The organism is Isoptericola sp. NPDC019693, from assembly GCF_044389085.1.
In the GTDB taxonomy this organism is placed as follows: Bacteria; Actinomycetota; Actinomycetes; order Actinomycetales; family Cellulomonadaceae; genus Isoptericola.
Genome location: NZ_JBIRXP010000003.1, coordinates 138,590 through 193,865, shown reverse-complemented (window position 1 = coordinate 193,865; position 55,276 = coordinate 138,590). Strand labels below are relative to the sequence as shown.

General features: G+C 73.8%; 52 protein-coding genes (2 of these 52 cut by a window edge). 17 read left to right on the top strand and 35 right to left on the bottom strand.

Going from position 1 to position 55,276, the window contains the following annotated elements; genetic code table 11:
- The 11 genes from ACH436_RS09985 to ACH436_RS09935 form a co-directional block, all read right to left on the bottom strand.
- Positions 1-735: the 5' portion of an NADH-quinone oxidoreductase subunit J gene (locus tag ACH436_RS09985; RefSeq protein ID WP_430560050.1), read on the bottom strand. 165 nt of this gene lie to the left of the window's left edge; the window shows 735 of its 900 coding nt (coding positions 1-735); its start codon is at positions 733-735; its stop codon lies beyond the left edge, outside the window.
- Entirely contained in the window at positions 732-1,511 is a 780-nt protein-coding gene (nuoI, locus tag ACH436_RS09980) for an NADH-quinone oxidoreductase subunit NuoI (protein WP_430560049.1), read from the bottom strand. Before nuoI ends, ACH436_RS09985 begins: the two co-directional genes overlap by 4 nt.
- Positions 1,508-2,845, bottom strand: coding sequence for an NADH-quinone oxidoreductase subunit NuoH (nuoH, locus tag ACH436_RS09975; protein WP_430560048.1), 1,338 nt, complete (start codon positions 2,843-2,845; stop codon positions 1,508-1,510). The genes nuoI and nuoH overlap by 4 nt, the downstream gene beginning before the upstream one ends.
- A complete protein-coding gene (locus ACH436_RS09970; protein ID WP_430560047.1) occupies positions 2,842-5,499 on the bottom strand; it encodes an NADH-quinone oxidoreductase subunit G in 2,658 nt (885 codons plus the stop codon). The genes nuoH and ACH436_RS09970 overlap by 4 nt, the downstream gene beginning before the upstream one ends.
- Complete coding sequence (nuoF, locus tag ACH436_RS09965) at positions 5,499-6,833, bottom strand: NADH-quinone oxidoreductase subunit NuoF (protein WP_430560046.1); 1,335 nt, start codon at positions 6,831-6,833, stop codon at positions 5,499-5,501. Before nuoF ends, ACH436_RS09970 begins: the two co-directional genes overlap by 1 nt.
- A complete protein-coding gene (gene nuoE, locus ACH436_RS09960) occupies positions 6,826-7,722 on the bottom strand; it encodes an NADH-quinone oxidoreductase subunit NuoE (RefSeq protein ID WP_430560045.1) in 897 nt (298 codons plus the stop codon). The genes nuoF and nuoE overlap by 8 nt, the downstream gene beginning before the upstream one ends.
- Positions 7,719-9,065 carry an NADH-quinone oxidoreductase subunit D gene (locus ACH436_RS09955; RefSeq protein WP_430560044.1) on the bottom strand — a complete coding sequence of 449 codons (1,347 nt, stop codon included), beginning with the start codon at positions 9,063-9,065 and terminating at the stop codon, positions 7,719-7,721. Before ACH436_RS09955 ends, nuoE begins: the two co-directional genes overlap by 4 nt.
- Positions 9,062-9,871, bottom strand: a complete 810-nt coding sequence (locus tag ACH436_RS09950; RefSeq protein ID WP_430560043.1) for an NADH-quinone oxidoreductase subunit C — start codon at positions 9,869-9,871, stop codon at positions 9,062-9,064. Before ACH436_RS09950 ends, ACH436_RS09955 begins: the two co-directional genes overlap by 4 nt.
- Positions 9,868-10,419 carry a NuoB/complex I 20 kDa subunit family protein gene (locus tag ACH436_RS09945; protein ID WP_430560042.1) on the bottom strand — a complete coding sequence of 184 codons (552 nt, stop codon included), beginning with the start codon at positions 10,417-10,419 and terminating at the stop codon, positions 9,868-9,870. The genes ACH436_RS09950 and ACH436_RS09945 overlap by 4 nt, the downstream gene beginning before the upstream one ends.
- 122 nt (positions 10,420-10,541) lie before the next feature.
- Positions 10,542-10,904: an NADH-quinone oxidoreductase subunit A gene (locus tag ACH436_RS09940; protein ID WP_430560041.1), complete on the bottom strand. Its 363-nt coding sequence runs from the start codon at positions 10,902-10,904 to the stop codon at positions 10,542-10,544.
- An 88-nt stretch (positions 10,905-10,992) separates the two neighbouring features.
- The gene (locus tag ACH436_RS09935; protein ID WP_430560040.1) at positions 10,993-12,306 is read right to left on the bottom strand and encodes a geranylgeranyl reductase family protein; all 1,314 of its coding nucleotides are present in this window, start codon (positions 12,304-12,306) and stop codon (positions 10,993-10,995) included.
- Positions 12,307-12,659: 353 nt separating this feature from the next.
- Here ACH436_RS09935 and ACH436_RS09930 point away from each other — a divergent pair, with 353 nt between their 5' ends.
- On the top strand, positions 12,660-12,875 hold the full coding sequence (locus tag ACH436_RS09930; RefSeq protein ID WP_430560039.1) for a YtxH domain-containing protein: 216 nt from the start codon (positions 12,660-12,662) through the stop codon (positions 12,873-12,875).
- Positions 12,876-12,956: 81 nt separating this feature from the next.
- Here ACH436_RS09930 and ACH436_RS09925 read toward each other — a convergent pair whose 3' ends face one another.
- Complete coding sequence (locus tag ACH436_RS09925) at positions 12,957-14,279, bottom strand: MFS transporter (RefSeq protein WP_430560038.1); 1,323 nt, start codon at positions 14,277-14,279, stop codon at positions 12,957-12,959.
- A gap of 198 nt (positions 14,280-14,477) precedes the next feature.
- Entirely contained in the window at positions 14,478-15,173 is a 696-nt protein-coding gene (locus ACH436_RS09920) for a demethylmenaquinone methyltransferase (RefSeq protein WP_430560037.1), read from the bottom strand.
- A 237-nt stretch (positions 15,174-15,410) separates the two neighbouring features.
- Between ACH436_RS09920 and ACH436_RS09915 the strand changes: the two genes are divergently transcribed.
- The 3 genes from ACH436_RS09915 (at position 15,411) to ACH436_RS09905 (ending at position 19,919) form a co-directional block, all read left to right on the top strand.
- Positions 15,411-16,766, top strand: coding sequence for an 8-oxoguanine deaminase (locus ACH436_RS09915; protein WP_430560036.1), 1,356 nt, complete (start codon positions 15,411-15,413; stop codon positions 16,764-16,766).
- Positions 16,767-16,932: 166 nt separating this feature from the next.
- A complete protein-coding gene (locus tag ACH436_RS09910; RefSeq protein ID WP_430560035.1) occupies positions 16,933-18,414 on the top strand; it encodes a nucleobase:cation symporter-2 family protein in 1,482 nt (493 codons plus the stop codon).
- 80 nt (positions 18,415-18,494) lie between these two features.
- Positions 18,495-19,919, top strand: a complete 1,425-nt coding sequence (locus ACH436_RS09905) for an isochorismate synthase MenF (protein WP_430560034.1) — start codon at positions 18,495-18,497, stop codon at positions 19,917-19,919.
- Between the two features lie 212 nt (positions 19,920-20,131).
- Here ACH436_RS09905 and ACH436_RS09900 read toward each other — a convergent pair whose 3' ends face one another.
- The gene (locus ACH436_RS09900) at positions 20,132-21,766 is read right to left on the bottom strand and encodes a DUF6114 domain-containing protein (protein WP_430560033.1); all 1,635 of its coding nucleotides are present in this window, start codon (positions 21,764-21,766) and stop codon (positions 20,132-20,134) included.
- A 28-nt stretch (positions 21,767-21,794) separates the two neighbouring features.
- Positions 21,795-22,385: a DUF6230 family protein gene (locus ACH436_RS09895; RefSeq protein ID WP_430560032.1), complete on the bottom strand. Its 591-nt coding sequence runs from the start codon at positions 22,383-22,385 to the stop codon at positions 21,795-21,797.
- 155 nt (positions 22,386-22,540) lie between these two features.
- Between ACH436_RS09895 and ACH436_RS09890 the strand changes: the two genes are divergently transcribed.
- Positions 22,541-23,140 carry a TetR/AcrR family transcriptional regulator gene (locus ACH436_RS09890; RefSeq protein ID WP_430560031.1) on the top strand — a complete coding sequence of 200 codons (600 nt, stop codon included), beginning with the start codon at positions 22,541-22,543 and terminating at the stop codon, positions 23,138-23,140.
- Between the two features lie 124 nt (positions 23,141-23,264).
- On the opposite strand, the gene ACH436_RS09885 is transcribed toward ACH436_RS09890, so the two are convergent.
- From ACH436_RS09885 to ACH436_RS09870, 4 genes are all read right to left on the bottom strand, one after another.
- Positions 23,265-25,040, bottom strand: a complete 1,776-nt coding sequence (locus ACH436_RS09885; protein ID WP_430560030.1) for a S1C family serine protease — start codon at positions 25,038-25,040, stop codon at positions 23,265-23,267.
- A gap of 96 nt (positions 25,041-25,136) precedes the next feature.
- Positions 25,137-26,975, bottom strand: coding sequence for a 2-succinyl-5-enolpyruvyl-6-hydroxy-3-cyclohexene-1-carboxylic-acid synthase (gene menD, locus ACH436_RS09880; protein WP_430560029.1), 1,839 nt, complete (start codon positions 26,973-26,975; stop codon positions 25,137-25,139).
- Complete coding sequence (locus ACH436_RS09875) at positions 26,972-27,988, bottom strand: o-succinylbenzoate synthase (protein WP_430560028.1); 1,017 nt, start codon at positions 27,986-27,988, stop codon at positions 26,972-26,974. The genes menD and ACH436_RS09875 overlap by 4 nt, the downstream gene beginning before the upstream one ends.
- 79 nt (positions 27,989-28,067) lie before the next feature.
- On the bottom strand, positions 28,068-28,235 hold the full coding sequence (locus ACH436_RS09870; RefSeq protein ID WP_430560027.1) for a hypothetical protein: 168 nt from the start codon (positions 28,233-28,235) through the stop codon (positions 28,068-28,070).
- A gap of 358 nt (positions 28,236-28,593) precedes the next feature.
- Between ACH436_RS09870 and ACH436_RS09865 the strand changes: the two genes are divergently transcribed.
- Positions 28,594-30,303, top strand: a complete 1,710-nt coding sequence (locus tag ACH436_RS09865; protein ID WP_430560523.1) for a BCCT family transporter — start codon at positions 28,594-28,596, stop codon at positions 30,301-30,303.
- A 14-nt stretch (positions 30,304-30,317) separates the two neighbouring features.
- Here ACH436_RS09865 and ACH436_RS09860 read toward each other — a convergent pair whose 3' ends face one another.
- Together ACH436_RS09860 and ACH436_RS09855 are read right to left on the bottom strand one after the other, a co-directional pair.
- Positions 30,318-30,677, bottom strand: a complete 360-nt coding sequence (locus tag ACH436_RS09860) for an SdpI family protein (RefSeq protein ID WP_430560026.1) — start codon at positions 30,675-30,677, stop codon at positions 30,318-30,320.
- Between the two features lie 211 nt (positions 30,678-30,888).
- Positions 30,889-32,301 (bottom strand): PLP-dependent aminotransferase family protein, encoded by a 1,413-nt coding sequence (locus ACH436_RS09855; RefSeq protein ID WP_430560025.1) that lies wholly within the window; start codon positions 32,299-32,301, stop codon positions 30,889-30,891.
- A gap of 115 nt (positions 32,302-32,416) precedes the next feature.
- Here ACH436_RS09855 and ACH436_RS09850 point away from each other — a divergent pair, with 115 nt between their 5' ends.
- The 3 genes from ACH436_RS09850 to ACH436_RS09840 all read left to right on the top strand — a co-directional run bounded on the left by ACH436_RS09850 (position 32,417) and on the right by ACH436_RS09840 (position 36,077).
- Entirely contained in the window at positions 32,417-33,367 is a 951-nt protein-coding gene (locus ACH436_RS09850; RefSeq protein WP_430560024.1) for a DMT family transporter, read from the top strand.
- Complete coding sequence (locus ACH436_RS09845) at positions 33,364-34,356, top strand: 1,4-dihydroxy-2-naphthoyl-CoA synthase (RefSeq protein WP_430560023.1); 993 nt, start codon at positions 33,364-33,366, stop codon at positions 34,354-34,356. Before ACH436_RS09850 ends, ACH436_RS09845 begins: the two co-directional genes overlap by 4 nt.
- A 98-nt stretch (positions 34,357-34,454) precedes the next feature.
- Positions 34,455-36,077, top strand: a complete 1,623-nt coding sequence (locus ACH436_RS09840; protein WP_430560022.1) for a PQQ-binding-like beta-propeller repeat protein — start codon at positions 34,455-34,457, stop codon at positions 36,075-36,077.
- 46 nt (positions 36,078-36,123) lie between these two features.
- On the opposite strand, the gene ACH436_RS09835 is transcribed toward ACH436_RS09840, so the two are convergent.
- Both ACH436_RS09835 and ACH436_RS09830 read right to left on the bottom strand, forming a co-directional pair.
- Positions 36,124-37,185, bottom strand: coding sequence for a DUF3048 domain-containing protein (locus tag ACH436_RS09835; protein ID WP_430560021.1), 1,062 nt, complete (start codon positions 37,183-37,185; stop codon positions 36,124-36,126).
- A gap of 78 nt (positions 37,186-37,263) precedes the next feature.
- Positions 37,264-38,370 carry a DUF3048 domain-containing protein gene (locus ACH436_RS09830; RefSeq protein ID WP_430560020.1) on the bottom strand — a complete coding sequence of 369 codons (1,107 nt, stop codon included), beginning with the start codon at positions 38,368-38,370 and terminating at the stop codon, positions 37,264-37,266.
- A gap of 151 nt (positions 38,371-38,521) precedes the next feature.
- Here ACH436_RS09830 and ACH436_RS09825 point away from each other — a divergent pair, with 151 nt between their 5' ends.
- Both ACH436_RS09825 and ACH436_RS09820 read left to right on the top strand, forming a co-directional pair.
- The gene (locus tag ACH436_RS09825) at positions 38,522-39,799 is read left to right on the top strand and encodes an AMP-binding protein (protein WP_430560019.1); all 1,278 of its coding nucleotides are present in this window, start codon (positions 38,522-38,524) and stop codon (positions 39,797-39,799) included.
- A 48-nt stretch (positions 39,800-39,847) separates the two neighbouring features.
- Complete coding sequence (locus ACH436_RS09820) at positions 39,848-40,717, top strand: 1,4-dihydroxy-2-naphthoate polyprenyltransferase (protein WP_430560018.1); 870 nt, start codon at positions 39,848-39,850, stop codon at positions 40,715-40,717.
- 8 nt (positions 40,718-40,725) lie between these two features.
- Here the strand turns inward: ACH436_RS09820 and ACH436_RS09815 are convergent, their stop codons facing one another.
- The gene (locus tag ACH436_RS09815; protein ID WP_430560017.1) at positions 40,726-41,001 is read right to left on the bottom strand and encodes a DUF4229 domain-containing protein; all 276 of its coding nucleotides are present in this window, start codon (positions 40,999-41,001) and stop codon (positions 40,726-40,728) included.
- Between the two features lie 55 nt (positions 41,002-41,056).
- On the opposite strand from ACH436_RS09815, the gene ACH436_RS09810 reads away from it, so the two are divergent.
- A complete protein-coding gene (locus ACH436_RS09810) occupies positions 41,057-41,413 on the top strand; it encodes a PLDc N-terminal domain-containing protein (RefSeq protein ID WP_430560016.1) in 357 nt (118 codons plus the stop codon).
- A gap of 99 nt (positions 41,414-41,512) precedes the next feature.
- On the opposite strand, the gene ccsB is transcribed toward ACH436_RS09810, so the two are convergent.
- The 7 genes from ccsB to ACH436_RS09775 all read right to left on the bottom strand — a co-directional run bounded on the left by ccsB (position 41,513) and on the right by ACH436_RS09775 (position 48,405).
- Positions 41,513-42,517 (bottom strand): c-type cytochrome biogenesis protein CcsB, encoded by a 1,005-nt coding sequence (gene ccsB, locus ACH436_RS09805; protein ID WP_430560015.1) that lies wholly within the window; start codon positions 42,515-42,517, stop codon positions 41,513-41,515.
- Positions 42,518-42,519: 2 nt separating this feature from the next.
- On the bottom strand, positions 42,520-44,298 hold the full coding sequence (locus ACH436_RS09800; protein ID WP_430560014.1) for a cytochrome c biogenesis protein ResB: 1,779 nt from the start codon (positions 44,296-44,298) through the stop codon (positions 42,520-42,522).
- Entirely contained in the window at positions 44,298-45,077 is a 780-nt protein-coding gene (locus ACH436_RS09795) for a cytochrome c biogenesis CcdA family protein (RefSeq protein WP_430560013.1), read from the bottom strand. The genes ACH436_RS09800 and ACH436_RS09795 overlap by 1 nt, the downstream gene beginning before the upstream one ends.
- Positions 45,077-45,706, bottom strand: coding sequence for a TlpA family protein disulfide reductase (locus tag ACH436_RS09790; protein WP_430560012.1), 630 nt, complete (start codon positions 45,704-45,706; stop codon positions 45,077-45,079). The genes ACH436_RS09795 and ACH436_RS09790 overlap by 1 nt, the downstream gene beginning before the upstream one ends.
- Positions 45,706-46,350: a histidine phosphatase family protein gene (locus tag ACH436_RS09785; protein WP_430560011.1), complete on the bottom strand. Its 645-nt coding sequence runs from the start codon at positions 46,348-46,350 to the stop codon at positions 45,706-45,708. Before ACH436_RS09785 ends, ACH436_RS09790 begins: the two co-directional genes overlap by 1 nt.
- A 114-nt stretch (positions 46,351-46,464) precedes the next feature.
- Entirely contained in the window at positions 46,465-47,715 is a 1,251-nt protein-coding gene (locus ACH436_RS09780) for a pectate lyase (protein WP_430560010.1), read from the bottom strand.
- 183 nt (positions 47,716-47,898) lie between these two features.
- The gene (locus tag ACH436_RS09775; protein WP_430560009.1) at positions 47,899-48,405 is read right to left on the bottom strand and encodes a MarR family winged helix-turn-helix transcriptional regulator; all 507 of its coding nucleotides are present in this window, start codon (positions 48,403-48,405) and stop codon (positions 47,899-47,901) included.
- A gap of 102 nt (positions 48,406-48,507) precedes the next feature.
- Between ACH436_RS09775 and ACH436_RS09770 the strand changes: the two genes are divergently transcribed.
- A complete protein-coding gene (locus tag ACH436_RS09770; protein WP_430560008.1) occupies positions 48,508-49,056 on the top strand; it encodes a YceI family protein in 549 nt (182 codons plus the stop codon).
- Positions 49,057-49,133: 77 nt separating this feature from the next.
- Here the strand turns inward: ACH436_RS09770 and ACH436_RS09765 are convergent, their stop codons facing one another.
- A complete protein-coding gene (locus ACH436_RS09765) occupies positions 49,134-49,796 on the bottom strand; it encodes a redox-sensing transcriptional repressor Rex (protein ID WP_430560007.1) in 663 nt (220 codons plus the stop codon).
- A gap of 31 nt (positions 49,797-49,827) precedes the next feature.
- Positions 49,828-50,094 (bottom strand): glutaredoxin family protein, encoded by a 267-nt coding sequence (locus ACH436_RS09760; RefSeq protein ID WP_430560522.1) that lies wholly within the window; start codon positions 50,092-50,094, stop codon positions 49,828-49,830.
- Positions 50,095-50,135: 41 nt separating this feature from the next.
- Here ACH436_RS09760 and ACH436_RS09755 point away from each other — a divergent pair, with 41 nt between their 5' ends.
- Positions 50,136-50,939 carry an HAD family hydrolase gene (locus tag ACH436_RS09755; RefSeq protein WP_430560006.1) on the top strand — a complete coding sequence of 268 codons (804 nt, stop codon included), beginning with the start codon at positions 50,136-50,138 and terminating at the stop codon, positions 50,937-50,939.
- A gap of 97 nt (positions 50,940-51,036) precedes the next feature.
- Here the strand turns inward: ACH436_RS09755 and ACH436_RS09750 are convergent, their stop codons facing one another.
- Both ACH436_RS09750 and ACH436_RS09745 read right to left on the bottom strand, forming a co-directional pair.
- Positions 51,037-51,135: a 30S ribosomal protein bS22 gene (locus ACH436_RS09750; protein WP_003792170.1), complete on the bottom strand. Its 99-nt coding sequence runs from the start codon at positions 51,133-51,135 to the stop codon at positions 51,037-51,039.
- Positions 51,136-51,289: 154 nt separating this feature from the next.
- Positions 51,290-52,465 carry an acetoin utilization protein AcuC gene (locus ACH436_RS09745; RefSeq protein ID WP_430560005.1) on the bottom strand — a complete coding sequence of 392 codons (1,176 nt, stop codon included), beginning with the start codon at positions 52,463-52,465 and terminating at the stop codon, positions 51,290-51,292.
- Between the two features lie 64 nt (positions 52,466-52,529).
- Between ACH436_RS09745 and ACH436_RS09740 the strand changes: the two genes are divergently transcribed.
- The 3 genes from ACH436_RS09740 to ACH436_RS09730 all read left to right on the top strand — a co-directional run.
- Positions 52,530-53,921: a TrkH family potassium uptake protein gene (locus ACH436_RS09740; protein ID WP_430560004.1), complete on the top strand. Its 1,392-nt coding sequence runs from the start codon at positions 52,530-52,532 to the stop codon at positions 53,919-53,921.
- 35 nt (positions 53,922-53,956) lie between these two features.
- Complete coding sequence (locus ACH436_RS09735; RefSeq protein ID WP_430560003.1) at positions 53,957-54,628, top strand: potassium channel family protein; 672 nt, start codon at positions 53,957-53,959, stop codon at positions 54,626-54,628.
- Positions 54,629-54,705: 77 nt separating this feature from the next.
- A protein-coding gene (locus tag ACH436_RS09730) for a phytase (protein WP_430560002.1) crosses the window boundary here: on the top strand, positions 54,706-55,276 show its 5' end (the start). It continues 809 nt past the right edge of the window; the window shows 571 of its 1,380 coding nt (coding positions 1-571); its start codon is at positions 54,706-54,708; its stop codon lies beyond the right edge, outside the window.

Here is a 55,276-nt window from a genome sequence, read left to right as displayed (position 1 = left end):
CTCGGCGAGGACCGCCGTGGCCGACCGCTCCTGCCCGCGGATGCGCAGCACGCGCGGCACGGAGTGCGGCAGCGGCTCGCCGTCGGGGCCGAGCGCCGGCGTGTCCATCGCGTTGTTCTGCGCGTAGACGCCGGGTGCGGGGAGCGGGGTGAGCGTGCGCCCCTGCGGCAGGGCGGCCACGCGCGCCGCCGCGAGGACCCGCTGCGTGGGCCGCACGCTGAGCCGGCGGCGGTGGGTGAGCACCAGGCCGGCCAGCGCGGCGGTGACGAGCAGGACGCCGACCACCTCCATCGCGAGGACGTAGTCGCCCAGCAGCACGCGGGCCAGCGCGACGGGGTTGGTGAGCTCCTCGGTCGCCGCCAGCCCGACGGCGGGCGGGAACGTGGCCTGTGCGATGACGCCGAGCAGCACCACGACCAGGCCCAGGCCGAGCAGCACGCCGAGCCAGCGCTGGCCCTTGATGGTCTCGGTGAGCGAGTCGGCGGAGTCGACGCCCACCAGCATCAGCACGAACAGGAAGAGCATCATCACGGCGCCCGTGTAGACGACCACCTGGACGACGCCGAGGAACGGCGCCTCCTGCGCGACGTAGAAGATGGCCAGCCCGACCATCACGAACATCACGCACACCGCGGCGTGCACCGCCTTGCGGGCGAACAGCAGCCCGAGGGCGGCGAGCACCATGAGCGGCGCGAGCACCCAGAACAGCGCGGCCTCCGCGCCGGACGCGGTCACCGCCCGCCCTCCGTGAGGTCGGGGGTCGGCAGCGTGGCGACGTGGCCGCCCTCGGCCGCCTGCCGGGTGGCGACGGCGGCCTTGGTGGCGCTGCCGCGCAGCCGGTGCCGCCGCGGCGTCGGGGGCGGCGCGTCGCCGTGCACCACGCGCTCCGCGGCGTCCAGCGTCGGGTCGTCCGGACGGTGCTCGCGCACCCAGCCCGCCTGCTCCGCCGTCGGCGCGGTGACCTCGCCGCGGTAGTACTCGGTGTCCGTGGTGCCCTCGACCATCGGGTGCGGCGCGGCGAGCATCCCCTCCGCGAGCGGGGCGAGCAGGTCCTGCTTCTCGTAGATCATGCCCGCGCGGTCGGGTCCCGCGAGCTCGTAGTCGTTCGTCATCGTGAGCGCCCGGGTGGGGCACGCCTCGATGCACAGCCCGCAGAAGATGCAGCGCAGGTAGTTGATCTGGTACACGCGGCCGTACCGCTCGCCGGGTGACATGTGCCCGCCGTCGGGCAGCTCCGCGTTGTCCGCGCCCTCCACGTAGATCGCGTCCGCGGGGCACGCCCACGCGCACAGCTCGCAGCCGATGCACTTCTCCAGCCCGTCCGCGTAGCGGTTGAGCTGGTGGCGGCCGTGGTAGCGGCGCTGCGGCGCCGTCTTCTTCCGCGGGTACTGCTCGGTCACCGTGGGCCGGAACATCGACGAGAACGTCACGCCGAACCCGGCCACCGGGGCGAACAGCTCCCCGAGCGGCCCCTTGGACGGGCGCAGGGGCTCGTACGGCTTGTCGGTCATCGCGTCTCCTCGGATCGGTCGACGGCGGGGTCGGCGGCCTGCATCACGTGCCGGCGCGCGCGGGGTGACGGCGGGAGGGCCTGCCCGGGCAGCGGCGGCACGGGGAACCCGTCGGCGAAGGCGTCGAAGTCCCCTGAGGGATCTGTCGGGCGCCGCGCACCCGGTGGTGCGGCGCCGTCGTCGGCCCTCGCCTTCCGGTCGGGCCACAGCCACAGGGCGGCGACGACCACGACGGCCGCGACGACGACGCCGGTGATGAGCTGGGTGCGGGTCACGCCCGCCAGGCCGAGGTACTGGAACACGCTCAGCACCACGACCCAGACCAGCGCGACCGGGATGAGCACCTTCCAGCCGAACGACATGAACTGGTCGTAGCGCAGCCGTAGCAGCGTGCCGCGCACCCAGACGAACACGAACATGACGAGCCAGAGCTTGGCGAGGAACCACAGCACCGGCCACCAGCCGGTGTTGAACATCCCGTCGTTGATCGCCGACAGCGGCCACGGCGCCCGCCACCCGCCGAGGAACAGCGTGGTGGCGACCGCGGAGACGTTGAGCATGTTGATGTACTCCGCCAGGAAGAACCAGGCGAACTTCATCGAGCTGTACTCGGTCATGTAGCCGGAGACGAGCTCGCCCTCGGCCTCCGGCAGGTCGAACGGGAGCCGGTTGGTCTCGCCGATCATCGAGATGACGTAGACGACGAACGCGGGCAGCAGCGGCAGGAACCACCAGATGCTGGTCTGCGAGGCCACGATCTGCGACGTCGACATCGACCCGGCCATGATGAACACGCTGACCAGGGACAGCCCCATGGCGAGCTCGTACGAGATCACCTGGGCCGTGGACCGCACCGACCCGAGCAACGGGTAGGTGGACCCCGACGACCAGCCGCCCAGCACGATGCCGTAGACGCCCATCGACGCGCAGGCCAGCACGTACAGGACGGCCACCGGGAAGTCGGTGAGCTGCGCGGGCGTCGTGTAGTCGGTGAACGGGATCGTCACCTCGGGGCCGAACGGGATGACCGCGAACACCAGCAGCGCGCAGAACACGGAGATCATCGGCGCCAGCAGGTACACGACCCGGTCCGCCCGGGTGACGTTCACGTCCTCCTTGAGCAGCAGCTTCATCGCGTCCGCGAGCGACTGCAGCAGGCCGAACGGGCCGTGCCAGTTGGGGCCGGGGCGCACCTGCATGCGCGCCACGACCTTGCGCTCGAACCAGATCGCGAAGAGCACGCTGGTCAGCAGGAAGACGACGATGAGCACCGCCTTGATCAGCGACACCCACAGCCAGTCGTTGCTGAAGTCGGACGCGACGCCGGAGATCATGCGGCCCCTCCCTGTGCCTTCTGGTCGGTCGAGCCCGGGACCCCGCCCGCGGAGACCGCCTCGGGCGGACCGACGCGGACCAGGTCGCCCGGCGCGGCGCCGAGCGAGTCGTGCACGCGGCAGCCGCGCGACGCGAGCGGCAGCCACACCACGTGGTCGACCATCTCCGTGATGGCGACGGGCACCGTCACCGACCCTCGGTCGGTGGACACGGTCACCCGGTCGCCGTCGTAGACGTCGACCGCGGCCGCCGTGGCCGCGGACATCCGCGCGACGGGTCGCTTGGCCGTGCCGGCGAGGAACTGCTCGCCGTCCTGCAGGGCCCCGTCGTCGAGGAGCAGGTGCCAGCTCGCCAGGACGGCGGAGCCGGCCGGCACCTCGGGCGGCTCGACGGGCTCGGCCTGCGGGGCCGGCACGCGGTCGCCGCCCCACGCGGGCAGCGCCGCGATCGCGCGGTGCGCGTCGAGCGGGGTGGCCGCGCCGAGCGCGACGCCCGCCTGGGCGGCCAGCGCGTCGAGCACGCGGTGGTCGGGCAGCGCCGACGACTCCAGCGCCTGGCCGAACGCGCGGACGCGACCCTCCCAGTTCCAGTACGACCCGGCCCGCTCCACGGGCGGGGCGACCGGCAGCACGACGTCGGCCAGGTCGGTGACCTCCGAGCGCCGGACCTCGAGCGAGACCACGAAGCCCGCGGCACCGAGCGCCCGCCGGGCGTGCGCCGGGTCGGGCAGGTCGGCGAGCTCGACGCCGCCGACGAGCGCCCCCGCGAGCTGGCCGACGGAGAGCGCGTCAAGGATCTCGGCGACGTCACGCCCCGGGGCGGCCGGCAGCGCGTCCGCGTCGACACCCCACGCGGCCGCGACCTCGGCGCGGGCCGTCGGGTCGGTCAGCGGGCGCCCGCCCGGCAGCAGCCCGGGCAGCAGGCCCGCCTCGACGCCGCCGCGCTCCCCCGCGCGGCGCGGGATCCACGCGACGCGCGCGCCCGTGGCCTCCGCGAGCCGCAGGACCGCGCCGTAGGCGCCGGGCGCGGACGCGAGCCGCTCGCCCACGAGGACGAGCGCGCCCGGGGCCGCGAGGCCCTCCGCCACCGCGCCGAGGGTGGCACCGTCGGCGTCGGCGGGCACGAGGCCACCGGCCGCCCGGGTGGCGAGGATGCCCAGCCACTCGGCCTCGGTACCGGGGGCAGCGGGCAGCAGCTCGCCGTCGAGCCGGGCCAGTCCGCGGCTCGCGAAGGGGGCGACGGACCAGACCTTGGTGCCGTGCTTGCGCACCCCCTTGCGCAGCCGCAGGAAGGTGACCCCGGCCTCCTCCTCGGCCTCGAGACCCGCCAGCAGCACGGCCGGGGCCGCCTCGATGTCGCCGAACGTCACGCCGACGCCGGTGCCCGCCACCGCGTGGCCCAGGAACGCCGTCTCCTCCGCCGAGCCCACGCGGGCCCGCTGGTCGACGTCGTCCGTGCCGAGCACCGTGCGCGCGAAGCGCGACCAGGCGAAGGCGTCCTCGACGGTCAGCCGTCCGCCGGGGAGCACCCCGACGCCGCCCGCCGCGCGGGCGGCGGCCAGGCCCTCGGCCGCGAGCTCGAACGCCTCCACCCACGACGCGGACCGCAGCTCGCCGCGGGACACCACGACGCCGCGGGAGTCGACCACCCGGTCCCGCACCAGCGGGGTCGTGAGCCGGTCGGGAGTCGCCTGCCACGTGAACGCGAAGCGGTCCTTGTCGGTGATCCACTCCTCGTTGACCGCCGGGTCCTCCCCCGACAGCCGGCGCAGCACCACGCCGCGCCGGTGGTCGACGCGGATCGCGGAGCCGCACGAGTCGTGCTCGGAGATCCCCGGGGTCGACACGAGGTCGAAGGGCCGGGACCGGAACCGGTACGCCGCGCCGGTGAGCGCGCCCACCGGGCAGATCTGCACGGTGTTGCCGGAGAAGTACGACGCGAACGGCTGCCCGCCCGCCGTGGCGGCGGCCGACCCGAACGTCTCCTCGGCGGGCTCGCCGGGCGGGGGCGTGAAGTCCAGCACCGTCTCGTCGAACCGGCCGATCTGCTGGTGCGCGCCGCGCTCCTGCAGCGCGATGAACGCGTCGCCCGCGATCTCGTCGCTGAACCGGGTGCAGCGCTGGCACAGCACGCAGCGCTCGCGGTCCAGCAGGATCTCGGTGGACACGGCGATCGGCTTGGGGAAGGTGCGCTTGACGTCCTCGAACCGGGTCTCGGCGCGCCCGTTGGACATCGCCTGGTTCTGCAGGGGGCACTCGCCGCCCTTGTCGCACACCGGGCAGTCCAGCGGGTGGTTCATGAGCAGCAGCTCCATGACCCCGTGCTGTGCCTTGTCCGCGACCGGCGAGGTGCGCTGCGTCTTGACGACCATGCCGGGAGTGACCGTCATGGTGCACGAGGCCTGCGGCTTCGGCATGGGCCGCACGTTGCCCTCGCGGTCGGGCATCGCGACCTCGACCAGGCACTGGCGGCACGCGCCCGCGGGCTCGAGCAGCGGGTGGTCGCAGAACCGCGGGATCTGGATGCCCACCTGCTCCGCCGCGCGGATGATCAGCGTGCCCTTCGGCACGGTCACCTCGACCTCGTCGATGGTGAGCGTCACCGTCTCCACCGGGGGCGCGGCCGCGGTGGACTTGTCCGTGGTCGCCGTCATCAGTGACCTCCCGCCCCGGCGAGCGCCGGTGCCTGCTTGGGGGTGTACGGGAACAGGGCGCTGGCCCTCGGGTCGAACGGGCACCCGTGGCCGTCGATGTGCGCCTGGTACTCGTCGCGGAAGAGCTGGATGCTCGACGTGACGGGCGACGTCGCGCCGTCGCCGAGGGCGCAGAACGCGCGGCCGAGGATGTTGTCGCACAGGTCGAGCAGCAGGTCGACGTCGCGCTCCTGGCCCTGGCCCGACTCGATGCGGTGCAGCACCTGCTTGAGCCAGTAGGTGCCCTCGCGGCACGGCGTGCACTTGCCGCAGGACTCGTGCGCGTAGAAGTCGGTCCACCGGCTCACTGCCCGCACGACGCACGTCGTCTCGTCGAAGAGCTGCAGGGCGCGGGTGCCGAGCATCGACCCGGCCGCCCCGACCGACTCGTAGTCGAGCGGGGTGTCGAGGTGGTCGGCCGTGAACAGCGGCGTCGACGACCCGCCCGGGGTCCAGAACTTCAGCTCGTGCCCGGCGCGCATCCCCCCGGCGAGGTCGAGCAGCTCGCGCAGCGTGATGCCCAGCGGGGCCTCGTACTGCCCCGGCCGGGTCACGTGCCCGGACAGGGAGAACAGGCCGTGCCCCTGCGACTTCTCGGTGCCCATGCCCGCGAACCAGTCGGCGCCGCGGGCGACGATGCCCGGCACGGACGCGATGGACTCCACGTTGTTCACGACGGTGGGCCGCGCGTACAGGCCGGCGACCGCGGGGAACGGCGGCTTGAGCCGCGGCTGGCCGCGCTTGCCCTCCAGGGAGTCGAGCAGAGCCGTCTCCTCGCCGCAGATGTAGGCGCCCGCCCCGGCGTGCACCGTGACGTCCAGGTCGAAGCCGGAGCCGAGCACGTCCTTGCCGAGGAACCCGGCGTCGTAGGCCTCCTGCACCGCGGCCATGAGCCGGCGGTAGACGTGCAGCACCTCGCCGCGCACGTACACGAAGGCGTGGTGGCAGCCGATCGCGTAGCTGGTGATCGCGATGCCCTCCACCAGGTGCTGCGGGCTGGCCAGCATCAGCGGGATGTCCTTGCAGGTCCCCGGCTCGGACTCGTCGGCGTTGACGACGAGGTAGCGCGGGCCGCCGTCGGGCGGGGGCAGGAAGCCCCACTTCATGCCCGTCGGGAAGCCCGCGCCGCCGCGGCCGCGCAGCCCGGAGTCCTTGACCGCCTGCACGAGGTCGGCAGGCTCCATGGTCAGGGCCTTGCGCAGCCCGGCGTACCCGCCGGCCGCCTCGTACGCCGCAAGCTTCCACGACCGGTCGGCGTCCCACGTGTCCGTGAGCACCGGCATGAGGTCAGTCATCGCTGCCGCCCTTCTCCGGCTCGGGGTTCGCGTCGCCGCCCGACGGCGAGCGTCCGGGGTTGGTGTCCCCCGGTGCGGCGGGCGGGCGCTCGGCGCTGGACTGCGCCGTCCCGGTCTCGGGCGGCACGTCGCCCGTCGTCCCGCCCCTCGGGGTGGCCTGCTCCGTCTCCCGGGCGTCGCCGGCCGACCCGTCGCCGCCGGCCGACCCGCCGTCGACGGCGGCCGCGGCGCGCGCCAGCCGCAGGCCCGCGAGCGTCGGCTCCCCCGCGCCCACGCCCTCGTCGGCGCGCCCGTCGGTGAACCCTGCGAGCACGCGGCTCATCTGCTTGAAGCCGCACACCGACGACGCGCCGCGCGTGGGGGCCACCTGCTCGCCCGCCCGCAGGCGGTCCGCGAGGTCGGTGGCCGACTCCGGCGTCTGGTTGTCGAAGAACTCCCAGTTGACCATCACGACCGGCGCGTAGTCGCAGGCCGCGTTGCACTCGACGCGCTCGAGCGTGATCGCGCCGTCCTCGGTGGTCTCGTCGTGCCCGACGCCGAGGTGCTCGCTCAGCTCGTCGAAGATCGCGTCCCCGCCCATGACGGCGCACAGCGTGTTGGTGCACACGCCCACGGTGTAGGTGCCGTTGGGGTGCCGCTTGTACTGGGTGTAGAAGGTGGCGACGGCGCTCACCTCGGCGGGCGTCATCCCGAGCTGCTCGGCGCAGAACATGATGCCGTCGCGGCTCACGTAGCCGTCCACCGACTGCACCAGGTGCAGCATCGGCAGCAGGCCGGAGCGCGGGTCCGGGTAGCGCGCCTTGATGGCCGCGGCGTCCGCGGCCAGCGACGCGAGCGTGTCGGCGTCGTACCGCGTGGCCGAGCGGGCGCTCGTGGGTTCTGCCGTCATCGGTCGACCCCTCCCAGCACGGGGTCCAGGGACGCGACGGCGACGACGACGTCGGCCACCTGGCCGCCCTCGCACATCACCGACACGGCCTGGAGGTTGTTGAACGACGGGTCGCGGAAGTGCGCCCGGTACGGCTTGGTGCCGCCGTCGGACACGGCGTGCACGCCCAGCTCGCCGCGCGGGTGCTCCACCGTCTGCCACGCCTGCCCGGCCGGCACCCGGAAGCCCTCCGTGACGAGCTTGAAGTGGTGGATCAGGGCCTCCATCGAGGTGCCCATGATCTGGCGGATGTGGTCGAGCGAGTTGCCCTGCCCGTCGGCGCCGACCGCGAGCTGCGCCGGCCACGCGATCTTCTTGTCGGCCACCATCACCGGTGCGCCGGCGGTCCCCTCGAGCCGGGTCAGGCACTGCTCCACGATCCGCAGGGACTGGTAGCACTCCTCGATCCGCAGCACCACGCGGGAGTAGCAGTCCGCGTCGGTCGCCGTCGGGACGTCGAAGTCGTACGTCTCGTACCCGGAGTACGGGAACGCCTTGCGCACGTCGTAGGGCAGCCCCGTCGAGCGGAGCACCGGACCCGTGACGCCCAGCGCCATGCAGCCGGCGAGGTTGAGGACGCCCACGTCGGTGAGGCGCGCCTTGAAGATCGGGTTGGCGAGCATGAGGTCGCCGAGCTGGCCGAGATACATGCGCACCTTGGGCAGCGCCGCCCGCACCTGGTCCTCGAAGCCCTCGGGCACGTCCTGCGCGACCCCGCCCGGTCGCACGTACGCGTGGTTCATGCGCAGCCCGGTCACGGCCTCGAACAGCCGGAGGATCTCCTCGCGGGCGGTGAAGCCGATCGTCATCACCGTCGTCGCGCCCATCTCGTTGCCGCCCGTGCCGAGGCACACGAGGTGGGACGCCACCCGGTTGAGCTCCATCATCAGCACCCGGATGATCGACGCCCGCTCCGGCACGTCTTCCGTGATGCCGAGCAGCTTCTCCGTGGCCAGGCAGTACGCCGTCTCCTGGAAGAGCGGCGCCAGGTAGTCCATGCGGGTGCAGAACGTGGTGCCCTGCGTCCAGGTGCGGAACTCCATGTTCTTCTCGATGCCGGTGTGCAGGTAGCCGATGCCGCACCGGGCCTCGGTGACCGTCTCGCCGTCGATCTCCAGCATGAGCCGCAGCACCCCGTGCGTGGACGGGTGCTGGGGGCCCATGTTGACGACGATCCGCTCCTCGCCCACGGCCTCCCGGGCGATCTCGTCCCAGTCGCCGCCGGACGCCTCGAAGCCGGGGATGCCGGGGTCGAAGTCGTCGGTGGGCGGGCGCGTGGCGCGCGGTGCCCCAGTGGTAGTCACGAGTACTGCCTCCTCGTGTCCGGCGGCGGCACCGTGGCGCCCTTGTACTCCACGGGGATGCCGCCGAGCGGGTAGTCCTTGCGCTGCGGGTGGCCCGGCCAGTCGTCCGGCATCTCGATGCGCGCCAGGCCGGGGTGGTCGTCGAAGACGATCCCGAAGAAGTCCCAGGTCTCGCGCTCGTGCCAGTCGTTGGTCGGGTACACCGACGTGGTGGAGGGGACGTGCGGGTCGGCGTCCGGCACCGACACCTCCAGCCGCACACGACGTCCGTGCGTCACGGAGGTGAGGTGGTAGACGGCGTGCAGCTCCCGGCCCGTGTCCTCCGGGTAGTGCACGCCCGAGACGCCGAGGCTGAGCTCGAACCGCAGGTCCTGGTCGTCGCGCAGCGCCCGGCACACGGCGAGCAGGTGCTCGCGCGCCACGTGCAGCGTGAGCTCCGCGTGCGGGCTCGGCGGGTCGGTGTGCGGGTCGACGGCGACGCGCTCCACCGCGTCGTCGAACGCGACCCCCTGCTCGGCGAGCACCTCGGCGAGCACGTCGACCGCCTCGTCGAACCAGCCCCCGTACGGCCGCGTGGCGTCCCCGGGCATCGCGACCGGCTGGACGAGGCCGCCGTACCCGGACGTGTCGCCGGAGCCGCGGACGCCGAACATGCCGTGGCGCACCTCGACGACCTCGGGCCCGCGCCCGCCGCGCCCCGCCTGTGCGCTGCCCGGCACCAGCTCCCCGGAACGCGGCCCGAGGACCTCCTCGGGCTGCGGCACCGGCTTGTCCGCCGCGCCGCCCGCCGTCGTGCCGTCGCTCATCGCAGCAGCCCCTTGAGCTCGAAGGTCGGCGTGGCCTCGAGCGCCGCCGCCTCGGCGGCCGCGGCCGCCTCCCGGCGGTTCACGCCCAGCGGCGAGTCCTGGATGTGCTGGTGCAGCGCGAGGATCGCGTTGATGAGCATCTCCGGGCGCGGCGGGCACCCGGGCAGGTACACGTCGACCGGCACGACGTGGTCGACGCCCTGGACGATCGCGTAGTTGTTGAACATGCCGCCGCTGGACGCGCAGACGCCCATGGACAGCACCCACTTGGGCTCGCTCATCTGGTCGTAGACCTGCCGCACGACGGGGGCCATCTTCTGGCTCACCCGGCCCGCGACGATCATGAGGTCGGCCTGCCGCGGCGACGCCCGGAAGACCTCCATGCCGAACCGCGACAGGTCGAACCGCGACGCACCCGCCGCCATCATCTCGATGGCGCAGCACGCCAGCCCGAACGTCACCGGCCATACGGACGCCTTGCGCAGGTACCCCGCCAGGTCCTCGATCGTCGTCAGCAGAAAGCCCGACGGAGCCTCTTCCAGGCCCATGACCCCTCCCCTTCGTGAACATCGGTGCCGGATGCTCGGCGCCGATGCCGTCCGTAGTGCCGTGTCGTGCTGGGTGGTGCAGGTCGTGCTGTCGTGCGGTGGTGCTGGTCGTGCGCCCGGGACTAGACCCAGGTGAGGCCGCCGCGCCGCCACTCGTAGACGAACGGCACGGTGATGAGTGCGAGGAACGTGAGCATCGCGACCAGGCCGAAGCCGGCCAGCACGGCGAAGTCCACCGCCCACGGGTAGAGGAAGACCACCTCGATGTCGAAGACGATGAACGTCATCGCCACCAGGTAGTACTTGACCGGCAGCCGCCCGCCGCCGACGGCGTGCGGCGTCGGCTCGATGCCGCACTCGTAGGCGTCGAGCTTGGCCCGGTTGTAGCGCTTGGGCCCGATGACGGCGCTCGCCGCCACGCCGCCGATGGCGAGCACGAGCGCCACGCCCATCAGCATGAGGACCGGCACGTACGGGTTCGTCATCGCGTCCCTCCCGTCCGCGCGGGGGCGCCGCGTCCGTCCGCGCGTTCGACCTCGTGCATCTCGACCACTCCCTTGTGCTCGTGTGCGCTCATGCCGCCGGGACCACCCTGGTGAGCCCCGCGATGACCCGGTCCACCCAGTCACCGCCGCGCGGCTCGTAGCAGTCGGACAGCAGCTTGAGCACGAACCGCATGACCACCGGCCGCGGCAGCCCGTACCGCACGCAGATCCGCATGATCTGCGGGTGCTCGATGAGCCGCACGAACCAGCGGCCCAGCGTGTAGTAGCCGCCCAGGTCGGCCCGCATCCGGTCCGCGTAGGAGGCGAGGGTCCGCTCGCGCGCGTCGTCCGTGGCGCGGGTGCGCGCCTGGGCGATCGCGTCGGCCGCGACCCGGCCCGCCTGGAGGGCGTAGGCGATGCCCTCGCCGTTGAACGGGCTGACCATGCCGGCCGCGTCGCCCACCAGCACCGCGCCGTCGCGGTAGAGCGGGCTGCGGTTGAAGCCCATCGGCAGGGCCGCGCCACGGACCGGCCCCACCTGGTTCTCGGGGGTGAACCCCCACTCGGCGGGGGTGTGGCGCATCCAGGCCTGCATCATGCCCTTGTAGTCATGTCCGTTCGCGGACTGGCGGGCGGGCGTGGAGCTCACGGAGCCGAGGCCGACGTTGGCCGTGCCGTCCCCGAGCGCGAAGATCCAGCCGTACCCGGGCAGGAGGTTCGACGCCCCGGGCGCGCCGTCCCACAGCTCGAGGTGCGACTCCATCCACGCGTCCTCGTGCCGGGAGGTGCCCTCGGTGCGGAAGTAGGTGCGCACCGCCGTGCCGAGCGGGCGGTCGTCGCGGCGCGTGATGCCGAGTCCCGTGGCGAACCGGGAGGACACGCCGTCGGCCGCGACGACGACGGGCGCCCGGTACGTCGTCCCGGCACCGTCGGCACGGCCGCGGCCGTCGAGCGACTGCGCCCGCACGCCGACCACCCGGCCGTCGCGCTCGTCGAGGAGCGGGCCGGTCACCTTGGTGCGCTCGAGGAGCTTGGCCCCGCTCGCCTGCGCGTGCTGCGCCAGGCGGTGGTCGAGCGACATGCGCGAGCGCGCCATGCCGTAGCCGGGGTACGAGTCGAGGTCGGGCCAGGGCAGCTCCCACGACCGGGCGCCGGCGACCACGCGCAGCCCCTCGTTGCGGATCCAGCCGTCCTCCGCGCGGGTGCCGAGCCCCATGCGGGCCAGCTCGCCGACGGCACGGGGCGTCAGGCCGTCGCCGCACACCTTGTCGCGGGGGAACGAGGCCTTGTCGAGCAGGAGCACGTCGAGGCCTGCGGCGGCGCACCAGTGGGCCGTGGACGAACCGGCCGGGCCGGCGCCCACGACGATGACGTCGGCGTCGTCGACGCGACCTGACCGCACGTGCTCACCTCGCTCCCTCGAGCGCCCCGGCGACGGTGCCGGAGTCGATTTGTGAACCCCATCACAACTCTTGCGAGCACTCTAGTCACGTTCTGGCGGCGCTGTGTAGGAAGGTAACCCTTCCTTCGCCAGGTGGCGGCCCGCCGAGCCGCGGGACGACGCGTCCCCGCAGGTCCGGGAGGGTCCCGCCGTCGGCATGTCGCGGGGTGCGTACGACGGCGGTCGTGCCTACGGTCGTGCGCACGACCCACGACCGGACCGGCGGGACGACCGCCGGCAACGACCCTCGCACGACCCACCGGCACGACCCAACGGCACGACCCAACGGCACGACCCACGAGGAGGCGCGACACATGAAGGCAGGACCGGCATTCGTCGTCGGCGCGGCGCTCGGCTACCTGTTCGGCACCGAGAAGGGCCGGCAGCAGCTCGACAAGGCCAAGGACTGGGCCACGGAGACCTGGAACGACCCGCGCGTGCAGGCCAAGGTCTCCGACGTCACGAGCAGCGTGACCGAGTTCGCCAAGGAGCAGGGCGCCGCCCTCAAGGACCGCACGACCGGGCCCTGAGCTCCCGTCGAGGCCGCAGTTCGGGTTCGTGGCGGCAGTTCGAACTGCCGCCACGAACCCGAACTGCCGTCGTGAGCGAGATCAGCGCGTGGGCACGGCCTCCGCGTCGTCGAGGTCGGCGCCGTAGCGCTCCTTCTCGATCTCCTCGAGGCTCTTGCCCGCGGTGTCGGGCGTCCAGACGACGCCGATCACCAGCGAGGCGACGAGGAGCGCCACCATGATCCCGCCGACGAACGGCACGCCCTGCTCGGCGAGCATGGTCGGGAACAGGTAGCTCAGCAGGCCGACCGCGATGCGCGCGACGAAGAAGAGCACGCCCTGGGCCGACGCGCGGTACGCCGTGGCGAAGAGCTCCGCGGTCCACAGCGCGTAGAACGCCTGGGCACCGATGCCGGCGGACACGCCCCACAGGACCGCGTACGCGATGAGCAGGGGCATCGAGACGTGCGGGACGAACGCGAGGATCATCCACGCCGCGACGGCCATCGCCGCGCCGACGCCGTACAGCAGCCGGCGGCTCACCCGGTCGCCGTACCTCATGAAGCCCCAGAAGGTGGCCGCCGACGTCAGGCCCCAGACGAGCACCTGCAGCAGGTTCTGCGCCACGGCGCTCTCGACGCCGGCCGTCTGGTACACGCGCGGCATGAAGATGCCGGCCTGCCCGGCCACCGTGTTCCACAGGGCGTAGACGCCGACGAGGAACAGCAGGGCCTTGACGTTCTGCGGGTGCGAGATCAGCTCGCGGAAGCCGCGGCGCCTGCGGCCGAGGGCCACCTGCTTGGCGTTCGACTCCTTCCAGACGTCCGACTCCGCCAGCCCGCGCCGCACCCACCAGGTGACGAACGCGATGACGAACAGGTGCGCGAAGATGATGCGGCTGCCCAGCAGGCCGAGCGGGACCAGCGCGGTCGCGAGCACGAAGCCCACGAACGGCCCGAGCGACCACGCGAGCTGGGCCGTGCCGACGTGCTTGGCCCGCTGGTCGTCGGGGGCCTCCTCCGCGATGTACGTCCACGCCACCGGCACGCCGGCGCCGACCGCGATGCCCGTGAGCACGATGCCGGTGAACAGCATCCACGGAGCGCCCGCGAAGATGATGAACGCCGTACCGAGCATGTACAGCAGCAGGTCGTAGGTGTAGATGAACTTGCGCCCGTACCGGTCGCCGAGCGGCCCGCCGATCATCGCGCCCACGGCGGCGCCGAACGCGTTGGCGCTGAGGGCCGCGGCGAGCCCGATGGCCAGGTTGCTCAGCCCGAAGTGCTCCTGCCAGAGCGTGAGGCTGGTGGCGAGCGCGATGATCGAGCCCGCCTCGATGTAGTTGGACATCGCGACCGCGACCGTCGCCCGGTAGCCGTGCAGTCGGGAGCCTCCGCCCGCCGTCGCGCTGTGTGGTGTCGTCATCGACCGTGCCTTCCCTGCGTACGCCGTCGTGCTGAACGTCGTCTTTGAATCGTTTCAGGATCGCAGCGACGATACGCCGGGGCCCGCGCGGGCGTCAAAGAGCCAGGTCCCGACCGCTCGGCGCGGCACTTCGCGTTCGCGGCGGCAGCTCGAACTGCCGCCCTCGGCACGAACTGCCGCGCCGAGCGATGGGGAAGGTCAGGCCGGGCGGACGGCCCGGTGCAGCGCCACGATGCCGCCGGTGAGGTTGCGGTAGGACACGCGGTCCCAGCCGGCGTCGAGGAGCCGACGGCCGAGGGCGGCCTGGTCGGGCCAGCTGCGGATGGACTCGGCGAGGTAGTCGTACGACCCGCGGTCGCGCGTCACCGCGCCCGCCACCACGGGCAGGGCACGCATGAGGTACTCCATGTACACCGTGCGGAACGGGGCCCACGTCGGCGTGGAGAACTCGCAGATCACCACGCGCCCGCCGGGCCGCACCACGCGCAGCATCTCGCGCAGCGCCGCGTCGGTGTCGACGACGTTGCGCAGCCCGAAGCTGATCGTCACCGCGTCGAACGCGCCGTCCGCGAACGGCAGCCGGGTCGCGTCGCCCGCGACGAACGGCAGGTCCGGGCGGCGCTCCTTGCCCACGGCCAGCATGCCGAGGCTGAAGTCGGACGGCACCACCAGCGCGCCGTCGGCGGCGAACGGCTCGCTCGACGTCCCCGTGCCGGCCGCGAGGTCGAGCACCCGCTCGCCCGGCACGGCGGCCACGGCGTCGACCACCGCGCGCCGCCAGCGCCGGTCCTGGCCCAGCGAGACGAGGTCGTTGACGAGGTCGTAGCGCTTCGCGATCCCGTCGAACATCGACGCGACCTCGGCGGGCTTCTTCTCCAGGCTGGCTCGGGACATGGACGTCATCGTCGCACGCGGGCCCGCCTCCCCGGCCGCAGGGGGGCGCCGCCGCACCGCTCCGCGGACGGGCGTCCGACGACCGTCTCCGCGCGCCCGTTGCCGGCGCGGCCGCGGTGACCTAGCGTCCAGGGCGAGGACGGCGCGGTGCCGTCGCTCCCTGGATCGGCAGACAGGACCACTGAGCCGGCGCGACGCGGCGCCGCTCTCCGGGACGCCGCCGCCGAGGAGGCACCGATGAGCACCTGGATCAAGAACCCGCTGGCCGTCTTCACCGCCGACGACGCGCCCGACGCTCCTGACGCGCGGGGCGGCGTCGTCGTCACCGACGGCGTGATCACCGAGCTGGTCGCGGCGGGGGCGAGCCCGTCGACCCCGGTCGGGGAGACGTTCGACGCGTCCGAGCACGTCGTCACGCCCGGCCTGATCAACACCCACCATCACTTCTACCAGACCCTCACGCGCGCCTGGGGTCCGGTCGCCGACGCCGAGCTGTTCCCCTGGCTCACCACGCTCTACCCGGTCTGGGCACGGCTGACGCCGCGGGCCCACGAGCTCGCGACCAGGGTGGCGCTCACCGAGCTCCTGCTGTCGGGCTGCACGACCGCGGCGGACCACCACTACGTGTTCCCGGCGGGCCTGGACGACGCCATCGACCTCCAGGTGACGGCGGTCCGCGAGCTGGGGATGCGCGCCACGCTCACCCGCGGCTCGATGACGCTCGGCGTGGACGACGGCGGCCTGCCGCCCCAGTCGGTGGTGCAGGACCCGGACACCATCCTCGCCGACTCCGAGCGGCTGATCTCCGCCTACCACGAGCGGGGCGCCGGGGCGCGGGTCCAGATCGCGCTCGCGCCCTGCTCGCCGTTCTCGGTGACGCCGGAGACCATGCGCGACACGGCGGACCTGGCCGAGCGCCACGACGTGCGCCTGCACACGCACCTGGCCGAGACGATCGACGAGGAGGAATTCCTGCGCGAGCGGTTCGGCATGCGCACCGTGGACTACCTCGAGTCGGTCGGCTGGCTCACCGACCGGACCTGGCTGGGTCACGGCATCCATTTCGACGACGCGGAGATCGCCCGGCTCGGGGCGGCGGGCACGGGTGTGGCGCACTGCCCGACGTCGAACATGCGGCTCGCGTCCGGCACGGCCCGCGTCCTGGAGCTGGAGGACGCCGGCGCCCCGGTCGGCCTGGGCGTCGACGGCTCGGCGTCGAACGACGCGTCGACGATGATGCCCGAGGCCCGCCAGGCGCTGTACCTGCAGCGGCTCAGGTACGGTGCCTCGGTTCCCGTGGCCCGCGCCCTCGGCTGGGCCACGCGCGGCTCGGCCCGCGTGCTGGGCCGCGACGACCTCGGCGTGCTCGGCGTCGGCAAGCAGGCCGACCTCGCGCTGTGGCGCATGGACGAGCCGCGCTTCTCCGGATCGCACGACCCGGTGGCGGCGCTGCTGCTGTGCGGCGCCGACCGCGCCGACCGGGTGATGGTCGGCGGCGAGTGGCGCGTCACGGACGGCGCCGTGGTCGGCCTCGACCTGCCCGCGCTGCTGGCCGAGCACCGCGAGGCGGCGCGCCGGCTCGTGGCGGGCTGACCCCGCACCCGGCGAGCACCGACCTGCACCGGCCCTGCACCGCCCGGCACCGAGCAGTTCCGTCCCCTAGAAGGGTTGACATCGCCGACCCGCGCCGGTCGAATAGTGGAATGCTTCTTCCGTACATCGGAAGATAGGCCCTTGATAGCGCACGAGGAGGTCCGCTATGTCACGGTCCGCACCCACCCGCCCGGCGACCGGTCCCGCACGTCCCGAGGACGAGCGCCTGCCGATCGGCGCCACGTTCGGGTACGGCTTCCAGCACGTCCTGACGATGTACGGCGGCATCATCGCGCCACCGCTCATCGTGGGCGGTGCCGCAGGCCTCACCTCGGCGGAGATCGGCACGCTCATCGCCGCCTCGCTCTTCATGGGCGGGCTCGCGACGATCCTGCAGACGGTCGGGATCCCGTTCTTCGGCTCCCGGCTCCCGCTCGTGCAGGGGGTGTCGTTCGCGGGCGTCTCCACCATGGTCGCGATCGTCGGCGGCGGGGGCGGCATCCCCGCGGTCCTCGGGGCGGTGCTCGTCGCGTCGGCGATCGGGTTCCTCATCGCGCCGTTCTTCGCCCAGATCATCAGGTTCTTCCCGCCCGTGGTCACCGGCGTCGTCATCACGACGATCGGCCTGACCCTCATGCCGGTGGCGGCGAACTGGGCGATGGGCGGGGACGCGGAGGCGCCCGACTACGGCTCGGTGAGCAACATCGGGCTCGCCTTCGGCACCTTCGCGATCGTCATCCTGCTGTCCAAGGTGGGCTCCGGCGTCGTCTCGCGGCTGTCGATCCTCATCGCGATCGTGGCGGGCACGCTCATCGCGCTCGCGCTCGGGATGGCGGACTTCTCCGGGGTCGGCGAGGGGCCGGTCTTCGCGTTCCCGACGCCGTTCAGCTTCGGCGCCCCGACGTTCGAGATCGCCGCCATCGTGTCGATGCTCATCGTCATCCTCGTGACGCTCACGGAGACGACGGCGGACATCATCGCCGTCGGCGAGATCGTCGGCACCAAGGTGGACCGCAAGCGGATCGCCGACGGGCTGCGCGCCGACATGGCGTCGTCCGTCGTCTCCCCCGTCCTCGGCTCCTTCACGCAGTCCGCGTTCGCCCAGAACGTGGGCCTGGTCGCGATCACCGGGGTGAAGTCGCGCTTCGTCGTCTCGGCCGGCGGCGTGATCCTCGTGGTTCTCGGCCTGCTGCCCGTGCTGGGCCGCGTCGTGGCCGCCGTCCCGACCCCCGTGCTCGGCGGCGCCGGCGTGGTGCTGTTCGGCTCGGTGGCGGCGTCGGGCATCCGCACCCTGGCCAAGGTCGACTACAAGAACTCGATGAACCTCATCATCGTGGCGGCGTCGATCTCGTTCGGCATGGTCCCGATCGCCAAGCCCGACTTCTACGACCAGTTCCCCACGTGGTTCGGCACCATCTTCCACTCGGGGATCAGCTCGGCCGCGCTCATGGCGATCCTGCTGAACATCCTGTTCAACCACATCAAGGCCGGCACGCCCGAGAACCCGTCGGTCTTCGTCAAGGGGACCGCGAGCAAGGCCGTCGACGACGACCAGCTCGACGACCTCGCGGACGACGGCGTGCTCAACCGCTCGACCCGGCCCCGGACCGCGGCGGACGAGCGCCACGACGGTGCGGCGACCACGTGACCTCGCCCCACGCGTGAGGCATCGGTGAGAAGCGCACCGTGAGCGGGGCGTGGCGGGTCGTCGGGCGTACTCTGGAGCCGATGTCCGCCACGCCCCTGCCGGCGCCGCGCCCCCGTCCGGGCACGACCACAGGCACCAGCCCCGATCCCGCGACAGCGCCGGCCACGGAGCCCCTCGCGCTCCTGGTCCGCACCACCCGGATCGACGACCTGCCGGGCGGCCTCACCGCCCTCGTCGACCTCCTGCCGGACACCCGCCCGCTGAGCTGGGTGCGCCGAGGGGACGGCATCGTCGGCTGGGGCGAGGCGCTCCGCTTCGACACCTTCGGCCCGGGCCGGTTCGCCGACGCCGAGGCCGCCTGGCAGGCCACCCTCCAGCGGGCGGTCGTACGCGACGACGTGCGCCTGCCCGGCACCGGCCCCGTCGCGTTCGGCACGTTCGCGTTCGACGACGCCGGCCAGCTCGACGACCAGGACGGCGACGACGCCGGCCATCCCCGGCCCGACGGGTCGCTCGTCGTGCCGCGCGTCGTCGTCGGGCGGCGTGCGGGCGTCACCTGGATGACCACCATCACCCCCGGCGCGAGCCTCGACGCCGCCCCCGGCACCGCCGCGCTGCACCGCGAGCCGCGCGCGGACGTCACCGCGCCCGGCCGGGTCCGCTTCGCCGACGGCGCGGTCGCCGCCGCCGACTGGCCCGCCGTCGTGCGCGAGGGCGTCGCCCGCATCCAGTCGGGCGCGCTCGAGAAGGTGGTGCTGGCGCGCGACGTGCTCGCCACCACCGAGCACCCCCTGGACCCGCGCTGGCTGCTGCGCCGGCTCGCCGACCGCTACGCCGCCTGCTGGACGTTCTCCGTCTCCGGCATGGTCGGCGCCACCCCCGAGCTGCTGGTGCGCAGTGAGAAGGGGCTCGTCACGTCCCGCGTGCTGGCCGGCACCATCCGCCGCGAGGCCGGGATGTCCGACGACGACGCCCTGCTGCACGCGGCCCAGCTCGCCCGGTCCTCCAAGGACCTCGAGGAGCACGAGTACGCCGTGCGTTCCGTGGCGGCCGCGCTCGAGCCGTTCTGCTCGTCGATGAACGTGCCGGACGCCCCGTTCGTGCTGCACCTGCCGAACGTCATGCACCTGGCGTCCGACGTGACGGGCGTCCTCGACCGGGGGCGCGACGCCGCCGGGCGCGCGCCGTCGTCGCTCACGCTGGCCGCAGCGCTGCACCCGTCGGCCGCCGTCTGCGGCACGCCCACGAACGTGGCCCGCGACCTCATCCGCGAGATCGAGGGGATGGACAGGTCCCGCTATGCCGGTCCCGTGGGGTGGGTCGGCGCCGACGGCGACGGCGAGTGGGGCATCGCGCTGCGGTCCGCCGAGCTCTCGGCGGCCGACCCGCGGCACGTGCGCCTCTTCGCCGGCTGCGGCATCGTCGCCGCCTCCGACCCGGAGGCCGAGCTCGCCGAGTCCGAGGCGAAGCTCGTGCCCATGCGGTGGGCGCTCGGCGCCGACTGACCCCGATGCCGAGGTAGTCCGAGAGCTGCCGAGGTAGTTCGAAAAACGCCGAGGTAGTCCGAGAAACGACGAGGTAGTTCGCGTGTCGACGGGCGGCGGACCGGTCGCGCCCCGTTGCGAACTACCTCGTCGTTCTTCGAACTACCTCGGCGGGTCTGGAACTACCTCGGCGGGTCTGGAACTACCTCGGCGGGTCTGGAACTACCTCGTGGTCATTCCTCCCAGACCTGCTCGCGGAACTGCGACCAGACCTGCTTGTCCGACGTCGCGCCCATGAGGCCGATCCGCGCGTCGGTGAGGCCGAGCAGCAGCTCGACCGGCGACGCACCCGCCGCGATCTTCTCGCCCAGCTCGGCCCAGTCGTCGCCGTCGGGCAGGTCCGCGTGAATGGAGGAGATGTACATCTGGGCGTCGCCCTCCATGGACACGTAGTCCGCGTCGGTGACCGTGCCGCCGACGGTGCCGTCGTTCTCGGCGTAGGTCTTGAGCCAGAAGCCGGGGACCTTGACGGAGTCGACGCTGATCCGCAGCGCGTCACGACGGGGCCCGTCGTTCGTCACCGGCACGTTGACCACGTCGATCCCGTTGATGCCGGTGAGCGGCAGCTGCAGGTCCCGCGTCTCGAGCTCGCCGTCCTGGGAGAAGACGTTCGCGTCCACGCGCGTGCCGCAGTCGCCCGGCAGCGCGACGTTGATGTCGTACTCGCCGCCGAACGTGATCCGCGCGCAGGGCCCGAGCTCAAGCCTGAACTCCTCCTCGACGTCCTCCTGGGCCTGCTCGTCGGCCGGGGTGTCGTCGTCCGCCGCGGCGTCCTCGCCGCCCTCGCCGCCCTCGCCGTCCTTGCCCGCGTCCTGGCCGTCGCCCTCGTCCTGCGCTGCGCCGCCACCCGCGGCGGCCTCGCCCTCCGTGCCGCTCGGCGCGGCGGTCTCCGCACCGTCGTCGGCGCCACCCTCAGCACCACCGTCGGCGCCACCGTCGTCGGCCGCGCCTCCCGTCGCACCGTCGGTGCCGTCGCTCGCACCCTCCGAGGCGGACGGCGTGGGGCTGGGCGTCGGCTCGGCCTCGTCGTCGCCGCCGCAGGCCCACTCGAGCCAGCCCAGCGGGTCCCAGCAGTCCGACGCCGCGCTCACCTGCGACGCCGGCGCAGCCACGGCCCCGACCGCCGTCGTGCCCGGTCCCCCGAGGGCGAGCACGGCGACCGCGGCGATGACGGCCACGTGCCGCCCACCGCGAGCCGGCTGCTCGTCGAACGGCAGGAGCTCGGCGAGGCCGACCTCCTGCGGCTCGGCGCGCGGGTCCGCCGGCACCGCGGCGACGCCCGGCGCCTCGTCCGTCGACGGCGCCGCCTCGGCTTCCTCGGTGTCTTCGGCGTTCTCGGCTTCCTCGGCGGCCTGCCGCGGCATCCAGGACACCGTGAGGATGCCGCCGACCACGCCGAGGACCATGCCGACGCCGAAGCCGCCCAGGTTGACCCCGAGCAGCGAGTAGACCGAGACGGCCAGCATGATGACGCCGTAGAACACCCGGTGCTGCGCCTGCGCCATCACCAGGGCGCCCACGAGGACGAGTGCCACGGGGAGCAGCGTCGACTGCATGCCCTCGATGCCGAGCTGGATCTCGAAGTTGTCGATCTGCAGCCGGCCCGAGAACCACAGCACCAGGCCGGACAGGATCGCCAGCGTGCCGCCCCAGAAGGGCCGGCCCCTCCGCCAGGCGGCGAACCGCTGGCGGCGGGTGGCCGACCTCTCCGGGGACGCGGCCGTGGCCCGTTCCGCGGTCGGCGCCCCGGTGGACCCCGCGGAGGGCTCGGGGGACGCCTCGGGGATCGAGGTGTTCTCGTCGCTCACGCCTGGTCTCCCTGGTCGCCGGAGCCGCTCAGAAGCACTCGGTGCCGTCGGAGATCTTCAGGTGCAGGTCGGTCAGCGTGAAGACGGCGGCCGACGTGCTCGACGAGACCTGCTTGAGGTCGTCGATGGTGATGGCGTCGGAGTCCATGGCGAAGTCGCCCTTGCTCCCGTGCGCCTTGGTGTTCACGGTGGACGCGTCGACGCCGATCCGGATCTGGTTGAACTGCGCGGTGCCGCGCAGGTCGCTCATGCCGATCTGCAGGTCGGTCGCCTTGACCGGGTTCTTCGGGTCGGTGCCCGCGGAGATGAGCAGGCCCAGCGGCATGCCGGGGACCTTCACCGACTGGCACAGGTTGTGCAGCGTGGCGTCCTTGATGTTGGCGATCGCCACGGGGCTCGACTTGCCGTCCGCGTCCTTGGCCTCGCCGGCGTACTGCGAGAAGCCGGTCCCGTCGAGCTTGTCCGCCGAGATCTTGAACTGCTGGCCCGAGATCGCCATCGACACCGGCACGGCGCCCTGGGCGACGCCGCCCATGAGGACACCGATCACCGCCACCGTCGGGACCGCCGCGAGCACGGCACGGCCTCGACGCGTGCGCGTCAGTGCGCTGAGCTTCATTTCCCCTCCAACAGACGACGTGGCGACCCCTGTGTCGCCGACGAGTCGCGACGGTACGCCCGTTACTGAGGCGACGTCAATAGGACTGGTTGCCCGCGGCGCTCTCACCCGGTCCGCAACCCCGTCACCTCGCACGACGGCCATATGCTCGGTGCATGGCAGCCGCGCGACGCACCCGGATGAGCCCCGACGAACGCCGTCAGCAGCTCGTCGCGCTCGGGGTGGCGGCGCTGGCCGACCGCCCCCTGGAGGCCGTCACTGTCGAGGACCTGGCCGCGCAGGCCGGCGTCTCCCCCGGCCTCGTGCACTACTACTTCGGCAACCGGCAGGGCCTGCACTCCGCCATCGTCCGCACGGCCCGTGACGCGATGCTGCACGCCACCCAGCCCCGCCCCGAGCTGCCCCCGCGCGAGCGCCTGCGCGACACCCTCGACCGGTTCGTGGAGTTCGTGCACGACCACGACGCCACGTTCTACTCGCTGGTGCGCGGCGCGGCGTCCGGGGACGAGCACGTGCGCGCCACCATCCAGCACGCGCGCGACGTGCTCGCGGGGCACCTGCGCGACGCCTTCCAGCAGATCGGCGTCGCCCCCACCCCCCTGCTCGAGGTCGCGCTGCACTCCTGGATCTCGTTCGCCGAGCAGGCGCTCGTCGAGGCCGCGACCGACCCGGACATCGCCCCGTCCGAGCTCGCCGACTTCCTCGAGCGCAGCGCGCTCGGCGTCCTCGCGGCCCTGCACCCCACCTCCGGCTGACCGGCCGGACCCCGCGCGCGGGCGTCCGTCATCCGCCCGCCGGGCACGCCAGAGCCCCGCGGGCCACGACGGGGAGGGGAGTCGTCGCGAGCCCGCGGGGCTGCTCGGTGCTGTGCAGGTGCGGTCAGTTGCCGCCCTGCAGCAGGTCCTCGAGCCAGCTGGGCAGGTTGCCCGGGTCGGACTGGTCGGAGCCGCCCTGGCCGTCCTGGCCGGACCCGTCCTGACCGTCCTGCCCCTGGCCGTTCTGGTCACCCTGGTTCTGGTCACCCTGGCCGTTCTGGTCGCCCTGGTTGCCGCCCTGGCCCGTCGTCGCCGACTCGTCGCGCACCGCGAGGGTCACGTCGACGGTCTGCGTCTTGCCGTCGCGGACGTAGGTGAGCGTGACCTTCTGGTCCGCCGCCTTCTCCCGGACGTACGCCGTGAGGGACTCGGCGCCGTTCACGGCGTCCTTGTCGATCGCGACGATCACGTCGCCGGCCTGGATCCCGGCGTCGGCCGCCGGCGAACCGGAGGACACGTCGACCACCTGGGCGCCGCGGCGGGTGACGCCGTCGGACGTGGCCGTGGTGTCCTGCATGGTCACGCCGAGGAAGGCGTGCTCCGCCGTGCCGTCCTTGATCAGCTGGTCGGCGATGTTCGTCGCGAGGTTCACCGGGATGGCGAACCCGAGGCCGATCGAGCCGGACTGCCCGCCGGACATGCCGTCCGACATCGTGGCGATCGACGACGTGATGCCGATGACCTGGCCCTGCGCGTTGAACAGGGGGCCGCCGGAGTTGCCCGGGTTGATCGCGGCGTCGATCTGGATCGCGTTGGTGACGACCTGCGTGCTGCCGTCCTCGCCCGACGCCGAGACCGGGCGGTCCACGGCCGAGACGATGCCCGTGGTGGCGGTGTTCGCCAGGCCGAGCGGGTTGCCGACCGCCAGGACGGCGTCGCCCACCGTGACGTCGTCGGACGCGCCGAACGACGCGGGCTTGAGGTCCTCCGGCGGGTTCTTCAGCTTGACGACCGCCAGGTCGGTGGTCGGGTCGGTGCCCACGATGGTGGCCTCGTACAGGCGGCCGTCGGACAGCGTCACCTGGACGGTGTCGTTCTGCGCGCCCGCCACGACGTGGTTGTTGGTGAGGACGTGCCCCTGGTCGTCGTAGATCACGCCGGAGCCCTCGGCGCCGCCGGACTGGCTCTGCACCTGGATGGCGACGACGGACGGGGCGACGGCCGTCGTGACGGCCTCCCAGTTCGGGTTGCTCGAGGTCGAGTTCTTCACCGGCGCCTCGTCGGTGGACTGCGGGGCCGAGCCGACGCTCGCGAGCGACGAGGGGTCGCCCGCGTCGAACGCGCCGGTCGCCGCCGCCGTGCCCAGGCTCGCGAGGACGGCCGCGATGACCGCCGCGCTGGCCACCGGGACCCACACGGAACGCTCGCGCTTCGTGGCGGGCCCGGCGCCAGGGCCGGGCTGCTGGGACGTCTGCCCCAGCGCGTAGGGGTTGCCCGGGCCCTGCCCGTACGGCTGACCCTGCTGCGGGTGCTGGGCCTGCGGGTGCTGGGCCTGCGGGTACGGGTGCTGCTGCGCCTGCTGCTGCGGGTGCTGCGACGCGGAGTACGGCGACCCCGGCGCCATCTGCCCGTAGCGCGGCTGCTGCGCACCGTACTGGTGCTGCGGCGTCTGCTGCGATGCCTGCGGGGCCTGCGGCTGCCCGCTCCCCTGCGTGGGGAGCTGCTGGGTCGGCTGCACGGTGAGGTGCTGGGTGTCCTGCGTGGCCGGCTCCGGCGCGGTGCGGTCCGCGGGGCTGGGCTGCGGGGACTGCTGCGCGTCCTGCTGCTCTGCGGCGCTCTCGCTCCGGTTCGGCTCGTCGGCGCCCGACGGCTGCGGTGCGCCCGGTGTGTCGGTGCTCATGGTGCCCTCCTCGATGTGTGCCTCCAGCAGACCACCTGATCCTGGTCCGCTGCTTGGCTCAACCTGAGAACTTGCTGCGAATCGCATCGTCCCAGGTCAGAGGGTCTCCCGGACGGCGGCGGCGACGCGCGCGGCGAGATCTCGCGTCTCGGCGAGCCGGTCCACCCGGGGCACCCGCACCTCGATGACCTGCACGCCGCGCGTCGGCGCCTGCAGGGCGTGCCGCAGCGAGCCGACGTCGAGCACGAGCTGGTGGTCCACGCCGTAGCCCGCGCACAGGTTCGCGAGGGTGGCGCCGTGCGGCGTGCCGAACACCCGCTCGAACGTGGCCGCCCCGGCGGCGGACGACGCGGCGAGGCCGCCGTGCTCGAGGGTGGCGAAGATGGAGCCGCCGTCGTCGTTCACGACGACGACCTCCAGGTCGACGGGCGGCTCGTGCGGCCCGCGCAGCAGCCCGCCGACGTCGTGCAGGAAGGTGAGGTCGCCGACCAGCGCCCGGGTGCGCAGGCCCTGGCGGGCGGCGGCGTGCGCGACACCGGTGGCGGTCGACACCGTGCCGTCGATGCCGGCGAGACCGCGGTTGGCGAGCACGACGGGCAGGTCGCCGGCCTGCGGGTGGTCGAGCCCGAGGACCAGGTCCAGGTCGCGCACCGGGTTCGAGGACCCGACGACGAGCACGTCGTTCGGCCCGAGCACGGACGCGACGGCCCGCGCGACGGCGAGCCCCGCGAAGGGCGCCGTCGGCAGCCCCGCCGCGACGGACCCGTCCGACGTCGCCGCCTCGACGACGGCCGCCGCCGCGCGCCCTGCGGCCCGCCACCGCGCGAGGAACGCGCTCTCGGCGCCCCCCTCGCGAGCGTCGACGGGCGCCGCGGGCGCCGACCACCGCTCCGCCAGCGCAGGGACGACGAGCTCGGCGTTCCGCGCGGCGTCGGGCCACGGTCCGCCGCCGGGCGCGACGACGGTGACCACGACGTCCGTCCGCCCCAGCAACCGCTGCACCGGGCGCGACAGGGTGGGGCGCCCGAAGACGACGACCTGCTCCACGTCGCGGGTCAGCTCCTCGACCCCGAGCACGGACCGGTACGCCGCCACCGCGTTCGGCCCGCCGCAGGCGCCCGACGACGGCTCCGCGAGCAGAGGCCAGCCCTGCGCCTCGGCGACGTCGCGCGCGACGGGCCCCGCGCCGTCGCCCGCGACGACCAGGGTGCGCGCGGGATCACCGTGCAGCGCCGGGTCGGCGCCGGGCGCGGGGGCGGGCGGGACGACGGTCGCGCGGCGGAAGCCGGGCGGCCAGGTCTCCTCCGCCGGGAGGGGGACGAGCGGCTCCGGCGGGTGCAGCGGGTCGCGGAACGCGAGGTTGACGTGCACGGGGCCAGCGTGCCCGTCGCGCAGCCCCTGGGCCGCGGCGAGCGCCCGGCCGAGCGTGCCGAGCAGGTCGCGCACCTCGCCGTCGCGCCCGTCGGGGGCGGGGACGTCGACGGCGTACCGCACGGCGGCGCCGAAGATCCCGACCTGGTCGGTGGTCTGCGACGCGCCCGTGCCGCGCAGCTCGTGCGGCCGGTCGGCGGCGAGCACCACGAGGGGCACGCCGGTGTGGTGGGCCTCGAGGACCGCAGGGTGCAGGTTGGCGACGGCGGTGCCGGACGTCGTGACGACGGCGACGGGCCGCGGCAGCGCGGCCTGCTCGTCCCCGGCACCCCGCAGCACGGGCTCCGCCCCCCGGGACAGCCCGAGGGCCAGGAAGCCGGCGGACCGCTCGTCGACGCGCACGTGCAGCGTGAGCAGCCCGGCGTCGTCGGCCTCGGCCAGCGCGTAGGCGAGCGGCGCGGACCGCGAGCCGGGCGCCAGCACGACGTCGCGCACCCCCTGGAGCGCGAGGTCGGCCACGACCGCGCGCGCGGCCACGACCGACGGCGGCAGCGGGGCGTTCACGCGGCGTCCTCGAGCAGGGCGGACAGGCGGGCGTGGCGCGCGAGCCACCGCTCCCGGGTCGCCGGGTCGGGCTCGGTCGCCGCGAGGGCCGCGGCGTCGGGGGCCGGTCGGCGCACGGGCAGCGCGCCGTCGACGGGCAGCAGGGGTTCGGCGACGACGTCGTGCACGAGGAGCTGCGACGTCGCGAGGCCGCAGGCGTAGGGCAGCTCCGGCAGGGCAGCGGCGAGCGCGACCCCGGCGGCGAGCCCGACGGACGACTCCAGCGCGGAGGAGACCACGACCGGCAGGCCGACCTGCTCGGCGAGGTCGAGACAGGCGCGCACGCCGCCGAGCGGCTGCACCTTGAGCACGACGACGTCCGCGGCGTCCTCGCGCACCACCCGCAGCGGGTCGGCCGCACGCCGGATCGACTCGTCCGCGGCGACCGGGACGGGCGAGCGCAGCCCGCGCCGGACGGCGGCGAGCTCCGGGACGCTGGCGCAGGGCTGCTCGACGTACTCCAGCCCGCCCGCGGCGGCGTCGAGCACCGGGATGCGTGCGAGCGCCTCGTCGACGTACCAGCCGCCGTTCGCGTCGACCCGGACCGCCCCGACACCGGGGCCGTGCACCTCGTCGAGCGCGGCGCGCACGGCCGCGACCCGGGCCTCCTCGTCCTCAAGGGGTTCCAGGGCGCCCGGGCGTCCGTCGGCGGACGGACCGCGCTGCGCGACCTTCACCTTGGCGGTGCGGCAGCCGCCCGAGGCGAGCACGATCTCCCGCGCCCGCTCCGGGCCGGCGGCGGGCACCGTGACGTTGACCGGCACACGGTCGCGCACCGGGGCGGGGAAGCCGACGTCGGCAGCCTCGCGCGCGGCGCGCAACCACGTGACGGACTCCGCGTCGTCGTAGTCCCAGAACGGGGACAGCTCGCCCCAGCCGGCGTCGCCCCGCAGCAGCAGGCCGTCGCGCACGTCGAGGCCGCGGAACCTGGTGGTCAGCGGGGTGCGGTACACGACTTCACGCAGCAGCTGCACCCGATCAGGTTACTGGCCGGTCGTGCGGCGCGGGCGCGCCGGGGCCCGGGGACGTCCGCCCGGGAGGCCCCCTGGTCGGTCAGTCGGTGAAGTCCGTCAGCTCCGGCACGTACGACAACGGGCTCGGAGCGGGACGGCCACCGATGCGCTGCGCGTCGCGGCGGACCGTCTCGGCGTCGTACACGAAGATCTCGTGCGCGACGTCCTCCGGGTCCACCACGGCGTCGTCCGGTTCCCGCGCGTTCATGCCTCCAGGGTGCGCCCGCCCCGGCCGCTCGGCCGGGAGGGGCACCGGGCGTGCCGCGGTTGCTCGAGGTCGTCCACGGCCCGCGGGGTGACTCGTAGAGGTTGCACGACGGGGCGAGGTGCGCGACGGTCGAGAGCCATCCCGTCCGGGACATCTGAACACACCGTCGCGTCACCGTCACGATCGGGGCTTCGCAGTGAACGAGCACTCGAGCAAGGTCGAACAGCGTGGCGCACGACGGCACGCCCAGGAGGCGGCGGACAAGGTCGGCCGCGCGCTCAGGTCGCCCACCGCCGAGGTGGTGCCGCACCCCGCCCTGGACTACCCGATCGGGGCCGACGAGCAGCGGCGCCGTCCGATGGACTGGGTCGTCTTCGGGGTCACCTCTGCCGTCGCGATCGCGTTCCTCGTCTGGGGCTTCGTCGACACCGACGGCCTGGCGAGCGCCTCCAGCTCGGCCCTGGGCTGGGTGACCACGAACACGGGCTGGCTCTTCGTCCTGACCGCCAGCCTGTTCGTCGTGTACAGCCTCTGGCTCGCGGTCAGCCGGTACGGCACCATCCCGCTCGGCGCCGACGGCGAGGCCCCCGAGTTCCGCACGGTGTCCTGGGTGGCGATGATGTTCTCCGCCGGGATGGGCATCGGGCTGATCTTCTGGGGCGTCGCCGAGCCGCTCGCGCACTACGTGGACCCGCCGCCGGGCACGGTCGACGCCGGCGACCCCGAGGCCGTCCAGCACGCGATGTCCACGACGATGTTCCACTGGACCCTGCACCCCTGGGCGATCTACGCCGTGGTCGGGCTGGCGATCGCGTACAGCGCCTACCGCAAGGGCCGCAGGCAGCTGATCTCCTCGGTGTTCGAGCCGCTGCTGGGCAGGCACGCGCACGGCCCGGCCGGGAAGGTCATCGACATGCTCGCGATCTTCGCGACGCTCTTCGGGTCGGCCGCCTCGCTCGGGCTGGGTGCGCTGCAGATCAAGAGCGGTCTGGAGGTCGTGGGGTGGGCCGGCGACGTCGGCAACGCCGTCCTGGTCGGCATCATCGCGGTGCTCACGGTCTGCTTCGTGCTCTCGGCGGTCTCGGGCGTCGCCCGCGGCATCCAGTGGCTCTCGAACATCAACATGGTCCTGGCCCTGGCCCTGGCGGTGTTCGTCTTCGTGGTCGGGCCGACGGTGTTCATCCTGAACCTCATCCCGAACTCGATCGGCACGTACTTCCAGGACCTGGCGCTGATGGCCGCCCGGACCGGCGCCGACAGCGCCTCCACCCCCGGTGGCGTCTCCACCAGCGACTGGCTGGCGCAGTGGACCGTCTTCTACTGGGCCTGGTGGATCTCGTGGACGCCCTTCGTCGGCATGTTCATCGCCCGGATCTCCCGCGGCCGCACGATCCGCCAGTTCGTCGGCGGCGTCCTCCTGGTGCCGAGCCTGGTCACCATCGTGTGGTTCTGCGTCTTCGGCGGCGCGAGCCTCTTCCTCCAGCAGGGCGGCACCGACATCGCCGGCGCCGGCGAGACCGAGGCGCAGCTGTTCGGGATGCTCGGCGAGTTCCCGTGGGCGTCGCTCACCAGCGTGGTCGTGATGATCCTGGTCGCGATCTTCTTCGTCTCCGGGGCGGACGCCGCCTCCATCGTCATGGGCACGCTGTCGCAGCGTGGGAGCGCCGAACCGAGTCGCCCCAACGTCATCTTCTGGGGTGTCGCGACAGGTGCGGTCGCCGCGGTGATGCTGCTCGTGGGCGGGAACGATGCGCTCACCGGTCTCCAGAACCTCACCATCCTGGTCGCCCTGCCGTTCGTGGTCGTGATGGTGCTGCTGATGGTGTCGCTGACCCGAGACCTCAGCCAGGACCCGATGATCGTCCGGCAGAAGTACGCCCGGGAGGCCGTCAAGCAGGCGGTCATCACCGGGGTCACCGAGCACGGGGACGAGTTCGCGCTCTCGGTCGAGCCCTCGGACCAGCCGATCACGCCCGACGGCGTCGAGGTGCCCGACGAGGTCGACCTTCCTGGCGACGTGACGGCCCGCGCGGAACCCCCCGGCGAGGCCGACCGCGACACCGAGTAGAGGCCGCTCGGCGGTCAGTCGGTGCCGTGCCGTGCGGGCACCCGCGCGGCAGCACGGTGGGCGACGACGCCGGCGACCACCGTGAGGGCGATGTCGACGACGAGCAGCACGAGTCCCGCCACCTCCGTGTGCTGCGCCGTGAGGAACGCGCCCACGAGGACCACGACCGACGCGACGACGACGACCGCCCCTCCCCACGCCACGACGGGCAGTGCCGCCCGATGACCGACGACCCACGCCTCCTCGGAGCGCTGGGTGGCGGGCGTCCGGATGCCGATCGCACCGTTGGCGGTGAGGTGCCCCCGCGCGGCAGCGCGCGTGATGAGCCACACCATCACCGCGACCGCCATCGCCGTCACCACGGGCACCACCATCAGACCACTCCTTCGTCGGGTCGGACGTCGACGGCCGGGTCCGCCTGCGTCAAGCCTGCGGCCGAAGGCAGCTCCCGGACCCGGCTACGCACCGTCGCTCACCTGCAGGCGCCGCCCGCGACGCACGCGCACCCCGAGGTCGGCCAGGACGACGGGGGCCACGACGGCTGTGCGCACCCGTCGGATCTCCATGACGCGAGCGAAGCACACTTCACTCGCGAGGTGAAGCGAACGACACCTCGCCCCGGGTGACGACCGCGCCCAGGATCTCGACGACGCGCGGCACGGCCGCACCCTGCACCCGCGCGGCGCCCAGGATGACGCCCCACGCGCCCGCCCGCGCCGACGCGCCGGACAGCGGATCGGCCGGGACCCCGGCGCCCCGCAGGGCCGCGACCGCCCGCGCCTCGGCGTCGCCGTCCGGCAGGCGCACGACGAGATGGAGGCCCGCGGCCACCCCCTCCACCGGGAGGTGCGGCACCTCCCGCGCCAGCGCGTCCAGCAGGAGGCCGCGCCGACGCCGATACGTGAGGCGGGCCCGGCGCAGGTGCCGCGCGTACGCACCGCTCTCGATCATCCGGGCGAACGCGGCCTGCTCGGGCACCGAGCAGCCGAGGTCGGCCCGACGCTTGGCGTCCACGAGCGCCTCCCGCACCCCGGGCGGCGCCACGACCCACCCCAGCCGCAGCGCCGGCGACAGCAGCTTGGACACCGAGCCGAGCAGGGCGACGTGCTCCGGGTCCAGGCCTCGTAGCGCGCCCACCGGCTGCCGGTCGTAGCGCAGCTCGGCGTCGTAGTCGTCCTCCAGCACGAGGCGGTCTCCGTCGCGCGCCCATGCCACCAGCTCCCGGCGCCGGTCGGGCGCGAGGACGACGCCGAGGGGGAACTGGTGGGCGGGCGTCACGACGGCCGCGGCGGCGTCGGGCAGCGCGTCGGTCCGGAGCCCCCGGCCGTCGACGGGCACGGGGACGACGTCCAGCCCCGCGTCCCGGAGCTGCTCGATGACCCCGGGGGACGCCGGGTCCTCGACGACCACGCGCCGCCCGCTGCTCCCGCCCGCGAGCACCTCCCCGAGCAGCGCCAGCCCCTGCGCGACCCCGCTCACGATCACCACGTCCTCGGCCTCGACCGGGGCCGCGCGCGCCGTCCGCAGGTGCGCGGCGAGCGCTTCGCGCAGCCCGAGCAGCCCCTGCGGGTCCGGGTAGCCCAGCTCGGCGTCGGGCAGCGCGCGCACCGCGTCGCGCACGGCGCGCGCCCAGGCCGCCCTCGGGAAGAGGGCCGGGTCCGGCGCGCCGACGCTGGCCGGACGGGGCGGCGCGTCGGCGGGGCCTCCTCGGGACGACGCGCCGACCGGGTGCCGGGCGAGGTCCGCGACGACGACGCTCGAACGCGGACGGCTCTCCAGCACGCCCTCCCCCACGAGCTCGTCCACCGCCGCGGCCACCGTGCCCCGCGCGACGCCCAGCCCCGCCGCCGCCGACCGTGACGACGGCAGCGCGGCGCCCGCCTCCAGCCGACCCGACGCGACGGCGTCGCGCAGCCCGTCGCGCAGCCAGGCGCCGACGTCGGACGGCGGGCGCGCGCCGAGGACGAGCAGCAGGTCCTCCGGTTGCAGCCGGATCATGTGTTCCCGCCCCCGTCCTGCCTCGTCCGCGCGCGAGCCTTCCGCCGTCTGGCCCAGTGAACCAGCAACGAACTGGCCCTGCCCACCGGTCCAGCGTCTCCGTAGCGTCGTCGGCATGACCTCCTCGACACCCGCTGTCGACGCCGGGCCGGCGACCACCGCACCGTCCGGCGCCGACGGCCTCCGGGCCGCGTACGTCCGTTGCGCGGCGGCGATGGCGCTCGTCGGCGCGTCGTTCACCGCCTCCGCGGCGCTCACCGACTACCCCCTCGCCGGCGGGCAGGCCGTCCGGTACGCCGTCGCCGCCCTCTGTCTGCTCGCGGTGATGCGGTGGCGGCGGGTGGCGTTCGTGCTCCCCACGCCGCGCCAGGCGGCCCGTCTCGCGGCGCTGGCCGCCACCGGCCTCACCGGGTTCAGCGCGTTCGTCGTCCTCGCCACCCGGCACGCCGAGCCCTCGCTGGTGGGCGCCGTGGTGGGCGCCACTCCCGTCGTCCTCGCCGCGACGCAGGCCGTCCGCGAGCGCCGACTGGCACCCAGGACGCTCGCCGCGGCCGTTGTCGTGACGGCCGGAGTGGCGCTGGTCGAGGGCCTCGGGTCGGCCGACCCGCTCGGGCTGGCGCTCGCCGTCGGGGCGCTGGCGTGCGAGGCCGCGTTCTCGCTGCTCGCCGTCCCGCTGCTGCCGGCCCTGGGCGCGCTCCGCGTGTCGACGTACGCCTGCGTCGCGGCGGTCCCGCAGCTCCTGGTGCTGGGCCTGCTCGCCCCCGGGCCCCTGCTCGCCGTCCCCGACGGCACCGAGCTCGCCGCGCTGGCCTACCTGTCCGTGGTGCTCACCGCGGTCGCGTTCCTGCTCTGGTACTCCGGGCTCGCGCGGGTCGGCGCCGCCCGCGCCGGGCTCTTCGCCGGTCTGATGCCGGTGGCCGCCCTCGCGACGTCGCTCGCCCTCGGCGTCGAGGCGCCGACGGCGCACGGCGTCGCGGGAGCGCTCGTCGTGGCGTCGGGTCTCGCGCTGGGCCTGTCGTCGTCGCGCGCCGGGCGCCGCCGTGGACGAACTAGGGTGACGGCGTGAGCAGCGCACCCCTCCCCCGCACCGTCTCCCACACCTTCGACCCCGCGCGCTGGCGCGAGGTCGCCGGGTTCGAGGGCCTCACCGACCTCACCTACCACCGCGGCGTGGAGCGCGACGCCGACGGCGCCGTCGTGCGCGACCTGCCGGTGGTCCGCGTCGCGTTCGACCGCCCCGAGGTGCGCAACGCTTTCCGCCCGCACACCGTCGACGAGCTGTACCGGGTGCTCGACCACGCCCGCATGACCTCCGACGTCGGCACGGTGCTGCTCACCGGCAACGGCCCGTCACCGAAGGACGGCGGCTGGGCGTTCTGCTCCGGCGGCGACCAGCGCATCCGTGGCCGCTCCGGCTACCAGTACACGACCGCCGTCGAGGACCCTGCCGGCGGCGGCGAGGTCCTGGGCGAGACCGCCGACGCGGTCGACCCGGCCCGCGCCGGGCGCCTGCACATCCTCGAGGTGCAGCGCCTCATCCGCACCATGCCGAAGGTCGTCATCGCCGTCGTCGACGGCTGGGCGGCGGGCGGCGGGCACTCCCTGCACGTCGTGGCGGACCTGTCGATCGCCTGCCGCCAGCACGGGCGGTTCAAGCAGACCGACGCGGACGTCGGCTCGTTCGACGGCGGCTACGGCTCCGCCTACCTCGCCCGGCAGGTGGGGCAGAAGCGTGCGCGGGAGATCTTCTTCCTCGCCCGCGAGTACTCCGCCGACGACGCCGAGCGCTGGGGCGGCGTCAACGAGGTGGCCGACCACGACGACCTCGAGGGCCTGGCGATCGAGTACGCGCGCACCATCGCGGGCAAGTCCCCGCAGGCCGTGCGGATGCTGAAGTTCGCGTTCAACCTCGCCGACGACGGACTCATGGGCCAGCAGGTCTTCGCCGGGGAGGCGACGCGCCTCGCCTACCTCACCGACGAGGCCGTGGAGGGCCGCGACGCGTTCCTCGAGAAGCGCGACCCCGACTGGTCGCGCTTCCCGTACGCCTTCTGAGCCGGCGGGGGCCACCTCGACCCCGGACCGAGGACTCTCACCCGACCGCGACGAGAGCGTCGGCGTCCCCGACGCGCCGGGACGGGTAGCCTCCGGCCATGCCGCCGAGGTTCCGTCGCCCCGAGCCGATGACCACCTTCGAGCTCGTCCCGGACGACGAGCCGGAGGACATGTCGGGGTCCGCCGCGGACGACGCCGAGCCGGGCCCGCGGCTCCTCTCCCGCTTGCGCGAGCGCGGTCGCGCCCGCTGGCGCACCCTGTCCCGCCGCGGACGCGCCGCCGTGGCCGCCGGCACCGCCGTCGTCGTGGTGGCCGCAGCCACCGCCGTCGTCGCCCCCGGTCTGCTCGACGCCCGGGCCGAGCGGTTGCGCGCCGAGGCGGTGCAGGGACTGCCTGGTGCCGTCGGCAACCTCTCCGAGCCGCTGGCCGAGACGTGGGACCTCGCGAATGCCAGCGGCGCCCTGGTGGCGCTCTCCGGCGGGACTCTGCTCACGACCGACGCTACGTCCGTGTCGGCGCTCGACGCCGGCACCGGTGAGGAGGTGTGGCACCGCGAGATCGGGACGTACCCGACGTGCGGCCCGCAGGAGGGCTACCCGATCGACCTCGGCCCGCCGGCCGACGTCGTGGTCTGCCTCAGCGGCGACGGAGACGACCGCACGGTCACGGTGCTCGACGCCACCGGCACCGTCGTCGGGGAACGATCGATCGGCCCCGCACGGGCCGACCCGTACGACGACGGCACGGGCGCCACGCCGGGCGAAGCCCCCGTGGTGGTGCCTGCCGGCGGGGGCGCGCTCGCCGTCGTCGAGGGGATCACGGACACCTCCGCACCATGGCCGTCGGACGACCTGCCCGACGCGGACACCCTCGGCCGGCTCCGCGCCGACGGGTGGGAGGACCCGACGCTCCGCGTCGAGGACGCGCTCACCGGCGAGCTGCGCGGCGAGGCGTCCCTGCAGCTGCGGCCGCAGGACCTCGCGCAGTGCGGGATGACGCAGGACCAGGGCTCCGACCCCGAGCTGATTCTCTCGCCCTCGGTCAGCGCGACGTCGTCGCTCGTCACCCTCTCCGTGTGCGGCGCCGCGGTGCTCGTCACCTCCGACGGCGTCGTCGTCGACACCGGGTCCGGCGGCGCCTGGGCGCGGCCCCTGCCCGGCGGGGGCACCGTCGTCGTGGGCGAGGAGAGCACGGTGCTCGGCCGCGACGGAGACGTCGTCACCACGCTGCCCGGCTTCCTCATCCCCCCGACGGTGGACGACGACCCCGACGGCCCTTACCTGGTGCTCGCCGGGGCGGGGACGGCCGGAGGGCAGTTCCGGCTCGCCGCCGTCGGTGCGGACGGCGACGAGGCGTGGAGCGCCCCCGTCCCCGAGCCCGGCGGCGTGCTTGCCCGCGTCTCTGGCGTGGTCGTCGTGCAGGACGGCGACGCCTTGGTCGCGCTCGACGCCGCGACCGGCACGGAGGTCTGGGTGCGCGAGGACCTGCTGCGCCCGTCTGGCTACGGCTCGGGCGACTGGGTCGCCGGCGCCGTCACGGACGGCACGCGGCTCCTGGTCGGGATCGGCGGCGACGGCGCGCGCCACCGCCTGGTCACCCTCGACCTGCGCGACGGCAGCACGGTGTGGCAGCGGGAGGGACAGGGATACCTCGAGCGGTTGCAGTCGGTCGACGGGCACGTGGTGGCGGCCTACGACGGCGTCCCGCACGGCCTTGGCTGAGACGGCGAGCCTCGGCCGGGCGGCATCGTGAACGCGGGCGTCGCCCTCAGGAGGCCTTCCAGCTCCCGCCGTCCTTCGGGACGAGCTCGATCCACGTGCTGCCGGGGTCGAGCTCGACGGGCTCGCCGTCGCGGGTCAGCTCGACCGGGGACGCCTGGTCCTTCTTCGACCACTGCACGGGCACCGTCCTGCCCGCGGACGCCAGCACCCCCTTGCCCTTGCCGATCAGCTCGGCCTTCGGGACCGGGGCCCCTGCCGGGTCCTTGTACTTCGTGTCCACGACGTCGACGGACAGCGCGAGCACGTTCGTGGCGGCGTGCCGCTTCCCCGACGACGAGACGGACTCGCGCGACCCCTCGCTGCGCAGCCACTTCTTCTGCTTGCCGGACCAGTCCCAGACGCTGCGCTGCGCAGGGCTGAGGGTGACGTCGAGCGTGGCCGTCTTCGTCCCGTCCACCGCTGCCGTGCCCTCGCCCGCGGCACCGGAGTTGCGGAACTGGGCGGACGGCGGCACCGCGCGGTCGGCGTCGGCCTGGTCGAGGAACGCCTGCGGGTCCCCGACGACGTTGTGCGGCGCCGCACGCTCGGGGTCGCGGGTGAAGCCCGCGTCGCCGCGGTCCAGGATCACCGACTGGGTGCCGGACCTGTCCACGGCCTCGATGAAGGGCGGCTGGCCGCCGGAGTACGCCAGGATGCCGTGCATCGGCGCGACGACGTCGGGGTCCATGGGACGCACCGAGCGCACGGGCTCCACCGCCTCCGGGAGCTTCGAGTGGTAGACCGCGACGAACCGCGTGATCCCTCCCTCGACGACCTCCTCCCAGACCAGGTCCGCGTCCTCGAGACCGGTCTGCGGGCGCGCCTCGGGCGCGTTCTCGATCTTCACGGCGAGCGCCGGCCGGGCGGCCACGTCGTCCGACCGCACCCCCGTCAGCGGCCAGGCCGACGGCATCGTGGGCGACGGCGGGGCGCCCTTGTCGGCGGTGCTCCCCGGCGTGACGGCCGGCGTCTGCGACCCCCCGGACGAGCAGGCCGCGAGCGCCAGGGCGGCGGCGACGGCCAGCGTCGCGGCGCGCCGGGCGCGGGTCGGGCGGGGCGTGGCGGTCATGCGGGTCCTCCCGGGGACGCGGGGCTGTGCGCGCGGTCACACGTGCTCACCGTAGGCCGCAAGACCCCCGATCCGGCGTCAACGCACCCGCCACGACCCGCTCCCGCGTGGCACGAGCTCGACCCACAGGTTGCCCGGGTCGAGGGTGACCCGGTCGCCGCCACGGGTCGTGAGCACGAGCTTCTTGCCGGTCTTCTTCTTGGACCAGCTCACGTCGAGCGCCTTGCCGCGGGTGAGCAGCACGCCCTTCCCGCTGCCCACCATCTGCGTCTCCGGGACCGGCGCGCCGCTCGGGTCGCGGTACCTCGTGTTCTTCATCTTCACCGAGAGGATCAGCACGTTCCGGGCACGCAGCTGGTTGCCGGAGGAGGTCGACGGCCGTGAGCCGTCGTAGCGGGCGTACGTCTTCGTCCTGTCCTTCCACCGCCACACGGTGCGCTGCGCCGGGGAGAGCCGGACTTCGGCGACGTGCCCCTTGCGGTCGTTCTTCGCGGCCGAGCCCTGCCCGACCTTCGCGGCGTAGGAGAACTGCGCGGGCGGCGGCGTGGCGCGGCTCTTGCTCGCCTGCTTCGCGAACGCCTTCACCGACCCGTACACGTTGTGCGGCGCGGCCCGGTCGCCGCTGCGCCGGAAGCCGGGGTCACCGCCGTCCATCGTCACGGACTGCACCCCGGCCTTCCCGACGGCCCGGATGAACGGCGGCTGCCCGCCGGAGTACGCCAGGATGCCGTGCATCGGCGCGACGATGGCGGGGTCCATGGGGCGTACCGACCGCACGGGCCCGACGGTGCCGGGCAGCCTCGAGTGGTACACGGCCACGTACCGGGAGATGCCGCCCTCGACCACCTGCTCCCAGACGATGTCCGCCTGCTGCAGCCCGGACTGCGGCCGGGCCTGCTCGGAGTTCTCGATCTTCACCGCGACGGCCGGGCGGGCCGGCACCTTCGCCGTCCCGGTGGGCCGGCCGGTGAGCGGCCAGACCACGGGTTTCGGCCTGGGCTTCGGCTTCACGGGGTCGGGCGGCGCCGCCTTGGGCACGGTGACGTCCGGGGCGGCGGTCACCGTGGGCGGCGCGGCGGGCTCGCCGACGCCGCAGCCGGCCGTGGCCAGCAGGGCGAGCGCGACGAGCGCGCCGACCACGCCGGTGCGGGCGCCGCGGGTCCGGGCTCCGGGCTTCCTGGGCATCCTGGGCATCCTCGACGTCCTCCTCGACGTGCGTGCGGCCGCAGGGTCTCCCGGGCCGGGACCGTGTCACCCTACGGCAGGCCCCACCCCGGCCGGCCCAGCCCGGCCCGGCTCGACTTGGCCCGGGTCGGCGCCGATCTACCCTGGTGCGGTGCCTCACCCGCCGCTCCCCCCGTCCGCCGGCGCGCTGCGTGACGCCGTGCACGCCGCGCTCGACGGCGGACCCGCCGTCGTCCCGCTCCCCCGCACGACGACGGCCGCCGTGCCGGCGGGGACCGCGCTGGTGGTGCGCACGTCCGGCTCGACGGGGACGCCGCGCGAGGTCGCGCTGCCCGCCGCCGCCCTGCGCGCGTCCGCGACCGCGACGCACGCACGGCTCGGCGGCCCCGGGCGGTGGGTGCTCACCCTGCCGCCCACGCACGTCGCCGGCCTGCAGGTGGTGGTGCGGTCGGTGCTCGCCGGCACGCCCCTGACGGCCGCCCACCCGGACGCGCGGTTCACACCCGACGGCTTCGCCGACCTCCTCGAGCCCGCCCTCGACGCCGCCGGGGACGAGCCGGTGTACGCGTCCCTGGTGCCCACCCAGGTGCACCGCCTGCTCGCGGCCGCCCACGACGGCGCCCCGCGCGGCCTGACGGCGCTGGCCCGCTGCGCCGCGGTCCTGCTCGGCGGTGCGGCGTCCCCGCCCCCGCTGCTCGAGCGCGCCGGCGCGGCCGGGGTGCGCGTCGTGACGACGTACGGCATGTCCGAGACCGCGGGGGGCTGCGTGTACGACGGCGCGCCGCTGCGCGACGTCCGCGTCCGGGTGCGCCCCGACCTGTCAGGACCGCCGCCGGATAGGTCCGGGGTGGTGGGGGTCGTCGAGCTCGGTGGGCCCACGCTCGCGGCCGGGTACCTGGGCGACGACGCCGCCACGGCCGCGGCGTTCCGCACGGACGCCGACGGCTCCCGCTGGTTCCGCACCTCCGACCTGGGTCGCCTGGCACCGGACGGCACTCTGGAGGTGCTCGGGCGGGCGGACGACGTCGTCGTCACGGGCGGGGTGAACGTCGCCCCGGCACCCGTCGAGGCACTGGTCGGCGAGCTGCTCGACGGCGAGGCGTGCGTCGTGGGCGTCCCCGACGACGAGTGGGGGCAGGCGCTCGTCGCCGTCGTCGCGCGCCCGACCGCATCGAGCGTGCTGAATTGTTCCTCAAACTCTGGGATTGAGGAACAATTCAGCACGCACGTTGCCGGGGGCGGGGGCGACCTCGTGCCCGTGGACGACGCCGCGCTGGCGGCGGTGCGGTCCGCGGCGACGACTAGGCTGGGTGCGCCGTCCGCGCCCCGCCGCGTGTACCGCACGGCCGCGCTCCCGCTGCGCGGCCCCGGCAAGGTGGACCGCAGCGGCGTCGTCGCCCTCGTCCGCGAGCACGAGGCGCACGCCTGACCTGCTCGCGCACGCGACGCCCCGGCGCCGCACGAGGGACGGAGAACCATGGCCACGACGAGCGAGTGGATCGCCGGAGCACGCCCCCGCACGCTGCCGGCCGCGGCCGCGCCGGTGCTGATCGGGTCGGGAGCCGCGGCGGACGTCGGCGCGTTCGCCTGGCTGCCCGCGGTCCTGGCCCTCGGCGTCGCGCTCGCCCTGCAGGTGGGCGTCAACTACGCCAACGACTACTCCGACGGCGTGCGCGGCACCGACGTGGACCGGGTGGGGCCGCTGCGCCTGACCGCCTCCGCCGCCGCGGCGCCGGGGCGGGTCAAGGGGGCCGCGTTCGCGTCGTTCGGGGTCGCCGGGGTGCTCGGCCTCGCGCTGTGCGCGGTGAGCGGGCACTGGTGGCTGCTCGCGGTGGGCGTGCTGTGCGTGCTCGCCGCCTGGTACTACACCGGCGGCAAGCACCCGTACGGCTACGCGGGTCTCGGCGAGGTGGGCGTGTTCGTGTTCTTCGGGCTCGTCGCGACGCTCGGCACCACCTACACCCAGGCGGACACCCTCACGTGGCCGTCGGTGCTCGGCGCGACCGGCGTCGGCCTGATCGCCTGCGGCCTGCTCATGGTGAACAACGTGCGCGACATCCCGACCGACGTCATCGCGGGCAAGCGGACCCTCGCCGTCCGCCTGGGCGACCACCGCGCCCGCCGCTGGTACGCCGCCTGCATCCTGCTGCCCGTGGTGCTGGGCATGGTGTGCGCGGCCTGGTCGCCGTGGGCGCTGCTGGTGGCCGTGCTGCTGCTGCCCGCCGCGCTGCTCGTGGCCCCGGTGATCGCCGGGGCGCGTGGCCCGCTGCTCGTGAAGGTGCTGGCCGGCACCGGGATGTTCGAGCTGGCCTACGGCGTGCTGCTGGCCCTCGGCCTCGCCCTCTGAGCGACGGCTCAACCCGCGCCGGGGTGCTCCCGGTCCACGACGGAGTCCTCGAAGTCGGAGTCGACGTCGTGCCGGTCGGCGCCGTCCTTGCGCCGCTGGTCCTTCTCCGCGAGCCAGCGCGCCGCGGCGTCCCGCGGCTTGCTCAGCGCGAGGTACGAGACGGCGAACGCCACGACGGCGGCCACCAGGACGAGGAGCCAGCTGCGCAGGCCGAGCAGGTAGCCGGCGCCGAGCGCGGCGACGAACAGCAGGATCCGCCAGACGGTGTACATGACGAGGGGCACCTTCCCAGGGTAGGCGCGATTCCTGAGCATCCCGACGCCGAACTAGGCTGGGGCCATGTTCGCGCGTGTGATCCTGCCCCTTCTCGTGGTGGGGCTCGCCCTCTACGCCCTCCTGGACCTCTTCGGTTCCGAGGAGGACGAACGCGGCGGCCTCCCTCGTTGGCTGTGGGCGGTGATCATCGTCCTGCTGCCGATCTTCGGCGCCGTCGCGTGGATCGTCGTCAAGCAGTCTGCACGCCGCGCGTCCGGCGGCGGCCGGGGGCCGTCGTCCCGGCGCCGGCGTCCCGGCCCGTCGGGCCCCCGACGCCCGTCCGGCCCCGTGGCCCCCGACGACGACCCGGAGTTCCTGTGGCGGCTCGAGCAGGAGAAGCGCCGTCGCGAGCGTGAGGGCGGCGGCAGCGACACCCCCTAGGCCGAGAGACCGACGCCACGAGAGATGTGGTGAGCATGACAGAGGGGACCATCCACGACCGGATGGTCCCCTCTGTCGCGCTCAGCGTGCCCCGACGGGTCAGGCGCCGCCGGTCGGGTCGGTGTCGAGCCCCGAGTACGAGTGCTTGCCGTTGAAGATCAGGTTCACACCGGTGAAGTTGAACAGCACGCACAGGTAGCCGACGACGACGAACCAGGCGGCGCGACGGCCGTCCCAGCCTCGGGTGGTGCGGGCGTGCAGGTACGCCGCGTAGACCACCCAGATCACGAAGCTCCAGACCTCCTTGGGGTCCCAGCCCCAGTAGCGGCCCCAGGCGTGCTCGGCCCAGATGGCGCCGCCGATGATGGTGAAGGTCCACAGCACGAAGCCGACGGCGTTGAGGCGGAAGGACAGGCCCTCCAGCGACGTCGGGGTGGGGACGCGGTCGAGCCAGCGGAAACCCGGGCGCAGCAGGTAGGGCGAGCCGGAGTCGCGGCTGTCGCGCAGGAGCTGCAGCACCGAGGCGACGAACGCGACGGTGAAGATGCCCGTGGCGCTGATCGCGACGCCCACGTGGATGACGAGCCAGTAGTTCTGCAGCGCCGGCTGCACGCCCGTCGCGGCCACGTAGAAGACGTTCACCCCGAGCACGAGGAACAGCACCGACAGGCCGGTGACGAACGCGCCGAGGAACCGGAAGTCCTTGCGCACGTTCATGCCGAGGAAGACGGCGAGGGCCATGAACGACCCCACCAGCGTGAACTCGTACATGTTGGCCCACGGCGTGCGGCCCGCCGCGATGCCGCGCAGCACGATCGCCACGAGGAGCAGCGCGGTGCCCAGCCAGGTGGTGGACATCGCGATGCCGGCGGCACGGCCGCGGGCGGGCGCGGCCGCCGAGCCGGACGCCCCGGAGCCGCCCCCGGTCACGGGGGCCGCGGTCGAGGACGCCGCGCCCACCGCGACGGACGCGCGCGTCTCGGCGTGCGCCTCGGCCCGGGCGCCCGTGCGGCGGCCCAGGTCGATCGCGAACGCGACGAGCGCGATCGTGAGCGCCGTGGCGGCGCCCCACACGAGCAGCACGCTCAGCTCGGCGATCTGCATGGTCAGTCCTCCGTGGCAGTTCTCTGGTGGTCGACGGCCACCGGGTCGTCGTCGGTCGTGTCGTCACTCGTGCCGTCGAGAAGCCCCGGCACCGCTGCCAGGGCCTTGTCGACCTCGCGCTGCAGTCCGGCGTCGTCCCCGCGCGCGAGCCCGGCGAGCTCGACGTGCGTGACCGGCCGGCCGTCGTCGTCCGTGGTCTCCCATGATCGCACCCACACGCGGCGGCGCGGGGTGAACAGCGAGACCGCGAGCCCGGCGAGCGCGAGCAGCGAGAACGTGAGCACCCAGGTGAGCGACGGGTCGTAGCGCAGGTCCAGCGCGACGTAGCGCGGCACGTCCTCCCCGAGGGTGACGGTGCCCAGGCCGTCGGGCAGCTCGACGGTCTCCCCGGGCCGCACGAGCAGCTTGATCGTCTCGCCGTCCTCGTCCTCCGAGGGCGTGAGGGAGGCGGTGTCGAGCCGGTACACGTTCTGCGGCACGCCGTCGTCCAGGCCGAGGTCGCCGCGGAACACCTCGAGCACCATGAGCGGGTTCTGCGGCTGGGGGAAGACGGAGCGGGCCGAGCCGTCCTCGTCGACGACGGCGGTGGGCAGGAAGTACCCGACGAGGCCGATCTGCTCCTGCCCGTCGGAGACGTCCGGCACCTTCACGACGCCGCGCGAGGTGTACATGGTGTCCTCGGGCAGGAACGGGACGCGGCCGGAGAACGCCATCTCGCCGGCGCCGTCCTTGACCGTGATCTCCGGCGCGAAGCCGTTGCCCTGCAGGTAGATCTTGGCGCCGTCGACCGTCAGCGGGGAGTTGACCTTGATCTGGTCGGTGTGCTGCCCGCCGTCGGCCTCGCTGACGGTCACGTGGGCGGTGAAGTCGCGCGCCTGCGCGAACGCCACGGTGTCGGAGGCGAACTCGGAGTCGAACGAGTCGAGCGTCATGGAGAACGGCGACAGCGACTCCGGCTGGAACCACGCACCCTTCTCGAAGGTGTCGTAGTCGACGACGGCGTTGGCGAAGCCGCGGCCCTCGGTGACGATCGCCTGGCCGCGGTAGTGCAGCAGCTGACCGAGGGCGACGGACACGAGCAGGCCCAGCAGCGCCAGGTGGAACACGAGGTTCCCCGTCTCGCGCAGGTAGCCGCGCTCCGCGGCCACGGTGCGGGTGGCGGGCCGGCCGAGGCGCGGCTCCTCCGCGCCGACGTCGACCCGGAACGTGGGCAGGCGGCGCAGCGGGCCGCGCAGGTGGTCGGTCACCGCCTCGACGACCTCGTCGGGCGACGCCGTCGTGCTGGCCTCGGCCGTGGCCGGGAAGCGGCCGAACCGCACCGGCGTCTTCGGCGGCCGGTTCCGCAGGTTGCGGGCGTGCGCGAGCGTGCGCGGCACGATGCAGCCCACGAGCGACACGAACAGCAAGATGTAGATGGCCGAGAACCAGACCGAGCTGTAGACCTCGAAGAAGCCGAACCGGTCCAGCCACTCCCCCAGCGTGGGGTGGTCGCCCAGGTACTCGAGCACCGCGGCGGCGTCCTGGCCGCGCTGCGGCAGCACCGAGCCCGGCACGGCCGCGACGGCGAGCAGCATGAGCAGCATGAGCGCCACGCGCATGCTGGTGAGCTGTCGCCACGTCCAGCGCAGCATGCCGCGCCAGCCCAGCGTGGGGAGGTTCGGGCCGGCGGGCTTCTCCGGGCCGCCCGGCCCGCCCGGCACGGACGCGGGGGTGTCGCCGGCGCGGCCCTCGACGAACGCGTCGTTGATGCCCTCGGGCCGGTAGGTCGCCTTCTCGCTCATCAGACCACCGTCACGAATCCGCCGATCCAGCCCTGGAGCTGGCTGGTCCACTGGGCCCACAGCCCCGTGACCAGCGCCAGGCCGACCAGCACCAGCAGGGCGCCGCCCGCGCGCTGGATGCCCAGGCGGTGGCGGCGCAGGAAGCCGAGCATGCGCTGCGACGACTGCAGCCCGAGCGCGACCAGGAGGAACGGCACGCCGAGCCCGACGCAGTACGCGACCCCGAGCACGACGCCGCGGACGGCGGACGCCTCGTCGAGGGACAGCGCCTGCACGGCCGCGAGGGTGGGGCCGATGCAGGGCGTCCAGCCGAGCCCGAACACGACGCCGAGCAGCGGCGCCCCCCACAGGCCCGCACGGGGGCTCAGGTGCATGCGGCGCTCGCGCTGCAGGAACGGGACAGCACCCAGGAACGCGAGGCCCATGAGGATCACGACCACCCCGAGGACGCGCATGAGCGTGTCCTCCCACCGCACCAGGTAGGACCCCAGGGCGCCCGCGGCGGCCATCAGCCCCACGAACACCGCGGTGAAGCCGAGGACGAAGAGCCCCACGCCCGCCACGACGCGGCGGCGGCCCGGGTCCTGCGGCATCCCCGGCCGGCCCTTCGAGCCCGTCCCTGCCGACGCCGCGGCCATGCCGCTGACGTAGCCGACGTAGCCCGGCACCAGCGGCAGCACGCACGGCGACGCGAAGGACACCAGGCCGGCGATCAGCGCCACGGGCAGCGCCAGCAGCATCGAGCCGCTCCACGCCGTGGTGGCGAAGAAGTCACCCATCACGCGCCCTTCGCGGCGTCGTCGCCCGACCCGCCCGCCGCCTCGGCGAGCACCTCGTCGACGATCGCGTCGAGCGTGGACGCCTCCGCCTGCCCGATGACGCGGGCCGCGACGCGACCCTCGGCGTCGAGCACCACGGTGGACGGGACGGCCTGCAGCGGCACGACGCCGGAGAGCCTGGCCACGACCTGGCCGCTGCGGTCCTCGATCGACGGGTACGGCACGTCGAAGGTGCGCTCGAAGGAGGTGGCGGCGCCGGCCTCGTCCTCGGTGTTGATGCCGAGCAGCCGCACGCCGTCGGCCTCGCGCTCGTTGGCCAGCGCCACGAGGTCGGGGGCCTCGGCGCGGCACGGGGCGCACCCGGCGTACCAGGTGTTGACCACGACGACGTCGCCCAGCCAGTCGGCGGTGCTCACCTCGTCGCCGTCGAAGGACGTGCCCTCGACGGTCACCGGGTCCTCGCGGTCGCCGGCGTCCCACTGCTTCACGGAGCCGTCGCCGGACACGAAGCCCTGCCCGACGACGTCGCCCGCGCCCGAGTCCTGCGCGCCGCACGCGGCGAGCAGGCCGAGGCTGAGGACGGCGCCGACGGCCGCGGAGGCGCGACGGAGCGGACGCACGGTGCCCATCACGCCCCCGGCACGGGGTCGGCGCCGGCGAGCAGGTCGGCGGCGGGCTCGGTGTAGTGCAGGCCGACGAACGTCTCGCCGTCGAACCGCAGCGACGTCAGCGACGCGAGCGCGCACTGGCGGCGCCGGGGGTCGTGCGCCAGCGAGCCGCCCTCGTACGACCGGCGGGTCACCCAGACCGGCAGCTGGTGGCTGACCAGCACGACCTCGTGCCCCGCGTAGGCGCGGCGCGCGTCGTCGACGGCGGCACGCATCCGGGTCACCTGGTCCGCGTACGGCTCGCCCCACGACGGGCGGAGCGGGTTCCACAGGTGGCGCCAGTACTTGGGGTGGACGAGCTGCCCCGGGTTCTTCCCGATCGTCGTGCCCTCGAAGCGGTTGCCCGCCTCGACGAGCCGGTGGTCCGTGGCGAGGGTCAGGCCGAAGGCCTCGGCCGTCGGCGCGGCGGTCTCCTGCGCACGCTGCAGCGGGGAGGCGACGACGGCGACGACGTCGCGGCCCGTACCGGACAGGTGCTGCGCCACGCGGCCGGCCATCGCCTGGCCGCGGTCGGACAGGCGGTAGCCGGGGATGCGCCCGTAGAGGACGCCGTCCGGGTTGTGGACCTCGCCGTGCCGTACGAGATGGACGGTGGTGGTGGCCATGGGTCCCAGTGTCCCAGAACTCCGGGGTACCCAGGTCCCGTCCAGCATGACGTGACGACCCTCACGCGACCCGCTCCGCGAGGGCCGTCACGCCGTGCGCCGCCGCCGGTGCGGCTAGCGGTAGGTGACGTCCGACGTCGAGTACCCGCAGGCGGCGGACGGGCCGTCGTCCACCTTGTCGGGCTCGCCGGAGGTCACGCCCCGGTACTCCTCGCAGACGACGATCTTGCGCGAGGAGTCACCGATGATCGTCACGCCCGAGAGCGTCGCCCGGTCCCCGAGGTTCGAGTTGATCCCGACCAGCGACTTCCCGGGCGCGGTGATCTGCACGTTCTCGACCACGACGGTCCGCGCGTGCTGCGTCGAGCAGTTGCCGCACGAGCGGTAGAGCTTGCCGAAGTCGGACACCTGGAAGTTCTTGATGACGAACCTCCCGGGGCCGTTGTGCTGGAACACCTTGTCGGACGCCGACCGCGCGCCGCCGCCGTCCACGGTCATGACCTGCGACGACGACGAGCCCTTGAGCGTCGCCGCGTCCTCGCCGACGTCCTCCCACCACACGTTCTGGAGCGTGCAGGTGCCCGTGCAGTGGATCCCGTCGCCGGCGCCGGAGCCGAGGATGACGTTCTTGAGCACGGCGCCGGGCGCCAGCTCGAACATCGGCGGCTGGTCCTCGTCCTGGTCGCCCGAGGAGATGCCGTGGTACCGCGTCATCCCGCCGTCGCGCGTGCCGCTGACCTCGATCGTGTCCGACACCTTCTGCTCGCCGTTCGCCGACGGCCAGGCGGGGAACGAGCCCGGCGGCGTCGTCCCGGACCCGACCTTCACCAGCTCCCACTGCTGGTTGTACTGGTTGGCGTTGGCGAGCTGGGTGACGGTCGCACCGTTCGCGGTGGAGCGGTCGGTGACGGTCACGGCCTTGCCGGAGTGCCGGTTGAGCAGGCGGACGCGACCGCCCTCGGAGTTGACCAGGCGGAACTGCTGGTTCGCGGCGTCCAGGTCGGCGAACTGCCGGAAGCCGGCGCCGTCGGACAGGCTCCACTCCCACAGGTCGAGCACCTTGCCGGAGTTCTTGTTCTGCAGCCGGTAGTAGCCGTCGCCGGAGTCGAGGAAGCGCCACTGCTGCCACGCCCCGTCGTTGCGGTCCCACTGCTGCACGACCTCGCCGTCGGCGACCGACCAGTTGGCCACCTCCATCGCCTTGCCGCTCTGCCGGTTGAGCAGCACGTACCAGGCGTTCGTGTCGACGGAGGCCGCTGCCGCGGGCACCGCCGTCCCGACCAGCGCCGTGACGGCGGCGATCGTCGCGGCGGCCAGCGCCGCGACCACCCCCCGCAGCCGGCGTCTCCTCGTACCTCGGGTCATCGTCGACCCCTCTCGAGCTCGGTGGAGCGAGCCCCGGGTGGTGCGATCCGGGGGCGGTCGGCCGCGCCCGGTGCCCGGGCACGACGGACGCCGCGCGAAATCCCTTTCCGCCTCTGCCGCATCTTCTCCAACGTTGAAGGAGACCGGCAACCGGTTTCTCACGCCCCGAGACGGACGGTGGGGCTACCGTCCGCCCGTGCCCTTGGCCACCTGAGACACCTTGGCCATCGCGCGGCCCAGGACGGCGAACTCCTCGTCGGTGAGGGCGTCCACCAGCAGACGCCGCACGGCGGTGACGTGGCCCGGGGCGGCGTCCACGAGCGCCGCGTACCCGGCGTCGGTCATGACGCAGTTCACCCCCCGCCGGTCCCCCGGCACCGGGGTGCGGATCACGAGCCCGCGCCGCTCCATCCGGTCGACGGTGTGCGTCAGCCGGCTGCGCGACAGCGCGAGGAACTCCGCGAGCGCCGACATCCGCAGCGTCCGGCCGGGCGCCTCGGAGAGCTGTACCAGCAGGTGGTACTCCCCGAGCGTGACCGGCAGCCCCTCGTCATGGGCGTCCCCCAGCGCCTCGAAGAAGCGGGACGTCCCCTCGAGGAAACGTCGCCACGCCCACTGCTGCTCCTCGTCGAGCCAGCGCACGTCCGCGCGGCCGTCGTCGTCGCGCTCCCGCGCCCTCGTCGCACCCACGGGAATAGGTTACGAGAGCCCCGCGTTCCACCCCCCGTGACGATAGTTGATTCATCAACTATCTTGGTGACAGTCAGCACGACCCAACCCGAGGGAGACACCATGACCGCGCTGCCCGCAGGCCTGACCGCCGGTACCTACGCCATCGACACCGCCCACTCGACCGCCTCGTTCTCCGTGCGTCACGCCGGGATCGCCAAGGTGCGCGGCACGATCACGATCTCGAACGGCGCGATCACCGTGGGCGACGACCTCGAGTCGACCGCCGTCACCGCGGAGCTCGACGCCGCGTCGGTCAACACCGGTGACGAGAACCGTGACGGCCACCTGAAGAGCGCCGACTTCTGGCACGCCGAGGAGAAGCCGGTCTGGTCCTTCGCCTCCAAGGCCATCTCCACGGACGGCGACGACTACACGATCGTCGGCGACCTCACGATCAACGGCGTCACCAACACGGTCGAGCTGCCGACGGAGTTCACCGGCACCGCCACCGACCCGTTCGGCAACCCGCGCGCCGGCTTCGAGTCCGAGATCGAGATCTCGCGCAAGGACTACGGCCTGACCTGGAACGCCGCGCTCGAGACCGGCGGCGTCCTGGTGGGCGACAAGGTCAAGATCGCCCTCGACGTCTCGGCGATCAAGCAGAACTGACCCTCGCCGAGGTAGTTCGAAGGGGCGGTCCGCACATCTGCGGGCCGCCCCTTCGAACTACCTCGGCTTTTTTCGAACTACCTCGCGGGGGCGCCGTTCGTGGCCGCGCGCGCCGCGGCGTGGAAGGCCAGGATCTGCAGCTCGCCGGCCACGTCCACCGAGCGCACGACGACGTCGTCGGGCAGCTGCAGCGCCACCGGCGCGAAGGACAGGATCTCCCGGACGCCGCACGCCACGATCCGCTCGGCGATGGCCTGCGCCACCGGCCCGGGCGTCGCCAGCACCACCATCGACACGCCGGTGCGCGCGAGCACGTCCTCCAGCGCGTCGACGTGCTCGATCGTCAGCCCCGCCGCCGAGTTCCCGACCACCTGCGGGTCCGCGTCCAGCAGCGCCACCACCTGGAAGCCACGGGCGGCGTACCCCGAGTAGTTCGCCAGCGCGTGCCCCAGGTTGCCGATGCCGACGATCGCCAGCCGGTGCTCGGACTCCAGGCCCAGCGCCGTCGCGATGTACTGCGCCAGCGACTGCACGTCGTAGCCCACGCCCCGCGTGCCGAACGACCCGAGGTAGGACAGGTCCTTGCGCAGCTGCGCCGACCCGACGCCCGACCGCTCCGCCAGCTCCGACGACGACGTCGTCGTCACGCCCGCCTCCGCCAGGTCGCGCAGGGCGCGCAGGTAGTAGGGCAGCCTCGCCACCGTCGCGGCCGGCACCGTCGCCTCACCGAGCTCGATCACTGCTGGATCACCCTGTCGTCCTCTCCCGGGCTCAGCGGGCCAGCCGCCGCGCCAGCCGCGCGCCGTCCACCCGCCAGAAGCCCTGCTGCACGCCGTCCACCTCGACGACGGGCACGTAGTCCCCGTACTTGCCCACCAGGTCCCCGCCCGGGCCGTCGACCTCGATGTCGACCTCCCGCCAGGCCTCCCCCGCCGCGCCGCACACGTCCGCGACCACCGCCCGAGCCTCCTCGCACAGGTGGCAGCCGGCCCGCGTGTACAGCAGCACCCGGGGTTCACCTTCGGATCCCTGCGGCATGCTCACCTGCCAAGACTAGCGGCGCCGATACAGTGGACCGCATGCCGTCGCCCGCCGAGTCGTCCCCGCCGGCGCGCGCCGCAGCCTTCTTCGACGTCGACAACACGATCATCCGTGGTGCCAGCGCCTTCCATCTCGCGCGTGCCCTGTACCAGCGGCGGTTCTTCGGCACCCGCGACCTGCTGCGGTTCGCCCTGATCCAGGCGAAGTACCTCGTGTTCGGCGAGTCCCGCTCGCAGATCGAGACCGTGCGCAGCCGCGCCCTGTCGCTCATCGCCGGCCGCTCCGTGGCGGAGATCACCGCCGTGGGCGAGGACGTGTACGACACCGTGCTCGAGCTGCGCATCTTCCCCGGCACCAAGCGGCTGCTCGACGAGCACCTCGCCGCCGGCGACCAGGTGTGGCTCGTCACCGCGACGCCGGTCGAGATCGGCGGCCTCATCGCCCGGCGCCTCGGCGCCACCGGCTGCCTCGGCACGATCGCCGAGCACTCCGGGGGCTTCTACACCGGCCGCCTCATGGGCGACCTCATGCACGGCGAGGCCAAGGGCGCGGCCGTGCGGGAGCTGGCCGAGCGCGAGGGCATCGACCTGTCCGCCTCCTACGCCTACGGCGACTCGCTCAACGACCTGCCGATGATGCGCACCGTCGGGAACCCCTGCCCCATCAACCCCGACGTGCGGCTGCGCCGGCACGCCAAGGAGGTCGGCTGGCCCATCCGCGAGTTCCGGGGCCGGGGACGGCGGGTGGCCGGGCGCGGGATGAAGACGGCGTCGTGGGCCGGTGCCGCGTGGGTCGCCGGGCTGGTGCTCCGCAGCATCCGGCGGCGGATCCAGGGCCGCTGACCGCGCCCGCACCGGCGGGGAACAGCGAACGGGCCCGGTACCTCCGAGGAGGTGCCGGGCCCGTTCGTCCGTGCGTCCCGCCGTCAGGCGGGCGACGTCACTTCTTGTTGCGACGCTGGTGACGCGTCTTGCGCAGCAGCTTGCGGTGCTTCTTCTTCGCCATGCGCTTGCGGCGCTTCTTGATGACGGAGCCCATGAGGTCCTCACAATGCTTGTCGGTCGGTGGAACACGGTTGGTCCCACGAGCCCTGTGTCCAGGTGCAGCCGACCAACGCGGAAAAGTCCGTCCCCCAGGGTACCCGATGCCCGGCGCCCTCCCGACCGGCGCCCGTCCGGCCGGACCGGTGACGTCAGTCGCGGTAGGGGTCCAGCCCCCAGGTGGGGAACACGTGCCGGCGGGTGGCGAGGATCGCGCGGTCGACGTCGTCGGCCGGGTCGTAGCCGTCCGCCCACGGCCGCCAGGCCACGTCGCCGCTGCCGAGCCGCTCCGCCGGGTCGAGCCCGGAGAGCTCCTCGACCTCCTGCCGCCAGGCCTCCGGCAGCTCGATCCCGATGGCCAGCGGCGCGTGCGCCGCCTCGGCCACCAGGCTCGCCCACACCAGCGGCACGACGTCGACCACCGCGTAGCCGCCCCCGCCGAGAGCCACCCAGCGGCCGTCAGCGAGCTCGTGCGCCAGGTCGTGCACCCAGCGGGCCGCGGTGCGCTGCGCGCCCACGCCCACGTTCAGGTCGGTGAGCGGGTCGTTGCCGTGCGCGTCGCAGCCGTGCTGCGACACGATCACCTGCGGGCGGAACTCGCGCACCACCGCGGGGACGACGGCGTCCACCGCCCGCAGCCAGTGCGCGCCGTCGGTGCGCGGCGGCAGCGCGACGTTCACCGCGGTGCCCTGCGCGGCCGTCCCGCCCGTGTCTCCCGCGTTCCCGCTGCCGGGGAACAGCGTGTGCCCGTCCTGGTGCACGGAGACGGTGAGCACGCGCGGGTCGTCCCAGAAGATCGCCTCGACGCCGTCGCCGTGATGAGCGTCCAGGTCGACGTACGCGACCCGCTCCGCCCCGAGGTCGAGCAGGCGCCGGACGGCCGCGGCGGCGTCGTTGTAGATGCAGAAGCCGGACGCCGCGCCCCGCTGGGCGTGGTGCATCCCGCCCGCGATGTTCACGCCGTGCACCACGCGGCCCGACCAGACGGACTCCGCCGCGTCCACCGACGCCGCGACCAGGCGCGCGGCGGCCTCGTGCATCGCCGGGAACACCGGGTCGTCCTCGGTGCCGAGGCCGCGCACCGGGTCGGGGGTGCCGTCGGCGGCCGCGCGCCGCACGGCCGCGACGTAGGCGGCGTCGTGCACCGTCTCGATGAGCGCGTCGGGCGCGGGCTCGACGTCAGCCACCTCCAGGCCCGGCTCGTCGAGCAGCCCCAGCTCCGCGACGAGGCGCATGGTGAGGTCGAGGCGGGCGGGCGCCATGGGGTGCCCGGGGCCGAAGTCATAACGCAGGAGCTCGGGGCTCCACAGCAGCCGGGCGACGCGCATCCCGTCACGGTAGCCGACAGCGTGGCAGGCTGTGCCCAGCGACTGAGGGGCGAGAGGGGGCAGGGTGCCGGGGACCTGGGGCGGTCGCGCGCTCGCGCTGCGCGGATGGGCGAACCGCGCCGCTCGCGAGTACCCGGCCCGCCTCGCGATGACGGTCTTCGCGGCCGTCATCACCGTCATCTGGCTGCTGCTCCTCACGCCGTGGGCGACGGCGTCGGGGCGCGGGGCGTCGGTGGTCGACGCGCTCTTCACGGCGACGTCGGCCGTGTGCGTCACGGGACTCGTCGTGCAGGACACCGCGACCTACTGGTCCGAGTTCGGGCACGTCGTCATCCTCGTCGGCATCAAGGTGGGCGGCCTGGGCGTGATGACGCTGGCCTCGCTGCTGGGCCTCGCCGTGTCGCGCCGGCTCGGCCTCACGCAGAAGCTGCTCACCGCCTCGGAGACGAAGACGGAGCGGCTCGGCGAGGTCGGCGCCCTCCTGCAGACGATCATCATCACGGCCACCAGCATCGAGCTGATCCTGTCGCTGCTGCTGTTCCCCCGGTTCCTCGTGCTCGGCGACGACGCCGGCACCGCGGCGTGGCACGCCCTGTTCTACGGGATCTCGTCGTTCAACAACGCCGGGTTCGTGCCCACCCCGGACGGCCTCCTGCCCTTCGCGTCGGACTGGTTCGTCCTGGTGCCGATCGCCCTCGGCGTCTTCATCGGCTCGCTCGGGTTCCCCGTCATCCTCAACGTCATCACCAACCGCCGCCGCAAGCACAAGCACTGGGTGCGGGCCCTGTCCCTGCACACCAAGCTGACCGTGACCACCAGCCTCGCGCTGCTCGTGGCCGGCGCCGTGCTCATCGGCGCCCTGGAGTGGAACAACCCGGCGACGTTCGGCGAGCAGAGCTTCTCCACCAAGATCCTGTCGTCCGTCTTCGCGTCGGTGATGCCGCGCTCGGCCGGCTTCAGCTCCGTGCCCGTGCACGAGATGACCCAGGAGACCTGGCTCCTCACCGACGCGCTGATGTTCGTGGGCGGCGGTTCGGCGTCCACGGCGGGCGGCATCAAGGTGACGACGTTCGCCGTCATGCTGCTCGCGATCGTGGCGGAGGCGCGGGGTGACGCCGACACCGAGGTGTTCGGCCGCCGCATCCCCCGCGACACGCTGCGGCTGTCCATCGCGGTGGTCTTCGTGGGCGCCACCGCCGTGCTGGTCTCGTGCCTCGCGCTGCTGCGCATGACCGACCTGCGGCTGTCCGAGGCGCTGTTCGAGGTGATCTCGGCCTACGCGACGGTGGGCCTGTCCACCGGCGTCACCGCGAGCCTGCCCGACGGCGCGAAGTACCTGCTGGCCAGCCTCATGTTCGTGGGGCGCGTGGGCGTCATCTCGCTGCTCGGCGCCCTGGCCCTGCGCGACCGGCGCCGCATCGTACGCTTCCCCGAGGAACGCCCGATCATCGGGTGACCTCGTACCGACGACCCGTCTGACAGAGGAGAGCCGTGGCGGAGAAGAAGGCACCCGTGCGCGACGCGGGCGTGCTCGTGATCGGCCTGGGCCGCTTCGGCTCCTCGCTCGCGACCGTGCTGGACCGCCTCGGCCAGGACGTGCTCGCCGTCGAGCGCGACGAGAAGCTCGTGGCGCAGTGGTCCGGCCGCCTGCCGCTGGTGGAGGCGGACGCGTCCGAGGCGGAGGCGCTGGTCCAGCTCGGCGCCAAGGACTTCGGCGTCGCCGTGGTGGGCGTCGGCACCGAGCTCGAGGCGTCCGTGCTCATCACGGCCAACCTGGTGGACCTCGGCACCCCGCAGATCTGGGCCAAGGCGATCTCCGCCGAGCACGGCCGCATCCTCACCCGCATCGGCGCGCACCACGTCGTCTACCCCGAGGCCGACGCCGGCTCGCGCGTGGCGCACCTCGTCAGCGGCAAGATGCTCGACTACATCGAGGTGGAGGACGGCTTCACCATCGTGAAGATGCGCCCGCCGAAGGAGATGCAGGGCTTCACGCTCGCGCAGTCGGACATCCGCAAGCGGTACGGCGTCACCGTCATCGGCGTGAAGTCGCCCGGCGTGGAGTTCCAGTACGCGACGCCCGAGACGCGCGTGAGCGCCAACGACCTGCTGGTCTGCTCCGGTCACGCCGACCTGCTGGAGCGGTTCTCCGCCCGGCCCTGACCCTCCGGGCGGGTGTTCGGCGACCGTTCACGCGGGCGCCATCGCCCGGCCAACGGCGCCCGGCACGCTCGTGGTCCATGCGAAGCCCCCGAGCCGCCCTGCCGGCGCTGCTGCTGCTCCCCGCCCTCGCCCTCGTGCCCGCGTCCTCGGCCTGGGGTCACGGCCACGACCGCGGTCATGGGCGCGGCGTCGCGACGGTGACGACCGACGTCGAGACGCCCCCGCTGTACGACGACGAGGCCGGCGGCAGCGCGTCCGGCGACGACCCGGCGATCTGGGTGCCCCCGACGGGCTCCGGCGCCTCGCTGGTCATCGCCACCGCCAAGGAGGGCGGGCTGCGCGTCTACGACGTCGCCGGCGACGAGGTGCAGGCGCTCCCCGCCGGCGTGGCACCACGGTCGGACGGCGTCGCCGGCCGGTACAACAACGTGGACGTCGCGTACGGGCTGCGGGTGGGCGGTGAGCGGGTGGACGTCGCGGTGGTGTCCGACCGGTTCAACGACCAGCTGCGGTTCTTCGCGATCGACCCGGCCGGCGCCGACGCCGACGCGCCGCTCACCGAGATCACCGCGGCCGAGCAGGGCTTCCTCTTCCAGCCCGACCGGGCGGGCGTCGACTCCGAGCAGACGGCGTACGGGCTGGCGGTGT

What these genes read in the sequence shown, in the direction of transcription:
- nuoI (WP_430560049.1), bottom strand. Translation starts at nt 1,511, where the DNA reads ATGACCGACAAGCCGTACGAGCCCCTGCGCCCGTCCAAGGGGCCGCTC.
- nuoH (WP_430560048.1), bottom strand. Translation starts at nt 2,845, where the DNA reads ATGATCTCCGGCGTCGCGTCCGACTTCAGCAACGACTGGCTGTGGGTG.
- ACH436_RS09970 (WP_430560047.1), bottom strand. Translation starts at nt 5,499, where the DNA reads ATGACGGCGACCACGGACAAGTCCACCGCGGCCGCGCCCCCGGTGGAG.
- nuoF (WP_430560046.1), bottom strand. Translation starts at nt 6,833, where the DNA reads ATGACTGACCTCATGCCGGTGCTCACGGACACGTGGGACGCCGACCGG.
- nuoE (WP_430560045.1), bottom strand. Translation starts at nt 7,722, where the DNA reads ATGACGGCAGAACCCACGAGCGCCCGCTCGGCCACGCGGTACGACGCC.
- ACH436_RS09950 (WP_430560043.1), bottom strand. Translation starts at nt 9,871, where the DNA reads ATGAGCGACGGCACGACGGCGGGCGGCGCGGCGGACAAGCCGGTGCCG.
- ACH436_RS09945 (WP_430560042.1), bottom strand. Translation starts at nt 10,419, where the DNA reads ATGGGCCTGGAAGAGGCTCCGTCGGGCTTTCTGCTGACGACGATCGAG.
- ACH436_RS09940 (WP_430560041.1), bottom strand. Translation starts at nt 10,904, where the DNA reads ATGACGAACCCGTACGTGCCGGTCCTCATGCTGATGGGCGTGGCGCTC.
- ACH436_RS09930 (WP_430560039.1), top strand. Translation starts at nt 12,660, where the DNA reads ATGAAGGCAGGACCGGCATTCGTCGTCGGCGCGGCGCTCGGCTACCTG.
- ACH436_RS09925 (WP_430560038.1), bottom strand. Translation starts at nt 14,279, where the DNA reads ATGACGACACCACACAGCGCGACGGCGGGCGGAGGCTCCCGACTGCAC.
- ACH436_RS09920 (WP_430560037.1), bottom strand. Translation starts at nt 15,173, where the DNA reads ATGTCCCGAGCCAGCCTGGAGAAGAAGCCCGCCGAGGTCGCGTCGATG.
- ACH436_RS09915 (WP_430560036.1), top strand. Translation starts at nt 15,411, where the DNA reads ATGAGCACCTGGATCAAGAACCCGCTGGCCGTCTTCACCGCCGACGAC.
- ACH436_RS09910 (WP_430560035.1), top strand. Translation starts at nt 16,933, where the DNA reads ATGTCACGGTCCGCACCCACCCGCCCGGCGACCGGTCCCGCACGTCCC.
- ACH436_RS09905 (WP_430560034.1), top strand. Translation starts at nt 18,495, where the DNA reads ATGTCCGCCACGCCCCTGCCGGCGCCGCGCCCCCGTCCGGGCACGACC.
- ACH436_RS09895 (WP_430560032.1), bottom strand. Translation starts at nt 22,385, where the DNA reads ATGAAGCTCAGCGCACTGACGCGCACGCGTCGAGGCCGTGCCGTGCTC.
- ACH436_RS09890 (WP_430560031.1), top strand. Translation starts at nt 22,541, where the DNA reads ATGGCAGCCGCGCGACGCACCCGGATGAGCCCCGACGAACGCCGTCAG.
- ACH436_RS09885 (WP_430560030.1), bottom strand. Translation starts at nt 25,040, where the DNA reads ATGAGCACCGACACACCGGGCGCACCGCAGCCGTCGGGCGCCGACGAG.
- ACH436_RS09870 (WP_430560027.1), bottom strand. Translation starts at nt 28,235, where the DNA reads ATGAACGCGCGGGAACCGGACGACGCCGTGGTGGACCCGGAGGACGTC.
- ACH436_RS09865 (WP_430560523.1), top strand. Translation starts at nt 28,594, where the DNA reads ATGGACTGGGTCGTCTTCGGGGTCACCTCTGCCGTCGCGATCGCGTTC.
- ACH436_RS09860 (WP_430560026.1), bottom strand. Translation starts at nt 30,677, where the DNA reads ATGGTGGTGCCCGTGGTGACGGCGATGGCGGTCGCGGTGATGGTGTGG.
- ACH436_RS09855 (WP_430560025.1), bottom strand. Translation starts at nt 32,301, where the DNA reads ATGATCCGGCTGCAACCGGAGGACCTGCTGCTCGTCCTCGGCGCGCGC.
- ACH436_RS09850 (WP_430560024.1), top strand. Translation starts at nt 32,417, where the DNA reads ATGACCTCCTCGACACCCGCTGTCGACGCCGGGCCGGCGACCACCGCA.
- ACH436_RS09840 (WP_430560022.1), top strand. Translation starts at nt 34,455, where the DNA reads ATGCCGCCGAGGTTCCGTCGCCCCGAGCCGATGACCACCTTCGAGCTC.
- ACH436_RS09835 (WP_430560021.1), bottom strand. Translation starts at nt 37,185, where the DNA reads ATGACCGCCACGCCCCGCCCGACCCGCGCCCGGCGCGCCGCGACGCTG.
- ACH436_RS09830 (WP_430560020.1), bottom strand. Translation starts at nt 38,370, where the DNA reads ATGCCCAGGAAGCCCGGAGCCCGGACCCGCGGCGCCCGCACCGGCGTG.
- ACH436_RS09820 (WP_430560018.1), top strand. Translation starts at nt 39,848, where the DNA reads ATGGCCACGACGAGCGAGTGGATCGCCGGAGCACGCCCCCGCACGCTG.
- ACH436_RS09810 (WP_430560016.1), top strand. Translation starts at nt 41,057, where the DNA reads ATGTTCGCGCGTGTGATCCTGCCCCTTCTCGTGGTGGGGCTCGCCCTC.
- ccsB (WP_430560015.1), bottom strand. Translation starts at nt 42,517, where the DNA reads ATGCAGATCGCCGAGCTGAGCGTGCTGCTCGTGTGGGGCGCCGCCACG.
- ACH436_RS09800 (WP_430560014.1), bottom strand. Translation starts at nt 44,298, where the DNA reads ATGAGCGAGAAGGCGACCTACCGGCCCGAGGGCATCAACGACGCGTTC.
- ACH436_RS09795 (WP_430560013.1), bottom strand. Translation starts at nt 45,077, where the DNA reads ATGGGTGACTTCTTCGCCACCACGGCGTGGAGCGGCTCGATGCTGCTG.
- ACH436_RS09790 (WP_430560012.1), bottom strand. Translation starts at nt 45,706, where the DNA reads ATGGGCACCGTGCGTCCGCTCCGTCGCGCCTCCGCGGCCGTCGGCGCC.
- ACH436_RS09785 (WP_430560011.1), bottom strand. Translation starts at nt 46,350, where the DNA reads ATGGCCACCACCACCGTCCATCTCGTACGGCACGGCGAGGTCCACAAC.
- ACH436_RS09780 (WP_430560010.1), bottom strand. Translation starts at nt 47,715, where the DNA reads ATGACCCGAGGTACGAGGAGACGCCGGCTGCGGGGGGTGGTCGCGGCG.
- ACH436_RS09770 (WP_430560008.1), top strand. Translation starts at nt 48,508, where the DNA reads ATGACCGCGCTGCCCGCAGGCCTGACCGCCGGTACCTACGCCATCGAC.
- ACH436_RS09760 (WP_430560522.1), bottom strand. Translation starts at nt 50,094, where the DNA reads ATGCCGCAGGGATCCGAAGGTGAACCCCGGGTGCTGCTGTACACGCGG.
- ACH436_RS09755 (WP_430560006.1), top strand. Translation starts at nt 50,136, where the DNA reads ATGCCGTCGCCCGCCGAGTCGTCCCCGCCGGCGCGCGCCGCAGCCTTC.
- ACH436_RS09750 (WP_003792170.1), bottom strand. Translation starts at nt 51,135, where the DNA reads ATGGGCTCCGTCATCAAGAAGCGCCGCAAGCGCATGGCGAAGAAGAAG.
- ACH436_RS09745 (WP_430560005.1), bottom strand. Translation starts at nt 52,465, where the DNA reads ATGCGCGTCGCCCGGCTGCTGTGGAGCCCCGAGCTCCTGCGTTATGAC.